At 64.9% G+C, this 53314-nt stretch carries 69 protein-coding genes and 1 pseudogene (2 of these 70 cut by a window edge); 64 read left to right on the top strand and 6 right to left on the bottom strand.

Annotated features, from left to right (window positions below):
• From eno to ispD, 3 genes are all read left to right on the top strand, one after another.
• On the top strand, positions 1 to 654 hold the 3' portion of the coding sequence (eno, locus tag CAG29_RS10725) for a phosphopyruvate hydratase (RefSeq protein ID WP_085581411.1). 636 nt of this gene lie to the left of the window's left edge; 654 of the gene's 1290 nt are visible here — the last part of the coding sequence; its start codon lies beyond the left edge, outside the window; the stop codon is at positions 652 to 654.
• Positions 655 to 823: 169 nt separating this feature from the next.
• On the top strand, positions 824 to 1102 hold the full coding sequence (gene ftsB / locus CAG29_RS10720) for a cell division protein FtsB (protein ID WP_085581413.1): 279 nt from the start codon (positions 824 to 826) through the stop codon (positions 1100 to 1102).
• Complete coding sequence (ispD, locus tag CAG29_RS10715; RefSeq protein WP_085581415.1) at positions 1099 to 1806, top strand: 2-C-methyl-D-erythritol 4-phosphate cytidylyltransferase; 708 nt, start codon at positions 1099 to 1101, stop codon at positions 1804 to 1806. The genes ftsB and ispD overlap by 4 nt, the downstream gene beginning before the upstream one ends.
• Before the next feature lie 142 nt (positions 1807 to 1948).
• On the opposite strand, the gene CAG29_RS10710 is transcribed toward ispD, so the two are convergent.
• On the bottom strand, positions 1949 to 2845 hold the full coding sequence (locus tag CAG29_RS10710; protein WP_085581417.1) for a LysR substrate-binding domain-containing protein: 897 nt from the start codon (positions 2843 to 2845) through the stop codon (positions 1949 to 1951).
• Positions 2846 to 2951: 106 nt separating this feature from the next.
• Between CAG29_RS10710 and CAG29_RS10705 the strand changes: the two genes are divergently transcribed.
• From CAG29_RS10705 to rpoS, 8 genes are all read left to right on the top strand, one after another.
• Entirely contained in the window at positions 2952 to 4064 is a 1113-nt protein-coding gene (locus CAG29_RS10705; RefSeq protein ID WP_085581419.1) for an S-(hydroxymethyl)glutathione dehydrogenase/class III alcohol dehydrogenase, read from the top strand.
• A gap of 65 nt (positions 4065 to 4129) precedes the next feature.
• The gene (fghA, locus tag CAG29_RS10700; RefSeq protein ID WP_085581421.1) at positions 4130 to 4975 is read left to right on the top strand and encodes an S-formylglutathione hydrolase; all 846 of its coding nucleotides are present in this window, start codon (positions 4130 to 4132) and stop codon (positions 4973 to 4975) included.
• Between the two features lie 53 nt (positions 4976 to 5028).
• Complete coding sequence (gene ispF / locus CAG29_RS10695) at positions 5029 to 5502, top strand: 2-C-methyl-D-erythritol 2,4-cyclodiphosphate synthase (RefSeq protein ID WP_085581423.1); 474 nt, start codon at positions 5029 to 5031, stop codon at positions 5500 to 5502.
• Entirely contained in the window at positions 5499 to 6557 is a 1059-nt protein-coding gene (gene truD, locus CAG29_RS10690) for a tRNA pseudouridine(13) synthase TruD (RefSeq protein WP_085581425.1), read from the top strand. The genes ispF and truD overlap by 4 nt, the downstream gene beginning before the upstream one ends.
• Positions 6545 to 7294 carry a 5'/3'-nucleotidase SurE gene (surE, locus tag CAG29_RS10685; protein ID WP_085632069.1) on the top strand — a complete coding sequence of 250 codons (750 nt, stop codon included), beginning with the start codon at positions 6545 to 6547 and terminating at the stop codon, positions 7292 to 7294. Before truD ends, surE begins: the two co-directional genes overlap by 13 nt.
• A gap of 41 nt (positions 7295 to 7335) precedes the next feature.
• Positions 7336 to 7971 (top strand): protein-L-isoaspartate(D-aspartate) O-methyltransferase, encoded by a 636-nt coding sequence (locus CAG29_RS10680; protein WP_170929962.1) that lies wholly within the window; start codon positions 7336 to 7338, stop codon positions 7969 to 7971.
• Positions 7972 to 8182: 211 nt separating this feature from the next.
• Positions 8183 to 9064, top strand: a complete 882-nt coding sequence (locus CAG29_RS10675; RefSeq protein ID WP_085581430.1) for a peptidoglycan DD-metalloendopeptidase family protein — start codon at positions 8183 to 8185, stop codon at positions 9062 to 9064.
• A gap of 105 nt (positions 9065 to 9169) precedes the next feature.
• Positions 9170 to 10177 carry an RNA polymerase sigma factor RpoS gene (gene rpoS, locus CAG29_RS10670; protein WP_085581432.1) on the top strand — a complete coding sequence of 336 codons (1008 nt, stop codon included), beginning with the start codon at positions 9170 to 9172 and terminating at the stop codon, positions 10175 to 10177.
• A gap of 510 nt (positions 10178 to 10687) precedes the next feature.
• Here rpoS and fdxA read toward each other — a convergent pair.
• The gene (fdxA, locus tag CAG29_RS10665) at positions 10688 to 11011 is read right to left on the bottom strand and encodes a ferredoxin FdxA (protein ID WP_007924025.1); all 324 of its coding nucleotides are present in this window, start codon (positions 11009 to 11011) and stop codon (positions 10688 to 10690) included.
• Positions 11012 to 11174: 163 nt separating this feature from the next.
• Positions 11175 to 13754, bottom strand: a complete 2580-nt coding sequence (gene mutS / locus CAG29_RS10660) for a DNA mismatch repair protein MutS (RefSeq protein ID WP_085694397.1) — start codon at positions 13752 to 13754, stop codon at positions 11175 to 11177.
• A gap of 210 nt (positions 13755 to 13964) precedes the next feature.
• On the opposite strand from mutS, the gene CAG29_RS10655 reads away from it, so the two are divergent.
• The 49 genes and pseudogenes from CAG29_RS10655 to recX all read left to right on the top strand — a co-directional run bounded on the left by CAG29_RS10655 (position 13965) and on the right by recX (position 48736).
• On the top strand, positions 13965 to 14699 hold the full coding sequence (locus CAG29_RS10655; RefSeq protein ID WP_085581436.1) for an XRE family transcriptional regulator: 735 nt from the start codon (positions 13965 to 13967) through the stop codon (positions 14697 to 14699).
• Positions 14700 to 15032: 333 nt separating this feature from the next.
• Positions 15033 to 15224 (top strand): hypothetical protein, encoded by a 192-nt coding sequence (locus CAG29_RS28180; protein WP_139831485.1) that lies wholly within the window; start codon positions 15033 to 15035, stop codon positions 15222 to 15224.
• A complete protein-coding gene (locus CAG29_RS10650) occupies positions 15221 to 15646 on the top strand; it encodes a tail fiber assembly protein (RefSeq protein WP_256575481.1) in 426 nt (141 codons plus the stop codon). The genes CAG29_RS28180 and CAG29_RS10650 overlap by 4 nt, the downstream gene beginning before the upstream one ends.
• Before the next feature lie 59 nt (positions 15647 to 15705).
• Positions 15706 to 15906: a Com family DNA-binding transcriptional regulator gene (locus CAG29_RS10645; RefSeq protein WP_085581438.1), complete on the top strand. Its 201-nt coding sequence runs from the start codon at positions 15706 to 15708 to the stop codon at positions 15904 to 15906.
• Entirely contained in the window at positions 15903 to 16484 is a 582-nt protein-coding gene (locus CAG29_RS10640; protein ID WP_085694395.1) for a DUF642 domain-containing protein, read from the top strand. The genes CAG29_RS10645 and CAG29_RS10640 overlap by 4 nt, the downstream gene beginning before the upstream one ends.
• Before the next feature lie 83 nt (positions 16485 to 16567).
• Positions 16568 to 16906: a phage holin family protein gene (locus tag CAG29_RS10635; RefSeq protein ID WP_085581442.1), complete on the top strand. Its 339-nt coding sequence runs from the start codon at positions 16568 to 16570 to the stop codon at positions 16904 to 16906.
• 72 nt (positions 16907 to 16978) lie between these two features.
• A complete protein-coding gene (locus CAG29_RS10630; protein ID WP_085694393.1) occupies positions 16979 to 17500 on the top strand; it encodes a hypothetical protein in 522 nt (173 codons plus the stop codon).
• A gap of 3 nt (positions 17501 to 17503) precedes the next feature.
• Positions 17504 to 18112 carry a phage baseplate assembly protein V gene (locus CAG29_RS10625; RefSeq protein WP_085581446.1) on the top strand — a complete coding sequence of 203 codons (609 nt, stop codon included), beginning with the start codon at positions 17504 to 17506 and terminating at the stop codon, positions 18110 to 18112.
• Positions 18113 to 18126: 14 nt separating this feature from the next.
• Positions 18127 to 18459, top strand: coding sequence for a phage baseplate protein (locus CAG29_RS10620; protein ID WP_085581448.1), 333 nt, complete (start codon positions 18127 to 18129; stop codon positions 18457 to 18459).
• Positions 18456 to 19451, top strand: coding sequence for a baseplate J/gp47 family protein (locus CAG29_RS10615; RefSeq protein ID WP_085694391.1), 996 nt, complete (start codon positions 18456 to 18458; stop codon positions 19449 to 19451). Before CAG29_RS10620 ends, CAG29_RS10615 begins: the two co-directional genes overlap by 4 nt.
• Positions 19448 to 20182 (top strand): phage tail protein I, encoded by a 735-nt coding sequence (locus tag CAG29_RS10610; protein WP_085694389.1) that lies wholly within the window; start codon positions 19448 to 19450, stop codon positions 20180 to 20182. Before CAG29_RS10615 ends, CAG29_RS10610 begins: the two co-directional genes overlap by 4 nt.
• Positions 20179 to 20712, top strand: coding sequence for a phage tail protein (locus CAG29_RS10605; protein ID WP_085694387.1), 534 nt, complete (start codon positions 20179 to 20181; stop codon positions 20710 to 20712). Before CAG29_RS10610 ends, CAG29_RS10605 begins: the two co-directional genes overlap by 4 nt.
• A 49-nt stretch (positions 20713 to 20761) precedes the next feature.
• Positions 20762 to 21382 carry a hypothetical protein gene (locus tag CAG29_RS10600; protein WP_085694385.1) on the top strand — a complete coding sequence of 207 codons (621 nt, stop codon included), beginning with the start codon at positions 20762 to 20764 and terminating at the stop codon, positions 21380 to 21382.
• A gap of 9 nt (positions 21383 to 21391) precedes the next feature.
• The gene (locus CAG29_RS10595; RefSeq protein ID WP_256576786.1) at positions 21392 to 21649 is read left to right on the top strand and encodes a tail fiber assembly protein; all 258 of its coding nucleotides are present in this window, start codon (positions 21392 to 21394) and stop codon (positions 21647 to 21649) included.
• Positions 21650 to 21731: 82 nt separating this feature from the next.
• Entirely contained in the window at positions 21732 to 21917 is a 186-nt protein-coding gene (locus CAG29_RS10590) for a hypothetical protein (protein ID WP_085581459.1), read from the top strand.
• Between the two features lie 2 nt (positions 21918 to 21919).
• Positions 21920 to 23086, top strand: coding sequence for a phage tail protein (locus CAG29_RS10585; RefSeq protein ID WP_085581461.1), 1167 nt, complete (start codon positions 21920 to 21922; stop codon positions 23084 to 23086).
• Positions 23086 to 23592, top strand: a complete 507-nt coding sequence (locus CAG29_RS10580; RefSeq protein ID WP_085581463.1) for a phage major tail tube protein — start codon at positions 23086 to 23088, stop codon at positions 23590 to 23592. The genes CAG29_RS10585 and CAG29_RS10580 overlap by 1 nt, the downstream gene beginning before the upstream one ends.
• 150 nt (positions 23593 to 23742) lie before the next feature.
• Positions 23743 to 24324 carry a phage tail assembly protein gene (locus CAG29_RS10575; RefSeq protein WP_085632088.1) on the top strand — a complete coding sequence of 194 codons (582 nt, stop codon included), beginning with the start codon at positions 23743 to 23745 and terminating at the stop codon, positions 24322 to 24324.
• A 128-nt stretch (positions 24325 to 24452) separates the two neighbouring features.
• Entirely contained in the window at positions 24453 to 26675 is a 2223-nt protein-coding gene (locus CAG29_RS10570) for a phage tail tape measure protein (RefSeq protein WP_085694383.1), read from the top strand.
• Positions 26672 to 27055 (top strand): phage tail protein, encoded by a 384-nt coding sequence (locus tag CAG29_RS10565; protein WP_085694381.1) that lies wholly within the window; start codon positions 26672 to 26674, stop codon positions 27053 to 27055. The genes CAG29_RS10570 and CAG29_RS10565 overlap by 4 nt, the downstream gene beginning before the upstream one ends.
• Positions 27048 to 27260, top strand: a complete 213-nt coding sequence (locus CAG29_RS10560) for a tail protein X (protein ID WP_085581471.1) — start codon at positions 27048 to 27050, stop codon at positions 27258 to 27260. Before CAG29_RS10565 ends, CAG29_RS10560 begins: the two co-directional genes overlap by 8 nt.
• Before the next feature lie 9 nt (positions 27261 to 27269).
• Positions 27270 to 28298, top strand: coding sequence for a phage tail protein (locus tag CAG29_RS10555; RefSeq protein WP_085694379.1), 1029 nt, complete (start codon positions 27270 to 27272; stop codon positions 28296 to 28298).
• Between the two features lie 64 nt (positions 28299 to 28362).
• Complete coding sequence (locus tag CAG29_RS10550) at positions 28363 to 28935, top strand: hypothetical protein (protein ID WP_085632096.1); 573 nt, start codon at positions 28363 to 28365, stop codon at positions 28933 to 28935.
• Positions 28932 to 29114, top strand: a complete 183-nt coding sequence (locus CAG29_RS10545; protein ID WP_085581478.1) for a DUF2635 domain-containing protein — start codon at positions 28932 to 28934, stop codon at positions 29112 to 29114. Before CAG29_RS10550 ends, CAG29_RS10545 begins: the two co-directional genes overlap by 4 nt.
• Positions 29114 to 30613, top strand: a complete 1500-nt coding sequence (locus tag CAG29_RS10540; RefSeq protein WP_085694378.1) for a phage tail sheath subtilisin-like domain-containing protein — start codon at positions 29114 to 29116, stop codon at positions 30611 to 30613. Before CAG29_RS10545 ends, CAG29_RS10540 begins: the two co-directional genes overlap by 1 nt.
• Before the next feature lie 66 nt (positions 30614 to 30679).
• Positions 30680 to 31027: a phage tail tube protein gene (locus CAG29_RS10535; protein ID WP_085581482.1), complete on the top strand. Its 348-nt coding sequence runs from the start codon at positions 30680 to 30682 to the stop codon at positions 31025 to 31027.
• Positions 31024 to 31320 (top strand): phage tail assembly protein, encoded by a 297-nt coding sequence (locus CAG29_RS10530; RefSeq protein ID WP_003222226.1) that lies wholly within the window; start codon positions 31024 to 31026, stop codon positions 31318 to 31320. Before CAG29_RS10535 ends, CAG29_RS10530 begins: the two co-directional genes overlap by 4 nt.
• Before the next feature lie 130 nt (positions 31321 to 31450).
• Complete coding sequence (locus CAG29_RS10525) at positions 31451 to 33223, top strand: phage tail protein (RefSeq protein WP_085694376.1); 1773 nt, start codon at positions 31451 to 31453, stop codon at positions 33221 to 33223.
• Positions 33210 to 34445 carry a DNA circularization protein gene (locus CAG29_RS10520; protein ID WP_085694374.1) on the top strand — a complete coding sequence of 412 codons (1236 nt, stop codon included), beginning with the start codon at positions 33210 to 33212 and terminating at the stop codon, positions 34443 to 34445. Before CAG29_RS10525 ends, CAG29_RS10520 begins: the two co-directional genes overlap by 14 nt.
• Before the next feature lie 3 nt (positions 34446 to 34448).
• Positions 34449 to 35492, top strand: a complete 1044-nt coding sequence (locus CAG29_RS10515; RefSeq protein WP_085581488.1) for a phage baseplate assembly protein — start codon at positions 34449 to 34451, stop codon at positions 35490 to 35492.
• A 209-nt stretch (positions 35493 to 35701) separates the two neighbouring features.
• Positions 35702 to 36211: a phage baseplate assembly protein V gene (locus CAG29_RS10510; RefSeq protein ID WP_085581490.1), complete on the top strand. Its 510-nt coding sequence runs from the start codon at positions 35702 to 35704 to the stop codon at positions 36209 to 36211.
• Positions 36211 to 36609, top strand: a complete 399-nt coding sequence (locus tag CAG29_RS10505; RefSeq protein WP_085637379.1) for a phage GP46 family protein — start codon at positions 36211 to 36213, stop codon at positions 36607 to 36609. The genes CAG29_RS10510 and CAG29_RS10505 overlap by 1 nt, the downstream gene beginning before the upstream one ends.
• Positions 36599 to 37639, top strand: coding sequence for a baseplate J/gp47 family protein (locus tag CAG29_RS10500; RefSeq protein WP_085581494.1), 1041 nt, complete (start codon positions 36599 to 36601; stop codon positions 37637 to 37639). Before CAG29_RS10505 ends, CAG29_RS10500 begins: the two co-directional genes overlap by 11 nt.
• The gene (locus tag CAG29_RS10495) at positions 37630 to 38229 is read left to right on the top strand and encodes a YmfQ family protein (protein WP_085581496.1); all 600 of its coding nucleotides are present in this window, start codon (positions 37630 to 37632) and stop codon (positions 38227 to 38229) included. Before CAG29_RS10500 ends, CAG29_RS10495 begins: the two co-directional genes overlap by 10 nt.
• 14 nt (positions 38230 to 38243) lie before the next feature.
• Positions 38244 to 38442: pseudogene (locus tag CAG29_RS28755) on the top strand (hypothetical protein); the annotation flags it as partial.
• A gap of 534 nt (positions 38443 to 38976) precedes the next feature.
• Positions 38977 to 39402: a phage tail assembly chaperone gene (locus tag CAG29_RS10485; RefSeq protein WP_085694372.1), complete on the top strand. Its 426-nt coding sequence runs from the start codon at positions 38977 to 38979 to the stop codon at positions 39400 to 39402.
• 53 nt (positions 39403 to 39455) lie between these two features.
• A complete protein-coding gene (locus CAG29_RS10480) occupies positions 39456 to 40496 on the top strand; it encodes a phage tail protein (RefSeq protein WP_085581502.1) in 1041 nt (346 codons plus the stop codon).
• 7 nt (positions 40497 to 40503) lie between these two features.
• Positions 40504 to 41085: a tail fiber assembly protein gene (locus CAG29_RS10475; protein ID WP_085632111.1), complete on the top strand. Its 582-nt coding sequence runs from the start codon at positions 40504 to 40506 to the stop codon at positions 41083 to 41085.
• Between the two features lie 82 nt (positions 41086 to 41167).
• Complete coding sequence (locus CAG29_RS10470) at positions 41168 to 42094, top strand: hypothetical protein (RefSeq protein WP_085694369.1); 927 nt, start codon at positions 41168 to 41170, stop codon at positions 42092 to 42094.
• Positions 42094 to 42546, top strand: coding sequence for a hypothetical protein (locus CAG29_RS10465; RefSeq protein ID WP_085581508.1), 453 nt, complete (start codon positions 42094 to 42096; stop codon positions 42544 to 42546). Before CAG29_RS10470 ends, CAG29_RS10465 begins: the two co-directional genes overlap by 1 nt.
• Before the next feature lie 42 nt (positions 42547 to 42588).
• Positions 42589 to 43485, top strand: a complete 897-nt coding sequence (locus tag CAG29_RS10460) for a phage tail protein (protein WP_085632117.1) — start codon at positions 42589 to 42591, stop codon at positions 43483 to 43485.
• Positions 43486 to 43932 (top strand): phage tail assembly chaperone, encoded by a 447-nt coding sequence (locus CAG29_RS10455; RefSeq protein ID WP_085581512.1) that lies wholly within the window; start codon positions 43486 to 43488, stop codon positions 43930 to 43932.
• Between the two features lie 14 nt (positions 43933 to 43946).
• Positions 43947 to 45149 (top strand): carbohydrate-binding protein CenC, encoded by a 1203-nt coding sequence (locus CAG29_RS10450; protein WP_085637357.1) that lies wholly within the window; start codon positions 43947 to 43949, stop codon positions 45147 to 45149.
• An 8-nt stretch (positions 45150 to 45157) separates the two neighbouring features.
• Positions 45158 to 45355: a hypothetical protein gene (locus CAG29_RS10445; protein ID WP_085632121.1), complete on the top strand. Its 198-nt coding sequence runs from the start codon at positions 45158 to 45160 to the stop codon at positions 45353 to 45355.
• Positions 45356 to 45461: 106 nt separating this feature from the next.
• Positions 45462 to 46025: a glycoside hydrolase family 19 protein gene (locus CAG29_RS10440; RefSeq protein WP_085581518.1), complete on the top strand. Its 564-nt coding sequence runs from the start codon at positions 45462 to 45464 to the stop codon at positions 46023 to 46025.
• Complete coding sequence (locus CAG29_RS10435) at positions 46007 to 46543, top strand: lysis system i-spanin subunit Rz (protein WP_085581520.1); 537 nt, start codon at positions 46007 to 46009, stop codon at positions 46541 to 46543. Before CAG29_RS10440 ends, CAG29_RS10435 begins: the two co-directional genes overlap by 19 nt.
• 68 nt (positions 46544 to 46611) lie before the next feature.
• The gene (locus tag CAG29_RS10430; protein ID WP_085581522.1) at positions 46612 to 47112 is read left to right on the top strand and encodes a CinA family protein; all 501 of its coding nucleotides are present in this window, start codon (positions 46612 to 46614) and stop codon (positions 47110 to 47112) included.
• A gap of 83 nt (positions 47113 to 47195) precedes the next feature.
• Entirely contained in the window at positions 47196 to 48257 is a 1062-nt protein-coding gene (gene recA / locus CAG29_RS10425; RefSeq protein WP_085581524.1) for a recombinase RecA, read from the top strand.
• An 8-nt stretch (positions 48258 to 48265) separates the two neighbouring features.
• Positions 48266 to 48736, top strand: coding sequence for a recombination regulator RecX (gene recX / locus CAG29_RS10420; RefSeq protein ID WP_085632123.1), 471 nt, complete (start codon positions 48266 to 48268; stop codon positions 48734 to 48736).
• Between the two features lie 46 nt (positions 48737 to 48782).
• On the opposite strand, the gene CAG29_RS10415 is transcribed toward recX, so the two are convergent.
• Positions 48783 to 49898: a TIGR00730 family Rossman fold protein gene (locus CAG29_RS10415; RefSeq protein ID WP_085581527.1), complete on the bottom strand. Its 1116-nt coding sequence runs from the start codon at positions 49896 to 49898 to the stop codon at positions 48783 to 48785.
• Between the two features lie 350 nt (positions 49899 to 50248).
• On the opposite strand from CAG29_RS10415, the gene CAG29_RS10410 reads away from it, so the two are divergent.
• Entirely contained in the window at positions 50249 to 50443 is a 195-nt protein-coding gene (locus tag CAG29_RS10410) for a hypothetical protein (protein WP_085581529.1), read from the top strand.
• Here the strand turns inward: CAG29_RS10410 and CAG29_RS10405 are convergent, their stop codons facing one another.
• On the bottom strand, positions 50444 to 50869 hold the full coding sequence (locus tag CAG29_RS10405; RefSeq protein ID WP_085581531.1) for a PA3611 family quorum-sensing-regulated virulence factor: 426 nt from the start codon (positions 50867 to 50869) through the stop codon (positions 50444 to 50446).
• Between the two features lie 189 nt (positions 50870 to 51058).
• On the opposite strand from CAG29_RS10405, the gene CAG29_RS10400 reads away from it, so the two are divergent.
• The 3 genes from CAG29_RS10400 to CAG29_RS10390 all read left to right on the top strand — a co-directional run bounded on the left by CAG29_RS10400 (position 51059) and on the right by CAG29_RS10390 (position 53115).
• Entirely contained in the window at positions 51059 to 51802 is a 744-nt protein-coding gene (locus tag CAG29_RS10400; RefSeq protein ID WP_085581533.1) for a tRNA-uridine aminocarboxypropyltransferase, read from the top strand.
• Positions 51803 to 52026: 224 nt separating this feature from the next.
• The gene (erdR, locus tag CAG29_RS10395; RefSeq protein ID WP_085581536.1) at positions 52027 to 52677 is read left to right on the top strand and encodes a response regulator transcription factor ErdR; all 651 of its coding nucleotides are present in this window, start codon (positions 52027 to 52029) and stop codon (positions 52675 to 52677) included.
• Positions 52678 to 52752: 75 nt separating this feature from the next.
• Positions 52753 to 53115, top strand: coding sequence for a diacylglycerol kinase (locus tag CAG29_RS10390; RefSeq protein ID WP_085581538.1), 363 nt, complete (start codon positions 52753 to 52755; stop codon positions 53113 to 53115).
• Here CAG29_RS10390 and CAG29_RS10385 read toward each other — a convergent pair.
• Positions 53112 to 53314 carry the 3' end of a LysR family transcriptional regulator gene (locus tag CAG29_RS10385; RefSeq protein WP_085581540.1) on the bottom strand. Its footprint extends 724 nt past the window's final position, so the window shows 203 of its 927 coding nt (coding positions 725-927); its start codon lies beyond the right edge, outside the window; the stop codon is at positions 53112 to 53114. The two genes, CAG29_RS10390 and CAG29_RS10385, sit on opposite strands and share 4 nt — an antisense overlap.

Genomic DNA, 53314 nt, shown 5'->3' with positions numbered 1-53314 from the left:
GCGCCTAACCTGGCCTCCAACGAAGACGCGCTGTCGGCCATCGCCGAAGCGGTCGCCAACGCCGGCTACAAGCTGGGCACCGATGTGACCCTGGCCCTGGACTGCGCGGCCAGCGAGTTCTTCGAAGACGGCAAGTACAACCTGTCCGGCGAAGGCAAGTCCTTCGACGCCGCCGGTTTCGCCGACTACCTCAAAGGCCTGACCGAGCGCTTCCCGATCATCTCGATCGAAGACGGCCTGGACGAGTCCGACTGGGCTGGCTGGAAGATCCTGACCGACAAGATCGGCGACAAGGTGCAACTGGTCGGCGACGACCTGTTCGTGACCAACACCAAGATCCTGAAGGAAGGCATCGAGAAGAACATCGCCAACTCGATCCTGATCAAGTTCAACCAGATCGGCACCCTGACCGAAACCCTGGAAGCCATCCAGATGGCCAAGGCCGCCGGCTACACCGCCGTGATCTCGCACCGTTCCGGCGAAACCGAAGATTCGACCATCGCCGACCTGGCCGTGGGTACCTCGGCCGGCCAGATCAAGACCGGTTCCCTGTGCCGTTCCGACCGCGTCTCCAAGTACAACCAACTGCTGCGTATCGAAGAGCAGTTGAACGGCAAGGCCAAGTACAACGGTCGCGGCGAGTTCCGCGGCTGAGCCTTGAACGTAAAAGGACACCGGATTGTGTCGGAAAAGTCGTGACAGCGATGGATTTGCCACTAATCTGATGCCTTATCAGCACAAGCCTGGATCTTCCAGGCTTCGTGCTATCAGATGCTTCAACGTTTTGCGTGGCTGTCTTTTTTCACTGGATACCTGATATTCGATGCGCAGTCCCTATTGGTTGTTTCTCGTCCTGCTTCTGCTGCTGGCCGGTCTGCAATACCGCCTGTGGGTGGGTAACGGCAGCCTGGCGCAAGTGGCCGAGCTGACTCAGCAAATCGACGACCAGCGCGCCGAGAACGAAGCCTTGCTGGAGCGCAACCGGGTGATGGACGCCGAGGTCAGCGAGTTGAAGAAAGGCATGGAGACCGTTGAAGAGCGGGCCCGCCATGAGCTGGGCATGGTCAAGGACGGCGAAACCCTTTACCAGTTGGCCCAATGAGCGATTTTCTGCCGGCCTTCTGGGCCGTGATTCCTGCCGCGGGCATCGGTGCCCGTATGGCCGCGGACCGTCCCAAGCAATACCTGCAACTGGGCGGACGCACCATTCTCGAACACAGCCTCGGCTGTTTCCTCGATCACCCGAGCCTCAAGGGCCTGGTGGTCAGTCTTGCTGTCGATGATCCTTACTGGCCGGGCCTGGCCTGTGCCGGCGACGCGCGCATTCAGCGGGTCGACGGCGGCGCCGAGCGTTCAGGTTCGGTGCTCAATGCCTTGCTGCACCTGCATGCCCAGGGCGCCAACGATGAGGATTGGGTGCTGGTGCACGATGCGGCGCGCCCCAACCTGAGCCGCAATGACCTGGACAAGCTGCTCGCCGAGCTGGCGCATGACCCGGTCGGCGGGTTGCTGGCGGTCCCGGCGCGGGACACGCTCAAGCGCGTCGACAAACAGGGGCGCGTGGTCGAAACCGTCGACCGCAGCGTGATCTGGCAAGCCTACACGCCGCAGATGTTTCGCCTGGGTGCGTTGCACCGGGCGTTGGCCGACAGTCTGGTGGCGGATGCGGTGATCACCGACGAAGCCTCGGCGATGGAGTGGGCCGGCCTTGCTCCGCGCCTGATCGAAGGGCGGGCGGACAACCTCAAGGTGACCCGGCCGGAAGACCTGGAGTGGTTGCGTCAGCGTTGGGCGAACCGGCGCTGAGTGCAGGTGGTGTCCGTTAGATAGCCATCGCGGGCAAGCCCGCTCCCACAGGTCTTGGGCACTTCACGGTCACTGTGGGAGCGGGCTTGCCCGCGATGGCGTCGGTGGGGGCACCGCAGAATCTCGGATGATCCACCCGTGTTCAGTTGCGGTACTCCGGCCGTTGCGCCAACCCTTCCTTGAGAAAATCCACCAGCTTGCGCACCTTCGGCGACAGGTGCCGCTGCTGCGGGTACAGCGCCCACACCGCGGTGTTCGGCGGCTGATGGGCCTCCAGCAGCGAAATCAGCGCGCCGCTGTGCAGATGCTCCAGCACGTAGTAGTCCGGCAACTGACACAGCCCCACCCCTTGCAAAGCCGCATCCAGCACCGCTTGCCCGCTGTTGCAGCGCCAGTTGCCCTGCACCCGCTGGGCGAATTCCCGCCCGTTCTGCTCCAGTTGCCAGATGTCCGAACTGCCGATCAGGCAATTGTGCCGGCTCAGCTCCGACAGGCTGTGGGGGCGGCCGTACCGTTCAAGGTAGGAGGGCGATGCGCACAGGTACATGCGCCGCGGCGCCAGCCGGGTGGCGACCAGCCGCGAATCCTGCAGGCGGCCCAGGCGGATCGCCAGGTCCAGGCCTTCGTGAACCAGGTCGAGCTGGCGGTTGGTCAGCTCGATGTCGACCCGCAGTTGCGGGTAGTGACCCATGAACCGGGTCACCAGCGGCACGATGAAGCGTTCGCCGTAGGCCACGGCGCAGGTCATGCGCAGCATGCCTTTGGGCTCGCTGGCCAGGTCGCCGACGGCCCGCAGCGCTTCTTCGCGGCCGTCCTGCAGACGCTGGCAATGCTGCAGGAATGTCTGCCCGGCTTCGGTCAGCGTCACCCGCCGTGTACTGCGGTAGAGCAAGCGGGTCTGCAGGCGTTCTTCCAGCCGCGCGATCTGGCGGCTGATGTGCGAAGAGGAAACGCCCAAGCGTTCGGCGGCGGCGGTGAATTGGCTGCATTCGGCCACGGCGACGAACTCGTCGATGCCTTCCCAGCGGTTTTCGGACATCGGATTATCCCTGTGCGGCAATAATGTTTTGCTTTTGTCCGGATTATTCACTCTCAGGTCGTGGATTACACTCCTTGTCTCGTTTTAATTCACTGGGAGAGTCAGGATGATCAAGTCGCGCGCCGCCGTAGCCTTCGGGGCCAAGAAGCCGCTGGAAATCGTTGAAGTCGATGTCGCCATGCCGAAGGCCGGCGAGGTGCTGCTTCGCGTGGTGGCCACCGGGGTGTGCCACACCGACGCCTACACCCTGTCCGGCGCTGATCCGGAAGGGATCTTCCCGTCGATCCTCGGCCATGAAGGCGGTGCGATCGTCGAGGCCATCGGTGAAGGCGTGACGTCGGTGGCGGTGGGCGACCACGTGATTCCGCTGTACACCCCGGAATGCGGCCAGTGCAAATTCTGCAAGTCGGGCAAGACCAACCTGTGCCAGGCCATTCGCGCCACCCAGGGCAAAGGCCTGATGCCGGACGGCACTTCGCGCTTTTCCTACAAGGGCGAAACGATTTTCCACTACATGGGAACCTCGACGTTCTCCGAGTACACCGTGCTGCCGGAAATCTCCGTGGCCAAGATTTCCAAGGACGCGCCGCTGGAGAAGGTCTGCCTGCTCGGTTGCGGCGTCACCACCGGTATCGGTGCGGTGATCAACACCGCCAAGGTCCAGCCGGGCGATACCGTGGCCATCTTCGGCCTGGGCGGCATCGGCCTGTCGGCGGTGATCGGCGCAGTGAAGGCCAAGGCTTCGCGCATCATCGCCATCGACATCAACCCGGCCAAGTTCGAGATCGCCAAGCAACTGGGCGCCACCGATTGCGTGAACCCGAAAGACTTCGATCGTCCGATCCAGGAAGTGATCGTCGACATGACCGACGGCGGCGTCGACTTCTCCTTCGAGTGCATCGGCAACGTGCAACTGATGCGCGCCGCGCTGGAATGCTGCCACAAGGGCTGGGGCGAGTCGGTGATCATCGGCGTGGCCGGTGCCGGCCAGGAAATCGCCACCCGTCCGTTCCAGCTGGTGACCGGCCGCGTCTGGCGCGGTTCGGCGTTCGGCGGCGTGCGCGGTCGCAGCGAGCTGCCGAGCTACGTCGACATGGCCCAGAGCGGCGAGATCCCGCTCGACACCTTCATCACCCACACCATGGGCCTGGAAGACATCAACAAGGCTTTCGACCTGATGCACGAAGGCAAGAGCATCCGTACCGTCATCCATTTCTGATCAATCGCGGCAAGGCGCGGCTGCGGAGGTGTTCGCCGGCAGCCGCGTCCGCGTAGGAGCCTTACATGAGTCTGGAAAACATCTCCTGTCAGAAAAGTTTCGGCGGCTGGCACAAGCGCTACCGGCACCGCTCCGACGTGCTGGGCTGCGACATGGTGTTCGCCGTGTACCTGCCGCCGCAGGCGGAGCAGGGCGGCAAGCTGCCGGTGCTGTATTGGCTGTCGGGGCTGACCTGCACCGACGAGAACTTCATGCACAAGGCCGGCGCCCTGCGCATGGCCGCCGAGCTCGGCCTGATCATCGTGGCGCCGGACACCAGCCCGCGCGGCGCCGAGGTGCCGGGCGACCCGGACGGGGCATGGGATTTCGGCCTCGGCGCCGGGTTCTATCTCAATGCCACCCAGGAGCCTTGGTCCCGGCACTATCGGATGCATGACTACGTCGTGCAGGAATTGCCTTCGCTGGTCGAGGCGCATTTCCCGGCGTCTGACAAGCGCAGCCTCAGCGGCCACTCCATGGGCGGCCACGGTGCGCTGGTGTGTGCCTTGCGCAATCCGGGGCGTTACCGCTCGGTGTCGGCGTTTTCGCCGATCAGCAATCCGATGGACTGCCCATGGGGCCAGAAGGCGTTCTCCCGCTACCTCGGCGAAGACCGCTCGAAGTGGCGCGAGTGGGATGCCTGTGCGCTGATCGCAGAGGCCGAAGAAAAGCTGCCGTTGCTGGTCGATCAAGGCGACCGCGATGATTTCCTGGCCAACCAGCTCAAGCCGGAGGCCCTGCAGCAAGCGGCAAGACAAGCGGGACATCCGCTGACGTTGCGCCTGCAGCCGGGTTACGACCACAGTTATTTCTTCATCTCAAGCTTCATCGACGACCACTTGCGACATCACGCACGCGCGCTAGGCGCCTAATGCCCGTCAAAGCAGGTAGAATCACGCCCTGACCAAAATCGGGGCGTTTTTTTATGCGTATTGGCCACGGCTACGATGTTCACCGTTTCGCTGAAGGCGATTTCATTACTCTGGGCGGCGTGCGGATCGCACACGGCTTCGGGCTGCTCGCCCACTCCGACGGTGACGTCCTGCTGCACGCCTTGAGCGACGCCCTGCTCGGCGCCGCGGCGCTGGGCGACATCGGCAAGCATTTCCCGGACACCGATCCGCAGTTCAAGGGCGCCGACAGCCGTGCGCTGCTGCGCCACGTGGTCGGCCTGATCCATGCCAAGGGCTGGAAGGTCGGCAACGTCGACAACACCATCGTGGCCCAGGCCCCGAAAATGGCGCCCCACATCGAAACGATGCGCGCCCTGATCGCCGCCGACCTCCAGGTGGAGCTCGACCAGGTCAACGTGAAGGCCACCACCACCGAGAAGCTGGGCTTCGTCGGTCGTGAGGAAGGCATCGCCGTCCATTCCGTCGCGTTGTTGCTGCGCGCATGAACGAACTGCAATTGCTCGGCCCTCGGGCCCACGGCGACGTGCTCGGCACGGCGGTGCTCAAGGCCGTCGCCGAAGACTTCCAGGTCGATGAAGTGCTCGACATCCCGTTCACCGGCGACGGCGAGCACCTGTGGATCTGGGTGGAAAAGCGCGGCCTGAACACCGAAGAGGCGGCGCGCCGGATCGCCAAGGCCGCCGGCGTGCCGTTGCGCACAGTGAGCTATGCCGGGCTCAAGGATCGTCAGGCCCTGACCCGTCAGTGGTTCAGCGTGCAGCTGCCGGGCAAGGCCGATCCGGATCTGTCGGCGGCGGAAAACGATACGCTCAAGATCCTCAAGACCACCCGCCACAAGCGCAAGCTGCAGCGCGGCGCGCACTCGGCCAACGGCTTCACCCTGCGCCTGACGCAGCTCGCCGGCGACAAGGCGGCCCTTGAGGAGCGCCTGCAACGCATCGCCCGGCAGGGCATCCCGAACTACTTCGGCGCCCAGCGCTTCGGCCATGATGGCGGCAATGTGGTCGATGCCCGCTCCTGGGCTGCGCGCAAGGCATTGCCGGAGCAGCGCAACGTGCGCTCGCGGCTGCTGTCGGCGGCGCGCAGCTTCCTGTTCAACCAGGTGCTGGCGGCGCGGGTCGCCGACGGCTCCTGGCAGCGCGCCCAGGTCGGCGACTTGCTGGCGTTCACCGACAGCCGCAGCTTTTTCCCGGCTGGCGAAGCCGAATGCAGCGATCCGCGCCTGGCGATTCTCGACCTGCATCCGACCGGTCCCCAGTGGGGCGAAGGTGACTCGCCGGCGGCCGGCGCAGTCCATGATCTGGAGCAGGGGATCGCCGCGCGCGAAGCGGACCTGCGCGATTGGTTGATTCACGCCGGCATGAGCCACGAACGTCGCATCCTGCGACTGCCCATTGGCGGGTTGACGTGGCATTATCCCGAGCCTGACATTCTGCAACTGGAATTCGTCCTCCCGGCCGGATGCTTCGCCACCGCATTGGTGCGCGAACTCGTTGATCTGGTGCCGGTGGGGCAGACGGACAGCCCATGCGTATTCTGATTTCTAACGACGATGGGGTAACCGCACCCGGACTCGCCGCGCTGTATGGTGCGCTGGCGGATTACACCGAATGCGTGGTTATCGCCCCGGAGCAGGACAAGAGCGGCGCCAGCAGTTCGCTGACGCTCGACCGTCCGCTGCATCCGCAATACCTGGCCAACGGTTTCATCGGCCTCAACGGCACGCCGACCGATTGCGTGCACCTGGGGCTCAACGGTTTGCTGGAGCGCGAGCCGGACATGGTGGTCTCGGGCATCAACCTGGGCGCCAACCTGGGCGATGACGTGCTGTATTCCGGAACGGTGGCGGCGGCCCTCGAGGGGCGTTTCCTCGACCGCCCTTCGTTTGCCTTCTCGCTGGTGTCGCGGCAGGCGGAAAACCTGCCCACGGCCGCCCATTTCGCGCGCAAACTGGTGGAGGCCCATGAAGGGCTCGACCTGCCGCCGCGCACGGTGCTGAACGTGAACATCCCTAACCTTCCGATCGAGCGCATCCGCGGCGTTCAGTTGACCCGCCTGGGCCATCGCGCCCGTGCGGCGGCGCCGATGAAGGTGGTGGATCCGCGCGGCAGGGCCGGCTACTGGATCGCCGCCGCCGGCGACGCCGAGGACGGCGGCCCGGGCACCGACTTCCACGCGGTGATGCAAGGTTATGTGTCCATCACGCCGTTGCAGCTCGATCGCACGTTCAACGATGCATTCAGAAGCCTGGACGGCTGGCTGGAGGGGCTGAACTGATGGCTCGCGAACAAGACGACAGGCTGCGCAGCGGCATCGGCATGACCTCCCAGCGCACCCGTGAGCGCCTGATCCAGCGCCTGTACGAAGAAGGGGTGTCCAACGCCAGCGTGCTGGAGGTGATCCGCCGCACGCCGCGCCACCTGTTCGTCGATGAGGCGCTGGCCCACCGCGCCTACGAAGACACCGCGCTGCCGATCGGCAACAACCAGACCATTTCCCAGCCTTATATGGTGGCGCGCATGAGCGAGCTGCTGCTGGAGGCGGGGCCGCTGGACAAGGTGCTGGAGATCGGCACCGGTTCCGGCTACCAGACGGCGGTGCTGTCGCAGCTGGTGGAGCGGGTGTTCTCGGTCGAGCGGATCAAGGTTCTGCAGGATCGGGCCAAGGAGCGCCTGGTCGAGCTGAACCTGCGCAACGTGGTGTTCCGTTGGGGCGACGGCTGGGAAGGCTGGCCGGCGCTGGCGCCGTACAACGGCATCATCGTCACGGCGGTGGCCACGGATGTGCCCCAGGCCTTGCTCGACCAATTGGCGCCGGGCGGTCGGATGGTGATACCGGTCGGTTCGGGGGAAGTGCAGCAACTGATGCTGATCGTGCGTGAAGAGCACGGCTTTTCCCGGCACGTCCTGGGGGCGGTCCGCTTCGTGCCTTTGCTCAACGGACCGCTGGCCTGAGTCTCTTTTTCGAGGCGCTGAATTCCTGTCGTCCGGCCCGGTCTTACACCGGCGGCGATTGCGTAAACACTGCCGATCGTCATCAGGCAAACGTGTGCGCGACGGCAGTTCGCTTCATTAAAGGTAAAGCGGCTGCGGCCCGTTATACTTGCGACACTTCACGCCGGAGTCCGGCATTTCATTTTTTCAGCCACCAAGAAGGGAGCGGCGGGTGAGTCTCACAGTCATTGCGCAGCGTATGGGTAACACGAGCTTTCAGCGCCTGGTGACTGGCCTTGTCTTGAGCACCTTGCTGGTCGGTTGCTCCAGCACCAAATCGAACAATGTGCGGGTCGTCGACCGCAATGGCGCCGCGCCCCAACGTCCTGTCGTCACGACCGGGCAGTATGTGGTCCGTCCGGGCGATACCCTGTTTTCGATCGCTTTCCGCTACGGCTGGGACTACAAAGCCCTCGCCGCCCGGAACAACATTCCTACGCCTTACACGATCCATCCGGGTCAGACGATTCGCTTTGACGGCCGCACCGGTTCAACGCCGGCCGCCGTCGTCGCCGGCAGCGGTTCAACGCCTTCCTCGTCGAGCAAAACCACGGTAATCCGGCGCCAGGCGAATGGCACGACGACCACCACAACCACGGGCTCCGGGGCCGCTTCCACGGCGGTCGTACCGTCCGTCGCCAGCAAATCCGCACCCGCTCCACTGCCTCCTCCGGGCCCGGCCCCGACCGGCTGGGGATGGCCATCTAATGGCATTCTCATTGGCAAATTCTCTTCAAACGGTAGTTTGAATAAAGGAATTGATATCGCCGGAGATTTGGGACAGCCTGTTTTAGCTGCGTCTGATGGGACGGTGGTTTACGCCGGGAGTGGCTTAAGGGGCTACGGCGAATTGGTCATCATCAAACACAGCGAAACCTACGTCAGCGCCTACGGCCACAACCGCAGGCTTTTGGTACGGGAGGGGCAGCAGGTCAAGGTCGGACAGACAATTGCCGAAATGGGGTCAACGGGTACAGACCGGGTGAAACTGCATTTTGAGATTCGCCGACAAGGTAAACCTGTGGATCCGCTGCAGTTCCTGCCACGACGTTGATTTGAAGCCAGCCTGTTCCGTCGCGTAGAGGGGACAGGCTCCAGCGCTGCCAAGGATAGAGGCGTCGCTTGAGCTTGGGGTCGAACTCACCAAAGGACTATAACAATGGCTCTCAGTAAAGAAGTGCCGGAGTTTGACATCGACGATGAGGTTCTCCTGATGGAGGCCGCCATCGATACGGATTCGATGTCGAATGATGAAGGGGCAGCTCCACCTTCCGTTCGTGCCAAATCCAAACACTCCGCTTCACTTAAGCAACACAAGTACATCGACTACACGCGGGCGCTCGATGCCACGCAGCTGTATCTCAACGAAATCGGCTTTTCCCCCTTGCTCTCCCCGGAAGAAGAAGTTCATTTTGCGCGCCTGTCGCAAAGTGGCGATCCCGCCGGGCGCAAGCGCATGATTGAAAGCAACCTGCGGCTGGTGGTGAAGATCGCCCGGCGTTACGTCAATCGGGGGCTGTCGCTGCTGGATCTGATCGAAGAGGGCAACCTCGGGCTGATCCGGGCGGTGGAAAAGTTCGATCCCGAGCGCGGCTTCCGCTTCTCGACCTACGCGACCTGGTGGATCCGCCAGACCATCGAACGCGCGATCATGAACCAGACCCGGACCATCCGGCTGCCGATTCATGTGGTCAAGGAGCTCAACGTGTACCTGCGGGCCGCACGGGAGCTGACGCAAAAGCTCGACCACGAACCCTCACCCGAAGAAATCGCCAACCTGCTGGAAAAACCGGTGGGCGAGGTCAAGCGCATGCTGGGCCTGAACGAGCGGGTTTCTTCGGTCGACGTCTCGCTGGGGCCGGATTCGGACAAAACCCTGCTGGACACCCTGACGGACGACCGTCCGACCGATCCGTGCGAACTGCTGCAGGACGATGACCTGTCGCAGAGCATTGATCAATGGCTCTCGGAACTGACCGACAAGCAGCGCGAGGTGGTGGTGCGCCGCTTCGGTCTGCGCGGCCACGAGAGCAGCACGCTGGAGGATGTGGGCCTGGAGATCGGCCTGACCCGGGAACGGGTGAGGCAGATCCAAGTGGAAGGCCTCAAGCGCCTTCGGGAGATCCTCGAGAAGAACGGCTTGTCGAGCGAGTCGCTGTTTCAATAAGCGCCTCACCTGACCGCCCGCAAGAAGCCCCGACTGGATCGGGGCTTTTTGTTGTCTGCCGCCGGGCAAGGGAGCCCGCGTGTGGCCAGGGGGCGCCACCAGGCGCTTCGCTCCGAAGTTTGTAGTCTCGCGTTGTAAGCCTTGGCTGACAGTTTCGTAAGTGTTCACTATGTTTACACTTCCGTAGACGTCCATTAGGCGTAATGCAGGTTTATAACTATTTGATTTTGTTGGTTATTTATAAAAATGAAGGCCTTATGACAAGCCGTTCCGCAGCCGAGTGCCGATTGCTCTCGGCGGGGAACTCTTTAGTATCTGGGTTGTGTCGACGGATAGACACGCCCTTCAAGGAAGAGGGGAATGGACATCGCAGGACGCGATTCATCAGGACGATGAAAAGGATCACAGGGAATAGGGAAAAAATGTGGGCGGGTCAAACCGCCCCTTTTTTTCGCCTGCAGAAAAGCAAAAAGGCCCGCAAGGGGCCTTTTCTGTCGAGCGCAGGACGGATCAGCGTTCGAGGTCTTTGATCTTGCCTTTGACGCCATCCCACTCTTCGGCGTCCGGCAGCGAATCCTTCTTCTCGGTGATGTTCGGCCAGATCTCGGCCAGCTCGACGTTCAGCTGAATGAACTCTTGCATCTCTTCCGGCACTTCGTCCTCGGAGAAAATGGCCACGGCCGGGCATTCCGGTTCGCACAGGGCGCAGTCGATGCACTCGTCCGGGTGGATCACCAGGAAGTTCGGGCCTTCGTAGAAGCAGTCCACCGGACAGACTTCTACGCAGTCGGTGTACTTGCACTTGATGCAGTTGTCGGTGACGACGAAGGTCATTTCTAATTTTCTCCTCAGGCGGCGGCAGCGTTGCCCCTTCACGGTTGGGGTCGCCAGGTTCGGGAGCGATGTCTGCCGGCCAGGCTATTAGCCAGCAGCATCCCGAACCGCGCGAGATTCTACCAGCTTGAAGCCGTTTGCGTTATATCCGCTTCTTCAGTGCTTATATCCGGTTCTTTAAGGTATAGAGCATTTCGAGCGCACGGCGCGGGGTCAGGTCGTCCAGGTCAAGTTTGGCCAATTCGTCCAGCACCGGGTGCGGCAGGCTGGCGAACAGGTCGCTCTGCATCGGAGCGGCCGGCTTGCCCTTGACCGGTGCCGGTTGCTCGTGGGGCAGGCTGGTGGTCTCCAGGCGGCCCAGGTGTTCGCGGGCGCGGGCGATCACTTCGCTCGGCACCCCGGCCAGTTGCGCAACGGCCAGGCCGTAGCTCTGGCTCGCCGGCCCCGGCAGCACATGGTGCAGGAACACGATGCGCTCGTTGTGCTCGGTGGCGTTGAGGTGCACGTTGGCCACCAGCGGCTGGGCCTCCGGCAGCACGGTCAGTTCGAAGTAGTGGGTGGCGAACAGCGTGTAGGCGCGCAGTTGCGCCAGGCGCTCGGCTGCCGCCCAGGCCAGGGACAGGCCGTCGAAGGTGCTGGTGCCGCGGCCGACTTCGTCCATCAGCACCAGGCTGCGGTCGGTGGCGTTGTGCAGGATGTTGGCGGTCTCGCTCATTTCCACCATGAAGGTCGAGCGCCCGCCGGCCAGGTCGTCGCTGGAGCCGATCCGGGTGAAGATCCGATCCACCAGCGACAGTTCGCAACTGGCCGCCGGTACGAAGCTGCCGATGTGCGCCAGCAGTACGATCAGCGCCGTTTGCCGCATGTAGGTGGATTTACCGCCCATGTTCGGGCCGGTGATCACCAGCATTCTTGTGTTGTCGTCCAGGCTCAGGTCGTTGGCCACGAACGGCGTGGTCAGCACCTGCTCGACCACCGGGTGACGGCCCTGGACGATTCGCATGCAGGGTTCGCTGACGAACGTCGGGCAGTTGAGGTCGAGGTTCAGCGCGCGTTCGGCGAGGTTGCTCAGCACGTCGAGTTCGGCCAGCGCCGAGGCGGTGTCCTGCAGCGGCGGCAGCCGGCCGATCAGGTCTTCCAGCAGTGCCTCGTAGAGCATTTTTTCCCGGGCCAGCGCCCGGCTTTTGGCCGACAGCGCCTTGTCTTCGAACGCTTTGAGCTCGGGCGTGATGAAACGCTCGGCGCCCTTGAGGGTCTGGCGCCGGATGTAGTCGGCCGGCGCGGATTCGGCCTGCTTGCTCGGCAGCTCGATGAAGTAGCCGTGGATGCGGTTGTAGCCGACCTTCAGGTTGGCAAGGCCGGTGCGGGCCTTTTCCCGGGCTTCCAGGTCGATGAGGAACTGGCCGGCGTTTTCGCTCAGCGATTGCAGTTCGTCCAGTTCGCTGTCGTAGCCGGTCTTGAGCACGCCGCCGTCGCGGATCACCGCCGGCGGGTTGTCGATGATGGCTTTCTCCAGCAGCGCCGCCAGTTCCGGGTAGGTGCCGGCGGTGGCGGCCAGGCGCGCCAGGTGCGGGGCTTCCAGATCCGCCATCGCCGTCTGCAGTTCCGGCAGGGCACCCAAGGCGTCGCGCAGGCGGGCGAGGTCACGGGGCCGCGCGTTGCGCAGGCCGATCCGCGCCAGGATCCGTTCGATGTCGCCGATTTCCTTGAGTTGCGGTTGCAGGCGTTCGAAGCGGTAGCGGTCGAGCAGGCAACTGATGGAGGTCTGGCGCGCCAGCAGGACGGTGAGGTCGCGCAGCGGGCGGTTCAGCCAGCGGGTCAGCAGGCGGCTGCCCATGGCGGTCTGGCAGCGGTCGACCACCGATTGCAAGGTGTTGTCGCGACCGCCGGCCAGGTTGGTGTCCAGCTCCAGGTTGCGCCGGCTCGCGCCGTCCAGCACCACGGTGTCGTCCAGGCGTTCATGACGCAGGCTGCGCAGGTGGGGCAGGGCGGTGCGCTGGGTTTCCTTGGCGTAGGCCAGCAGGCAGCCGGCGGCGCCGATGGCCAGGGTCAGGTTCTCGCAGCCGAAGCCTTTCAGATCCTGGGTGGAGAATTGCTGGCACAGGCTCTTGAGCGCCGAATCACGCTCGAAATCCCACGGGGCGCGACGGCGCACGCCACGGCGCTTTTCCGCCGGCAGGTCTTTCGGCCAGTCGTCCGGGATCAACAGCTCCACGGGGTTGACCCGCTCCAGCTCCGCCAGCAGGTTTTCCCAGCCCTTGATCTCCAGCACGCTGAAGTTGCCGCTGGTGATGTCCAGCACCGCCAGGCCGAACAGACGCTCGTCGCCCAGCACGGCCGCGATCAGGTTGTCGCGGCGCTCGTCCAGCAGCGCTTCGTCGCTGACCGTGCCCGGGGTGATGATCCGCACCACCTGACGCTCCACCGGGCCCTTGCTGGTGGCCGGGTCGCCGATCTGCTCGCAGATCACCACCGATTCGCCCAGTTTCACCAGCTTCGCCAGGTAGCCTTCCGCCGCGTGGAACGGGATCCCGCACATCGGAATCGCCTGTCCCGCCGACTGCCCGCGGGCGGTCAGGGTGATGTCCAGCAGCTTGGCCGCCTTCTTCGCGTCCTCGTAGAAGATCTCGTAGAAGTCGCCCATGCGGTAGAACATCAGCTGATCCGGGTGCTGGTTCTTCAGGCGCCAGTACTGCTGCATCATCGGGGTATGGGAGGACAGGTCGGAGACGGCTTTATTCATCGGATTGTCAGGCAACTCGTTCAAAGGAGTGGGGCAAAAGCGGGGCGTCGGCCAGGCTTTTCCGCGATGGGCGCAAGATTACCATGGGCGGTCTGTCGGGCGCAGGGATGGCGGTCGAGTGACGGGTTCATGCCGTAAAAAACGTGATTATGCAGAAGATATGCAAATCAGCATTTGTCTTCGCCGAATTCTTCAAGCACTATGCGCGTTATGCAAAAACGCAACGTATCTACCGTATTAAGAGCACTGCTCGACCGGCACGGGATCTCGCCCACGGAGCTTCACCGTCGCACCGGCGTGCCTCAATCCACTCTCTCGCGGATCCTCAGCGGGAAGATCGTCGATCCTTCGGACAAGCACATCTCGAAGATCGCCGAGTACTTCGCCGTGAGCACCGATCAGTTGCGCGGGCGCGCCGACATTGCGCCGGCGGCTGCCGGCGCGCGCCATGACGTGCATGCGGAACTCAAGGACATAAGCCTGTGGGACGACGACACCCCTGTCGATGACGACGAGGTGTCGGTGCCCTTTCTTCGTGAGGTTGAATTGGCTGCAGGATCAGGAAGATTCGTCGTGGAAGAGAGCGAGCGCTCAAGCCTGCGCTTCGGCAAGCGCAGCCTGCGTCACAACGGTGTGCAGTTCGACCAGGCCAAATGCGTGACGGTGCGCGGCAACAGCATGTTGCCGGTGCTGCGCGACGGCGCCACGGTCGGCGTCAACGCCGGCAAGAGCGGCATCGGCGACATCGTCGACGGCGATCTCTACGCCATCAACCACAATGGCCAACTGCGGGTGAAGCAGCTCTATCGCCTGCCCACCGGCATCCGCCTGCGCAGCTTCAACCGTGACGAACATCCGGACGAGGACTACAGCTTCCAGGAGATCCAGGAAGAGCAGATCGTCATCATCGGTCACGTCTTCTGGTGGGGCATGTACGCCCGATAGCACCACCCCTGCCTGACAGAACCCGCCCCTCGGCGGGTTTTTTTTCGCCTGTCGAAAACGGCCGAAGCCAAGAGCGGCGGGGCTTTCATGCGTCCGTGCATTTGCCGCGCATAAATAAATGCATTTCTGCATTGACTGCATATGCATGAGTGCATATTCTTGCCACCAAGCCGCTCGACAAAGCGGCTGGCAAGACCGCTCTTTAGTTCCACAAAAACAGGCAGCGATGAACCGGCCTCAACGGTTCAGAGGGTTGGCAACTGACCCGGGTGTGCAGCGTAAAGCACCAAGAGCAGTTATCCGGCGGGCAGGGACCGCGGCCGGAGGAACAATATGAACGGACTCGTACCGCGCCAGCAGCGCCGAAAAGTCAGCTTCCTTTCGGTTTTAGGGAATGAAAGGAAGGCAAAGGAGTGCATTACTGAAAAGCCCGGCCTGGCGCCGGGCTTTTTGGAATGCCTGCCTTGTGCAAACAGAAACACGAACGCCGACATGTCGGCAATCCATCAAGGAAGTGAACAATGAGCCTGAAAAAGTATGCCCGTGTGGTAGACGGCAAGGTCGACAACATTTTTGAAACCGTCAACCCGATCACCGAAGAGTTTCCGGCCAGCCAGCTCTGGGTCGACATCACCGGCACCGTGAACTCGCAGGTCGATTACGGCTACAACGCCGTCAACACCGACGGGGTCTGGACCTTCAATTCGGGGTTCCCGTGGCCGCAATCGGTGCTGGGCGAGCAAATGCGCAACGAGAAAGTCCGCCGGCTCGACAACGTCATGGCCAGCGTCGCCTCGTCGGGCTTGCAGTTCAAGGTCGACCTGGGCGTAGCCACCTCGGCCGAACAGGCCTACCTGACGGCCTTCAAGGAATACTGCGTCGCGTTCGGCCAGGTCAACAAGCAGCCGGGTTTCCCGGTGACCATCGCTTGGCCGCAACTGCCGTAAGGCGTTGCGCCGCACCGGCGAAAAGGAAGGATCCAGCCCATGAAGAAGGCCCGTTGCAGATGTTGAAAGACTGCAGATGCGGACACTGCAACAGGCTGCTTGCCCGCGTGGGCCAGTGTGCCGAGCTCCAGATCAAATGTTCCCGATGCGGGACGCTGAATCATGTGAGGGCCGCGAGCCCCGAGCCATCGCCCGTGAGCGACATGAAGGCTGCCCAGGCAGCTCAACCCCCTCATTCCACTCGACAGGTGAACACATGAACGTTCTGAAAAAATACATCGCACCGCTTCTCGCCACCGCCGCGCTGTTGGGCGCCGCAGGCAATGTGAAGGCGGCCAACCTGCTGGTCAACGGCAGCTTCGAACAGCCGGGCTGCAGCGCCAGCTGCATCCTGGACACCCCGGCCAAGGCCAACTTCATCATCGGCTGGACCACGTTCCTGTCCGGTGCCGAGTACTTCAACATGCCGGCCTCCATCGGCGGTTCCGCTGCGGCGGACGGCGTGGTGATCGTTGACCTCGCCAACTATGTCTACGGCAACGGCGGCGGCATTCAGCAGAACTTCGCCACCACCCCCGGCGCCAAGTACCGCCTGACCTTCAGCGCCGGCAACTCTCGCTTCGCCAGCCGTTCCGGCAGCGGCGTCGTGCAGGTCAAGGTGGCCGGGCAGACCGTCAGCTTCGACACGCCGATCGCCAAAGGCGTCGCGGTCGAATGGAGCACCGTCACCTACGACTTCACCGCCACCACCGCGCAAACGACGCTGGCCTTTTTCAACGAGCAGAATCCGTACGCCAACTATGCCTTCATCGACAACGTCATCGTTGAACGCCTGTAATCCCGGATCGGCGCATCCACCCGAGGCGGTGCCCGGCACCGGCGGTTTCCCCCCCATCCATCAACGCACCCTGGAGGCGTGACATGACGAACGAGCAACAAGCGTTGGCGGACATGCCGATCTGGCTGGTCATCCTCCTGGCCGTCGTCGGCGGGGTGTCCGGCGAGATGTGGCGCGCCGACAAGGAAGGCGCCCGGGGCTGGGCGCTGCTGCGCCGGCTGGCCTTGCGCTCCGGCGCGTGCATGATCTGCGGGGTGTCCGCGATCATGCTGCTGTACGCCGCCGGCCTGTCGATCTGGGCCGCCGGCGCCTTCGGCTGCCTGACGGCCATGGCCGGCGCGGACGTCGCCATCGGCCTCTACGAGCGCTGGGCCGCCAAGCGCATGGGCTTGAGCGAACCGCCGCCGCACGATCCGCAGTAACCCCTTCACATCCAGTCCTCGCTGCCGTCCGGCGGCGGGGTTTCGTGTGGACATTCGAAAAGGAGGTCATGCATGCCTGCACCGATCCATCAGCCTTCGCAGCTGTTCACGGCGATGGCGACAACCTTGCGCAACGCCGCCGGCCTCGATGTGCAGGTCGGCGCCCACCCTGAATTCACCGCCCCGGGCGACAAGGCCTGGGTGCTGATCGACATCGAACGCAACGGCCCGGGCGAGCGGGCGGCCGACGGGCGCATCGCCCATGTGCTGACGCTGTCGCTGCAGGTCGTCCCGGCGCTTGCCGCCAGTGCGTTTGCCGCTTGCGACTTGATCGCCGCACTGAAGAACCTGGCCACCGACAACCGCTGGGGCTTGCCCGGCGACCAATGCGACCGGCCGTTGAACCTCGACGGCGTGCCGTCGCTGCTGGTGCGGGACGGGCAGTCCCACAAGGCCTGGACGCTATCGTTCATCCAGACCCTCTACCTCGGCCCGACCTTGCTCGACGACCCGCTCGGCACCCCGAAATTCGCCCGCACCTGGGAAGTCAGCGACATCGACGACCCCGACCAATACACCTCGCTGGAGGCCTGAGCCGTGTTCGATGCGCTGATACGCATGCAACTGGGGCCGATCATCGAGCGGCTGGCCGAGATGGAAGCGGAAGTCGAAGACCTGCACCGCCGCGCCGAGAGTTTCTGCCGCATCGGCGTGTGCCAGGACGTGGATGCCGCCGGCAATACCTGCCGGGTCAGTCACGGCGGATTGCTGACGCCGTCCATCAAGTTCTTCAACCCCAGCGCCGGGGCGCAGAGCGAATCGCGGATCCCCACGCCGGGCGAGCAGTGCCTGCTGCTGAACTACGGCAGCGGCGAAAGCGGCGCGCAGAGCGTGGCGCTGTTCGGCTTGAACAGCGACCGGTTTCCGCCGGCCTCCACGGTGCCGACGCTGACCCGTCGGGTACACGGGGACGGCAGCGAAAGCGGCTATGACGACGCCACCCACACCCTGCATTGGCAGAACGGCCCGGCCGCGTTCAAAGGCTCCCGCGAATCGCTGGAGCTGAGCATCGGCCCGGCGCGCCTGGCGATGACCGCGCAGGCGATCAACCTGCAACTGGGCGGCGCCGGCCTGACGATCGATGCGGCGGGCGTGCACTTCAGCGGCCCGCTGGTGGATCACCAGGGCCGCGTCATCAGCCCCTGACCCGAGAGCCTTCCATGATCGGAATCGATAGAGACACCGGGGCCACGGTCGACGACTGGCTGCAGTTCGTGCAGCGCGCGACCCGGGCCCTGACCACGCCGCTGGGCACCCGGCAGAAACGGCCCTTGTACGGCTCCCTGATCCCCACCTTGCTGGGCCGCAACCTGGGCGACGACGTCCTGCTCCTGGCCCAGAGCCATGCGGCCCAGGCGTTCTACAACCCGCAGAACGGCATCGGCGACTTCCAGCCGCAGGTGATCGTCGCCACACGGCAGGGCGCCGGGCTGCTGCTGCGTTTCGCCGGCACCTGGAAAAACCGCCAACAGACTTTCGAGGTCGTGACATGAGCATGCTGATCCCCGGCCAGAACCAGTTGGCTGAACCTGCGCTGATCGCCATCGACGCGTTCGAGGACTTGCTCGCCGAGTTCAAGGCCTTCGTCGTCGACTACGTCGGCACCCGCGCCCCGCAGAGCGCCGAGAAGCTCAAGGCCAGCCTGGAGAACGAAAGCGAACTTTTGACCCTGGCCCTCGAAGCGTTCTGCGTACGCTTGCAGACCCATGAGCGCAAGTACAACGCCCGCATCAAGCAGATGCTGGCGTGGTGGGCCACCGGCAGCAACCTGGACGCGCGGCTGGCCGACATGGGCCTGGAGCGGCAGTTGCTCGATCCGGGCGATCCGGCCGCTTTCCCGCCGGTGCCGCCGGTGTACGAAAGCGACGACGACGCCCGCCTGCGCTACTACCTGGCGCCCCATGCGCCGGCGGCGGGGTCGCGGATGCAGTACCGCCGCGAGGTCTTCACCCTCGGCGAACGGCCGACGGTGAAGGTGGCATCCACCGACGCCGGCGTGGTGAACGTCACCTACACCTTCGACCCGGACGGCCTCGCCGCCCAGGTCAAGGACGGCAACGGCCGGCGCACCGCGCCCGGCGAAGTGCAGGTCACCGTGCTGGCGCGGGAGGGCGACGGCACGCCGTCCGCCGCGTTGCTCGACGGGGTGCGCAAGCACTTCGCCCGGCCTGATGTCTGCCCGGAGACCGACAAGGTCACCGTGCGCGGCGCCGACATCCAGCGCTACAAGATCCGCGTGGTGGCCAAGATCAACTCAGGCCCCGATTCGGGCCTGACCCAGGTCGCCGCCGAGCAGCACCTGCAAGCCTACGCCGACAGTTGCCACCGCCTGGAAGGGCGGGTCGACCCGAGCTGGATCGACTACACGCTGCACAGCGCCGGCGCCGTGCAGCTGCAGATCCTCGAACCGCTGGCGCCCATCGTCGCCACCGCGTTCCAGGCACCGTACTGCACGGCGGTCGAGGTCGAGGTGCAGACGCTATGAGCGATCAAACGCAACGGCCGACGCTGCTGCCGGCCAACAGCTCGCCGCTTGAGCGCGCGCTGGACCTGGGCTTCGGCGCCTTGCTCGACCGCATCGCGCCGCCGTTCCCCGAGCTGATGGACCCCAAGCAGACGCCATTGGCGTTTCTGCCGTACCTGGCGGCGGACCGCGGGGTCAGCGAGTGGAGCGTCCAGGCCAGCGAAGCCGAGAAGCGCCTGACGATCTCTTTGTCCTGGCAGATACAGCGTCAGGCAGGAACCGGTCAGGCCCTGAACCATGCCGTGGAGTCATTGGGTTTCACGCCCAATGTGACGGCCTGGCATCAGCAGCGGCCGGTGGGTGTGCCTTACACCTTCGACGTGCAGGCCATCGTCGGCAGGGATTGGTCGAGCGGTGACCACAATCGCCTGATCCAGCGGATCAACGCGGCCAAAAGCGAGCGTGACGGGGCAACCATCACCGTTGTCCATGCCACCGCAGGAGGTCTGCGGACAGCGGCGGGGGCCGATCCCGGCCTTAGCGTCAGCGAAGACAGTCGGCCCGCCATGTTGCCGCAGGTGCCGCTGGCCACCTTCCTGGTCTCCAGCGGGGCGGCGTGGGCGCCTTTGTCCGACGCGGAACTGCGTCTTTGCGCGACGTTGCCGACACTGGCGCTGGGCGCCAGCTTAGCCGGCGCCGGGGCGACCCGGCGCTACACCATCAATGATTACGACCTCAAGGCGCAGCCATGACAGACAACCTAACGCGCCTGGTTCACTTCACATCGGCTGGACTGAATGAAGTGTTGCAGGCGAAGAACCAAGGCCTGAAGGGCCAAATCACCCACATCGGCGCCGGTACCGGCCGTTATGACCCGACAGGCTCGGAAACGGCGCTTCGTGACGAGCGCCAACGGGTGGAAATTGTCGATTACGAGGATCTGGGGACCGGGCAGCTCAGAATGGGGGCACTGTTCAGCGGCCCGGAGGAGTACGAGATCGGAGAGTTCGGTTTCTATCTCGCCAGCGGCACGCTCCTGGCGGTCTATTCCGTCGCGGGCAAGCTGCTGACCTACAAGGCGGGAGCCGCCCGCGTACTGCAGAAATTCACGCTCGACATTTCTCCGTTGCCGGCCAACAGCGTGACCGTAGTGGTCGGAGCCGAGAACCTCAACATCCTGCTCAGCGAGGAGTTCACGGCTCTGGCGTGCGCTGACATCGACAACATGGCGCGCCATGTCAACTTGATGTTCCGCGTGATGGCGCTTGAGTCCGGCAAGTGATTGTGCGGATGCGCAGTCAGTACATTTTGAAAACACAGGGATTTGAATCGTGAGTCTAGAAACCACTGTTGCAGCGTTGGTCACAGCGGCCAACAACTTGACCACTGTGGTCAACGGGAAGATCGGCAGCATCAACAGCACCATGGCCGACGCATTGAACCAGTTCAATGAGTGGCGCAACCAGAAGGATGTGGAAGGGGATCCGGCGGCATTGGGCACCATCCGCCGGAATGTCCTGCAAGGGTTCGTCTCCGGCACCGGCGGACTGCAGGGCGTCGGCGCCGTAGGCAGTTTCGTCTCGACGGATCTGGGCACCACCGCCAACGTCTACATGCATTTCAAGACGCCGTTGAACATCAACGTCAACTCGGAAATGTTCTGGTTCAACATCAAGGGCTACAGCTACGGAACCGCCAAGATCATCGAGGAGACGCTGGTCGGCTACTGCTACCAACCGACCCGCACCCTCCAGAACGTTTCGACGTTCGGCAACATGACGCCTTCGGTCTATGTCGACACGAACGGCAACATCGTCATGCGGATCCTGCTTCCCAGCATCTACTACACCACGGTCCGCATCGACACCATGCGGGTAGGTAACGGACGGCTGTTCAATCTGGGCGACCTGAAGCCCAAGCTGTCTTTGGCCGAAACCGTAGTCTTCAGTTAAGGAACCGACATGTCTGACGCATCTGTAAGCAACAATTCCGAGGTGGGCCTGGCGGCCCCCATGCCCGAAATCGAGTGGGCGGCCATTCGCACCCGACGGGATCAACTTCTGCAGGCAACCGATTTCACCCAGTTGCCGGACTATCCGATCAGTGCCGACCAATTGGCGCAAGTGACGGCTTACCGCAAGGCCCTGCGGGACATTCCGCAAGCCATAGAGCAACCTTCGCAGGTGCTCTGGCCCGAAAAGCCGTCCTTCATCAGTTGAGTCCCGACCGCGAAAGCGGTTTTTTTTCGCCTGCCTCAAGCCCCTCCCCGCAGGGGCTTTCCCGTTTATGGAGAAACGAAAAATGGCAACCCGCCAAACCTACACCGTGCTCGTCCCGTTCCCCACCGGGGGCGGTCACTGGTCGAGCGTCGGCCAAGAGCTCGACCTGCTCGACGTCGAGGCCAGCGCGCTGCACACCGCCGGCCGGCTTGAGCTGAAAACCCCAACCACCCAGGCCAAAAAGGCCGCTGCCAAGAAGGCTGACTGAACATGGCTGAAGTCCTGAACTTCGAGCACAACGGCATCACCGTCAATGCCACCGAATCCCCCGAGGCCATGGGCGGCCTGGGCGACAACGTCATCGGCCTGGTCGGCACCGCGCCGAAGGCCGATCCGCTGATTCCGCGCAACGCGCCGTTTCGCATCAACAGCTTCACCACCCACGCGCTGCTGGACCCGACCGGCGCCGAAGAGGGCACCCTGTACCACGCGGTCTACCAGATCCTCAAAGTGGTCAAGGTGCCGGTGTACGTGGTGATCGTCGAGGCGGGCGCGACCCCGGCCGACACCGTCAACAACGTCATCGGCGGCATCGAGCCGGCCACCGGCCGCAAGCTGGGCCTGGCGGCGCTGGGCAGCGTGCCGGAAGACCTGACCATCATCGGCGCGCCGGGCTTCACCGGCACCAAGGCGGTGGCCGGCGAGTTCGCTTCGTTCGGCAAGCGCATCAAGGCCCGTGTGGTGCTGGACGGCAAGGACGCCTCGGTGGCGGACCAAGTGCTGTACAGCCAGGAGCTGGGCGGCGCGGACCTGGGTTTCGACCGTTGTCTGGTGGTGCACAACATGCCGGCGGTGTACTCGAAAGCGGCGAAGAAGAACGTCTTCCTGGCGCCGTCCAGCCTGGCGATCGCCGCGCTGGCCAAGGTCAAGCAGTGGGAAAGCCCGGGCAACCAGGTGACCTACGCCGAGGACGTGTCCCGCGTCGTGGAATACAACATCCTCGACACCTCCACCGAAGGCGACCTGCTCAACCGCTACGGCGTGAGCTACTACGCCCGCACCATCCTCGGCGGCTTCTCGCTTTTGGGTAACCGCTCGATCACCGGCAAGTTCATCAGCTACGTGGGCCTGGAAGACGCCATCAGCCGCAAGCTGGTGAAGGCCGGCCAGAAGGCCATGGCCAAGAACCTGACCAAGTCCTTCATGGACCAGGAGGTCAAGCGCATCAACGACTGGCTGCAGACCCTGGTCGCCGACGAAACCATCCCCGGCGGCAGCGTGTACCTGCACCCGGAACTCAACAGCGTCGAGAAGTACAAGAACGGCACCTGGTACGTGGTCATCGACTACGGCCGCTACGCGCCGAACGAACACATGGTTTACCAACTCAACGCCCGCGATGAAATCATCGAGCAGTTCCTGGAGGACGTTCTCTAATGTTTACCAACCGCAACCGCCAGGCCATCGCGGCCACCCTGCAAGGCCTGCCGCTGTCGGCGACCGTGGAAGAGTTCACGGCGCCGAAGATCGAGTTCGACATGGAAAACATGACGGGCGGCCGCTTCATCGTCGAGGAAATGGCCAAGAGCGCCAAGGCCCTGGGCGCCAAGCTGATCCTCCAGGGCGCAGGCCCCGAAGTCATGCTGGCCCTGGGCGTGAAGCTGGGCGACGACATCCTGCTGAACGTGCGCGAGGCCGGCCAGGACCAGGACGGCAACACCTGGTTCACCTACCACACCGTCGGCGGCAAGCTGAAATCCCTTGAGGAAGGCACCGTGAAAATGGGCGAGAAGCCCAAGACCACCCTGGAGCTGTCCTGCCGCACCTACAACCGCCTGGAAAACGGCGTGCCGGTGATCGACATCGACGTGCGCACCCAGAAGTTCGTGCTCAACGGCGTGGACATCCTCGGCGACGCCCGCCGCGCGGTGCTGATGCCGTAAGCCGATCCCCGCAGCCAACCGATCCCCTGTGGGAGCCAGCCTGCTGGCGATGAGGCCTGACGCCATCGCAGGCAGGCCCGCTCCCGCAGCGGGGCCGGGTTGGCGGGCATCAAGCAACACCCCTCTCAAGAATCACCAAGGAATTCATTCATGTCGTGGATGCCACCCCAGCATGACCTGCTGTCGCCGATCACCGGCGACGACGGGGCCGAGATCGCGCAGATCCAGCTCAAGCCGTTGTTCTACGCCGCGCAGAAAGAAGCGCTGGAGCGCGCCGGCGACGACGAGGACGATCAGTTCTTCGAGCTGGCGCTGCTGGCCACCGGGCTGTCGGTCAAGGAACTCGACCAGCTCAAGCGCCCGGACTACGTGAGCATCGCCCAGTACGTGCACGAGATGTCCACCCAACCGGCGTCGCACTTTCTCGCCCAGGCCGAAGACGCCAGGCGTTCGGACGACCCGGACGAAGTGCAGCTGCTGCAGCCGCTCGCCGTGACCGGCCGCACCGTGACCTCGCTGAGCCTGGAAATGCCCGCGCTGCGCGCCACCAAAGTGATGAAGAAACTGAAGACGGCCAAGGAACGCGCCGAATTCATCACCGCCCATTGCACCGGCCTGATGATCCCCGATCTGGCCCACCTGAGCGTCCCGGACTGGACGCAGCTGCAGGTGCGCATCGACGATTTTTTAAACCAGCCGGCGGCCTACTTTCGGAGCGCGACATCGAAGTGATCCTCGATGTCGTGCCGCTCATTTACCCGGTAAGTGAGGCGGAGATTCTGGAATGGGACGCCGAAAAGGCGTTGCGCCGCTACGACATAGCGATCACTCGCCTTGGCGTGAAACAGGAGTAGGGCGGCATGGCAGAAAACAGATATGCGCTCACCTACGCCGGTGAGGGCGGCAACAGCGCAGGCGCACTGGTGATGCCCGAGGGTTTGGGCAAGCCGCTGCAGGACTTGAACCTGACGCTGGCCCTGGCGAGCGTGGACATCCGCTTGCTGACCCAGGAGCAGATCAAGCTGCGCGAGCAGCTGGTCAGCCAGCAATCACTGTTCAAGGCGGGGGCCGCAGCCCCGGCGGCGGCTCCTGAGCCGAAGTCGAAGCTCAAGGCCGAGATCGAACAGCGTCCGCCGCCCAAAGGCCTTCAGTCGGCCATGGCCAACGAGACGGCGCTGGTCGAGCTGAACCAGGTGCTGCACCTGAGCAAGGAATCGCTTCAGGCCCTCTCGGAAAAGAACCTGGAAACCGCCAGCGACAAACGGATCGCCCCCAGCGGCGCCACGGGGGCGGACTTGCTGCAGGTGCAGCTGGCCGCCCTCAGAACCGGCATCAGCGACGGCTTGAAGGGCGAGCAGAAGCGGGACGCGTTGCAGACGTTCTCCGGCGATGCCGCCCTCAATGCGTCGGCGTTCAAGATCGACGTCAAGGCGGCCGGCGAGATGCTGGCCGGCTGGCGCACGACGCTGAAGCTCGACCGGTTGCAGAGCCAGGACCTGGCCGACGCGACCAGCCATCTGGGCAACAGCGGCCTGAACGTCAAGGCCGCCGACATCGGCGCTGTCGTTCAGAGTGCCGGCGAGAGCGCGAAAGCGACGGGCATGACGCCCGAGCAAGTGGCCGCATTGGCGGCCGCGTTCCTCAACAGCGGCGCCGGCAAGGCCGACGCCGGGGCGGCGCTGAAGAGCTTCACGGCGACCTTGGGCAAGGGCGAAACCGCGTCCTCGGCGCAACGCGAAGCCTGGGCGCAGATGGGCCTGAACCCTGAGTCGCTGGCCCGCGGCATGAGCGGCGATGCGCCGCAGACGATCAAGCTGGTGCTTGAAGAACTCAGGAAACAGCCTGAAGAGAAACAGGCTGCGCTGACCAAGACGCTGTTCGGCAACAACGATGCGGTGCTCGAACTGCTGAAGAAGCCGGAGGATGTCAGCACTGCCTTCAGGCTGGTGGCCGACAAATCTCAGTACGCGACCTCCAAACGCGGCGAGGGCGCAGGATCGGCGGCCGCGACCGCCGAGGCCTACGGCAATACCTCCCAGGGGCGCTGGAATGCACTGGACGCGAGCCTCAACAGGCTGTCCACGTCCGTCGGCACGGCGCTGGCGCCGGTGACCGATGGCATTGCCGTAGGGCTCACGGCGCTGGTCAACGGGCTGAGCGCAGCAGCCGAGACGTTCCCGTTCGTCACGGCAGCGCTGACGTTGCTGGGGGTGGCCGCCACGCCGTTCGTGGCCGGCGCGCTGAAGACCGGCGTGTCCTCGGTGCTCGATGCGGTCTCCGCGAGGCTGCTGCGCCTGGCGGCGGCGCGTTTGCCGTCCGACATCGGCGACATGATCACCGGTGACGATGAGGGTGACGGCGGGCGCAAAAAGAAACGGTCCGGCCGCAAACCGGGCCAAGGCAAGGGGGCCAAGGCTCCCGCCAAGCCCGCCAAGCCCGCCCAGCCCCGGGCAGGCGCCGTGCGCCAAAGCCCGCTGGCCCGTCTGCGCAGCGCGGCGCTCAAGGTCATGCCGTCGATCAGGGGCGCCGCCGCCCGCGTCATGCCCGCGTTGCGCAGTGCCGGGGCCAAGGTCATGCCGCTGATGGCCAGGGCGGTGCCCTTCGTCAGCAAGGCCGCGACGCCGCTGATGCTTGCCGGCGCCGCCTACAAAGGCCTGAAAGGCTGGCGCGAAGGCGATGACCAAGCGGTGGGCGGAGCCGCCGGCCAATTGGCCGGGACGGCCATCGGCGCCACCATCGGCTCGTTCTTGCTGCCGGGCATCGGCACGGCCATCGGTGGCGTCATCGGCGGAACGGCAGGTGCCTGGCTGGGAGAGAAACTGGCCGCCCCGGCGGTCGACAAACTCGCGCCGCCGGCAGACGTCGCCAAGAACCTCGTCAACGCCCCGAGCCAGACCCAGCAGGTCACCTTTTCGCCGTCGATCCAGGTCACGTGCCCGGCACCGGACACGGCCGAGCAGATCCGCACGATCATCGGGCAGCAACTGAGCGGGCAGTTCCATGGCCAGTTCCTGCCGATGCTCACCCACAACCCGCTCGCCACCCGCCGTGATGCGGCCCTGACCGATGGAGTCGCCGGATGAAACAGCAAATGGCACTGGGCAGTTTCATCTTCGGCCTGTCCCGCGGCTTCGCCTACAGCACGCTGGCGCGCAAGTCCGACGGCGGCTGGAGCGAACTGCCGATCCTCACCAGCAAACCCAAGGCCCATCAGACCGGGCAGAAACCGCAAACCCTGACCGTCACCGGCAAATCGATGTATGCCGTGGCCATGGAGCGGCTCGATGAGCTGCGGGCGTTGCAGGCCCTGCGCATGCCGCTGCCGTTGATCGACGGCATCGGTCGCAACTGGGGCTTGTGGCGGATCAACAACATCCAGGAGAACCAGAGCCAGGTCATCGACGACGGCACGGCGATGGTCGTCGACTGGACCCTCGAACTGGCGGAGTTCAACAATGCGTAAGGTACGGAGCGTGGCCGGCGACTCGGTCAACCTGCTGCTCTACCGCGAGTCGGGCCGCAGCGACGATCAGGCCGAAGAGGCCCTGTGGGCGCTCAATCCGGCGCTGGCCGAGCAGGGCCCGGTCCTGCCGGCGGACGTCTGGGTGACGCTGCCCGAACTCGACACGAAACCCACCGCGATCAAACCGGTCACGGCCTGGGACTAAGGAGGCGGCATGGCACTGGGATTCACGCCGTCGGTCGAGATCTACGGGGCCAACGCGGCCCTGCTCAACCAACGCCTGATCAGTTGGGAACACATCGATGCCGCCGGGCTTGAGTCCGACCAGCTGACGCTGGTGCTCGACCTGGAAGGCCTCGCCGGATTGCCGTCCCTGGGCGGGAACATCGGCCTGCGGGTGGGCTACCTGGAATCCGGCCTGGTCGACAAGGGCCAGTTCAAGGTCACCCGCCTCATGCCGACCCTGTTTCCGCTGCGACTCACGCTGGTGGCCACGGCGGCGCCGTTCAGCGCCAAGGACGAGACCGGCTTCAAGCAGCGCCGCACGGCCAGCCACGGCCCCACCACCCTCGGCGCGCTGTTTCGCGAGCTGGTGTCGCGGCACGGCTTTTCGCCGCGGGTCGATCCCGCGTTGGCGATGATTCGGATCGCCCACGTCGACCAGTCGAACGAGACCGACATGGGCTTCATCACACGGCTGGCCGGCAAGTACAAGGTGATCGCCAAACCGGTGAACGAACTGTATGTGCTGGCGCGGCCGGGGCAGGTCAAGTCCTTGTCCGGCAAGGTGTTGCCGGACGTCCGGCTGTCGGTGACGAGCGACAACCGCCCCGGCGACCACGCGTTCATCAGCGCCGTTCTGGAAGAGACCGCCCGCACGCAGAACCAAGGCTGCAAGACCACGTTCTGGGATGCCGCCGCCTGCGTGATGCGGGAGGTCAAGACCGGCCTTGCACCGTACAAGACCCTTCGCCAGACCCTGCCCAGCGAGGAAGAGGCCAAAGCCGTGGGCGAGGGCGAAGTGCGCAAGATGCTGCGGGAGAAATACAAGGTGAAGGTCAGTTGCCCCGGCGACCCGAGGCTGTCCGCCGAGGGCCTGCTGGTGCTTGACGATACCTGGCCGGATTTCATGCGCGGGCGCTGGTCGATCGACAAGGTCACCGCCAGCGGCAAGCGCGAGGAAAGCTACCGCTGCCTCATCGAGGCAAGCGGCCTGGATCCCAAGGCCGACGCCAAAGCCTGACTTCGCATGCCCCCTGTGGGCGCGAGCCTGCAGATCCTCATCCCCCCGACTTTGGAACGCACCCATGAAGATCACCCCGATCCTCACGCAGCTGCGTGAGCAATGCCCCGGCTTGGCCAACCATGTGGCGGCCGGGGGCGACCTGAACGATCCGAACCTGCCGCTGCCGTCGGCCTGGGTCACGCCGCAAGCCGACCTGGCCGGCGCCAGCACCGCGCAGAACGCCGCACGGCAACCGGTGCGCGACCGCTTCGACGTCGTCCTCGTGCTGGACGCCACGGACGCCGCAAAAGCGCTGGACCGGCTGCACGAACTGCGCGCCGAACTGTGGCGCGCGCTGGTGGGCTTCAAGCCCGGCGGCGACTACAGCGCCATCGCCTACGACGGCGGCGAACTGGTTTCGATCAACGGCAGCCGCGTCCTGTACCGGCTGCGCTTTTTTGCCGAGTTCCAGCTCGGCCGCAATCTGGCGAGTCAGCCTGCGGAGAGTTGGCACGAACGCGAACTGGACGGCTTGTCGTCCTTCACCGGGGTCACTGTGCGGGTCGATGCGATCGACCCGGCCGACCCCAACCTCAAACGCCCGGGGCCCGACGGGCGCCTGGAAATGACTTTCTCTGGAGACGTAACCCCATGAGCAATCGCATCACCGTGCTGCCGGCCGCCGGCCGTGCCGTGCCTGACCCGGAAGCGGGCGACCTGCTGCCCCAGGAGGGCCGCGAAGTGACGGACAGCGCCTGGTGGCGCCGGCGCCTGGCCGACGGCGACATCACCATCAAAACCGCGAAAGCGGCTAAACCACAGGGAGCCAAATAATGGCGATCGGATTCAGCAACATCCCCGCGGACATTCGTGTACCGCTGTTCTATGCCGAAATGGACAATTCGGCGGCCAATAGCGCGACGTCGGCCATGCGCCGCCTGATCGTGGCCCAGGTCAACGACAGCATCGCCCCGGCCGACGTCGGCAAGCTGGTGCTGGTGTCCAGCGTGGCGCTGGCCAAGAGCATCGGCGGCCAAGGCTCGATGCTGGCCTCGATGTACGAGACTTTCCGCAAGACCGACCCGGTCGGCGAGATCTGGTGCCTGCCGCTGCACAGCACCGACGGCAGCATCGCCAAGGGCGTGCTGACCCTGACCGGCACCGCCACCCAGGCCGGCCAGCTCAACCTGTACGTCGGCGGCGTGCGTGTGCAGGCCACCGTGGTCAACGGCGCCACCGCCGCCCAGGCCGCCACGGCCCTGGTGCAGAAGATCAACGCCACGGCCGACCTGCCGGTGAGCGCGGCCGCCGCCGACAGCGTGATCACCCTGAGCGCCAAGTGGACCGGCGCCAGCGGCAACGACATCAGCCTGCAGTTCAACCGCCTGGGCAAGAGCAACGGCGAAGAGACCCCGGCCGGTCTGACCGTCGCGGTCACCACCGTCATGGGCGGCGGCACCGGCGTGCCGGACCAGGTCGCGGCGGTCGCCGCGCTGGGCGACGAGCCGTTCGAGTTCATCTGCCTGCCGTGGTCGGACCTGGCCACCCTCAACACCTGGCAAGCGGTGATGGACGACAGCACCGGCCGCTGGTCCTGGGCCAAGCAGTTGTTCGGCCACGTGTACAGCGCCAAGCGCGGCACCGTCGGCACCCTGGTGGCGGCCGGTCAGGCCCGCAACGACCAGCACATGACCATCCAGGCCCTGGAGCCGGGCGTTCCGCAGCCGGTCTGGGTGCAGGCCGCCGCGCTCGCCGCGCGCACTTCGGTGTTCATCTCCGCCGACGCCAGCCGTCCGACCCAGAGCGGCAGCCTGCCGGGCGTGGATCCGGCGCCGGCCAGCGAACGCTTCACCCTGACCGAGCGTCAGTCGCTGCTCAACTACGGCATCGCCACCGCCTACTACGAAGGCGGCTACGTGCGCATCCAGCGCTCGATCACCACCTACCAGAAGAACGCGTTCGGCCAGGCCGACAACTCCTATCTGGACAGCGAGACCATGCACCAGTCGGCGTACATCGTGCGTCGCCTGCAAAGCGTGATCACCAGCAAGTACGGCCGCCACAAGCTGGCCTCCGACGGCACCCGCTTCGGCGCCGGCCAGCCGATCGTCACCCCGGCGACCATTCGCGGCGAGCTGATCGCCCAGTACGCCAAGCTGGAACTGGAAGGCCATGTGGAGAACGCCGAGCTGTTCGCCGAGCACCTGATCGTCGAGCGCGACGTGCAGGACCCGAGCCGCGTGAACGTGCTGTTCCCGCCGGACTACATCAACGGCCTGCGCGTGTTCGCGCTGCTCAACCAATTCCGCCTGCAGTACGACGACGTCGCCTGAGCGGCCCGTTCGGTTCTGTGAATCCAGCCCACCCCGCGTGGGCTTTTTTTTGAAGGGAGTAACACCATGGGTCAACTGATTGCAGGCACCTGCTACGTGAAAGTGGACGGCGCGCAACTGACCATCAACGGCGGCTGCGAAGCCCCGCTGATGGCCGTCAAGCGCGAGACCGTCGTGCCGGGCTTCTACAAGGAAACCGACATCGCGCCATCGTTCAAGGTGACCGCGCTGCACACCGCCGACTTCCCGCTGAAGAAGCTGGTCGAAGGCACCGACATCACCGTCACCTGCGAATTCAGCAACGGCAAGGTCTACGTGCTGGCCGGCGCCTACCTGGTCGAAGAGCCGGTCTCCAAGGGCGATGACGCCACCATCGAACTGAAGTTCGAAGGCATCAAGGGGACCTGGCAATGAGCGGCGCCGTGAAGCTTCAAGTTGCGATCGAAGCTCACGGCGAGCCCCTGACCGAACTCGTCCTGCGCCGTCCGACGGTGCAGGAAGTGCGGGCGATCAAGGCGCTGCCGTACAAGATCGACAAGAGCGAAGAAGTCAGCCTCGACATGGACGTCGCGGCCAAGTACATCGCCGTGTGCGCCGGCATTCCGCCGTCGTCGGTCAACCAGTTGGACCTGGCTGACCTCAACGCGCTGAGCTGGGCCGTCGCGAGTTTTTTCATGAGTGCGGCGTCGGAGCCATCACCGACCTGATTTCGGTCGCCTATGACCTGGCCTGGTTCTGGAAGGTTGACCCCGAACAGATGATGGCCAGGCCACTGGATGTGCTTCGCGAATCGCTGGAGCACGCGCAACGGATCAATGCGATGCAGCAGGTGCAGTGATGGCAGAGACAGAAACCAAGGAAAAGGCGTCGGTGCTGCTCACGGGCATCGACGAGCTGTCGCCCAAGCTCGGTGCCTTGCGGGCGAAGGTCGACAGCTTCAAGAAAAACCTCGAGCAGACCGGCCTCGGCAAGCTGGACATCAGCGGCCTGTTCAAGGGCGGCAGCGTGATCACGCCGTTCGTGGATGGCATCAAGTCGGCGGCGGCGTTCCAGGGCAAGCTGACCGAGGTGGGCGATGCGGCGAAAACCGTCGACATGCCCGCCGCGCCGAAGGCCGCCGCGCAGAACCTCAACGTATTCAGCGCATCGATGGAGAAGGTGTCGGCCGCCGTGGATGCCACGCTGCTGCCGGCGGTGGGCACGCTGGTGGTGGCGCTGGAGCCGATGCTGACCCAGGTCGGCAGCCTGCTCAACGACAACCCGAAGCTGGTCGAAGGCCTGGCGGCGGGGGCCATCGCGTTTTCGGCGATGCAGACCGCCGTGACCGGCGCGACCCAGGTCTTCGACCTGATGAGCATGGTGCTCAAGACCAACCCGATCATGCTGATCGCCATGGGCATTGCCGTGGCGGCCGGCCTGATCGTGGCCAACTGGACACCGATCTCCGCCTTCTTCGGCGGGTTGTGGGACGGGGTGAAAAACGCCGCGGCCAACGCCATGGCGTTGCTGCGGTCGGTGCTCGACTGGCGGCCGCTCCAGGCGCTGGCGGCGTTGTGGGAACCGGTCAGCGGGTTCTTCGCGGGCGTCTGGGACAAGGTCAAGGCGGTCACCGCGCCGGTGTTCGAGTTCTTCAGGACGCTGTTCTCCTGGTCGCCGGCGGGCATGATCATCGAAAACTGGGGACCGCTGACCGGGCTGTTCTCGGCGATCTGGGAACTGCTCAAGGCCTTGAGCGTGCCGGTGACGGCGTTCCTCAAAGGGCTGTTCGACTGGACGCCGCTGGGGATGGTCATCAACCACTGGGGCGCGATCACCGGGTACTTCGCGTCGCTCTGGGCCTCGCTGCTGCCGGCGGCGCAGGCGGTGAAGGGCTTCTTCGTCACGTTGTTCGACTATTCCCCGTTGGGGCTGATCATCAACAACTGGGGCAGCATCGTCACCTTCTTCGAGCCGGTCTGGGCAGCGCTGCTGGCGTCGGCGCAACAGGTCAAGAGTTTCTTCGCGGCCCTGTTCGAATGGTCGCCGCTGGAGCAGATCGCCCAGTACTGGCAACCGGTCAGCCAAGTGTTCGCCGCGCTGTGGGATGTGGTGAAAGCGTTGGCCGCACCGGTGATGGAGTTCCTGCACACGATGTTCGAGTGGTCGCCCCTGGGGCAGATCATCAAGAACTGGGGCCCGATCACCGAGTGGTTCGGCGAGCTGTGGCAGAAGCTGCAGACCGTGATCGCTCCGATCAAGGAACTGTTCGACGGCGGTTTCGCCGGCCTGATCGCCAAGGTCACCGGCAAGGTCGAAGGGCTGACCGAAGCGCAGCGCCGCACCAACGCCGAAGGCAAGGGTGAATTGGCGCCGGCGTTCTTCGGCGGTTCGAATCCTGAAGGCGCCGCCGCGTTGCAGGGCGGTTCGCTGCCGCAGAGTTCCGGTGCCCTGATCCAGCAAAGCGCCGCCAACAACCGCACGCAACTGGAAGGCGGCCTGACGGTCCGCTTCGAAAATGCGCCGGCGGGGCTGCGCACCGATCAACCGCAAACCAATCAGCCGGGGTTGGCGCTCAGTTCGCGCATCGGCTATCGCTCGCTGTCCATGGGAGGTTCCAATGAGCTGGCGTGACCGTTTGTTGCCGGCGTCCTTTCGCGGCGTCGGCTTCTGGATCGACCAGGCGAAGACCCCGGTCGGCCGCAAGGGGCAGCTGCACGAATACCCGCAGCGCGACCTGCCGTTCTTCGAGGACCTGGGCCAGCAGGCCAAGATCCATGACGTGACGGCGCTCATCGTCGGCCCCGATTGCCTGGAGCATCGCGACAAGCTGCTCAAGGCGCTGGAGCAGGGCAGCGGTGAGCTGGTGCACCCGTGGCTGGGGCGCCTGCAGGTCAAGGTCGGCGAGTGCGACATGACCCACACCCGCCAGGACGGCGGGCTGGTGACCTTCACCCTGAAGTTCTACCCCGATGTGCCGCTGCCGTTCCCGACCGTGACCGTCAGCACCCAAAAGGTGCTGCTGGCCAAGGCCGACACGCTGCTGGGCTCGGCGGTGGCGCGCTTCGAGCAGGCCATGACCCTGATCAAGGCCGCGCGGATCGGCATCGCCAACCTGCGCAACAGCCTCACCGGGGTGTATGACGTGATCAAGGAACAGCTCAAGCCGCTGATCGATCAGTACCGGCAGATCACGGAGCTGGTGAAGGCGGTGAAGGAGTTGCCCAAGGAAGTGGCGGCGGAGTTCAAGGGGCTGCTCGGCGACATCAAGGAGCTCAAGGCTTTCGCGAAGGAGGGCTACCGTGGCGTGATCGCCGACGTGTCCCAACAGCTCGAAGCCATCCGCAAGGCCGACGCGCCGAAGCTCACCACCGGCAAGGACACCACCGCCGCGGCGCAGGCCTTGACCGACCTGGTGCAGGACACCGTACTGGTCAAGGTGGCGCAGTGGGTGGCGTCGATGCCGGTGGCGACCGCCCCGGTGAAGCTGCCGTCTACGCCGTCGCTGGAGCACCAGGCCAAACTGCCGGTCACCCGTCAGGAAGTGCCGGTGACCGACGACCTGCAAGCCTTGCGCAACGCGCTGGTCGAGGCGATCAACCCGATGCTCGACAAGGCCAGCCCCGCGCACTACCAAGCCATCAGCGACGTAAAGGATGCGCTCAAGGCGCACCTTCAGGCCGTGGCCACCTCCGGCGTGCGCCAGGTCAGCAAGTCGTTCCAGGAAAGCTTTCCGGCCGTGGTCGTGGCGTACAAGCAGTTCGCCGACGCCACCCGGGTCACCGAAGTGATCCAGCGCAACGGCATCACGCATCCCGGCTTCTCGCCCAACGATGTGAAAGTCACCGGGGAGTGAGCCATGAGCGAGATAGACAACCGCGTCACGCTGACCGTCAATGATGTGGAGTACGGCGGCTGGAAGAGCGTGGAGATCACCGCCGACCTTGAGCGGCAGTTCCGCACCTTCAAGCTCGACATCACCTGGCAGTGGCCGGGGCAGACCACCGACAGCCGGATCAAGCCCGGCGACCCGTGCGAGGTGAGGATCGGCAAGGACCTGGTGCTGACCGGGTACGTGTTCAAGGCCCCCATCCGCTACGACGGGCGGCAGATCAGCCTGTCGGTCGAAGGCAGTTCCAAGACCCAGGACCTGGTCGATTGCGCCGCGACCAACCGGCCGAGCCAATGGCAGGAACAACCGCTGCTGAGCATCGTCCAGGCCCTGGCGATGGAGTATTCGCAGACGGTGGTCAACGAGATTCCCGAGACCTCGCGGCTGGCCAAGCACACCATCGTGCCGGGCGAGACCGTGTTCCAGTCCATCGACCGTCTGCTCTCGCTGTTCCGGGTGTACTCCACCGATGACGAGCAGGGCCGGCTGGTGCTGGCCAAGCCCGGCAGCAGCGGGCGCGCCAGCGATGCGCTGGAGCTGGGCAAGAACATCCTCTCGGCCAGTGCGCCGATGGACTACAGCCAGGTGTTCTCCGAATACCGGGTGATCGGCCAGCAGAAGGGCACCGACGCCAAGAGCGGGGCGGCGGCCAGCGAAGTGGAATCGGTGGCCGCCGACCTGACCTTCAAGCGCCGGCGCACGACGGTGATCAACGAAGGCACGCAACTGACCTTCGAGCTCGCCCAGCAGCGCGCCCAGTGGGAAAGCGCCACCCGCATGGGCCGGGCGCAGTCCACCACCTATCAGGTGCAAGGCTGGCGCCAGTCCAACGGCGACCTGTGGCGGCACAACACGCTGGTGCGGGTCAAGGATCCGGTGCTCGGCTTCGACGGCGACATGCTGATCTCCAAGGTGACGTATTCGCTGTCGGCACAGGGCTCGGTCACCACCTTGCAGGTGGCGCCGCCGCACACCTTCGACGCCAACCCCACACCGCCCAAGAAAGCCTGAGCCAGCTTCGCGCCGCCCCTGCGGTGTCTGCACCGACGCCATCGCCAGCAGGCTGGCTCCCACTGTCTGGCGGCGCCGCAGACCCCCTGTGGGAGCGAGCCTGCTCGCGAAGGCGGACGGCCAGGCCAATCGATTTCGACTGACGCAACGCCTTCGCACCGCCGCTCCCACGGTGGATCGCGTCGTGGCCCAACTCTGAAGGAAACCCCATGAGCCTACTGACACGCCTGCTGGCGCGCGGCACTGTCGTGCTCGCCAGTTCGGCCTCCAAGCTGCAATCGCTGCAGATGCGCCTCACCGCAGGCGAGGTGAACGATGACCTGGAGCATTTCGAACCCTACGGTTTCACCAGCCATCCGCTGGCCGGCGCCGAGGGCGTCGTCACCTTTCTGGGCGGCGACCGTTCCCACGCCATCGCCCTGGTGGTCGCCGACCGCCGCTACCGCCTGCAATCGCTGGCGGCGGGCGAGGTGGCGATCTACACCGACGAAGGCGACAAGATTCATTTCAAGCGCGGGCGGATCATCGACATCGAGACCGCCACGCTCAACATCCGCGCCAGCAGCGCGGTGAACTTCGACACGCCGGTGATCAACCAGACCGGCAAGATCGTGTCCAAGGGCGACCAGGTCGCCGGCGCCATCAGCCAGATCAAGCACGTGCACGGCGGCGTGCAGGGCGGCAACGGCCAGACCGCCGCCCCCGCGGGAGGTGCCTGATGCTCATCGGCCAGAACCTCCACGCCGCGCTGACCCGCGCGGTGCTCATCAGCCTGTTCACCTGGCGGCGCGCCGCCGATGACGACGCCCTCGACGACGAGGAACGCTTCGGCTGGTGGGGCGACAGCTTTCCCACCGTGGCCGACGACCGCATCGGTTCGCGGCTGTGGCTGCTGCGGCGGGTCAAGCTGACCCGCCAGACCCAGATGGACGCCGAGTTCTATGCCCGCGAAGCCCTGCAATGGCTGATCGACGACGGCCACTGCAGCGCCATCGACCTCATCAGCGAACGCCTCGACGCCCAGCGCCTGAACCTGCGCACGGTCCTGACCCTGGCCGACGGCGAGCGCCTGGACATCAACCCCGATAACAGTTGGCAGGTGATCTATGCCGTTTGAAACCCCTTCGCTGCCGGTGCTGATCAAGCGCACCCAAAGCGACCTGGCCGGCGATTCGCTGCGCCAGTCCGATGCGCAAGTCCTGGCCCGCACCCTCGGCGGCGCGGCGTTCGGCCTGTACGGCTACCTTGACTGGATCGCCGAGCAGATTCTGCCCGACACCGCCGACGAATCGACCCTTGAGCGGATCGCCGCGCTGCGCCTGAACCAGCCGCGCAAGGCCGCCCAGGCCGCCACCGGCAGCGTGAGCTTCAGCGCTGCGGCCGGCGCGGTGCTGGACGTGGATACGCTGCTGCAGGCCAGCGACGGTCGCACCTACAAGGTCACCGCCGCGCGCACCACGGTCAGCGGCACCAACACCACCACCGTCGCCGCGCTCGACGCCGGCAGCCTGGGCAACGCCGATGCGGGCCTGGCGCTGACCCCGGTGCAGCCGGTCGCCGGCGTTGTCGGCAACAGTTTCGTGGTCGCGGCGCCGGGCCTGAGCGGCGGTGTGGCGCGGGAGAGCCTGGAGTCCCTGCGTTCGCGGGTGATCCGCTCCTACCGCGTGATCCCCCACGGCGGCTCGGCCCAGGACTACGAGACCTGGGCGCTGGAATGCCCCGGCGTGACGCGCGCCTGGTGCCGCGGCGGCCTGCTCGGCCCGGGCACCGTGACGGTGTTCATCATGCGTGACGACGACCCGCAACCGGTGCCCAACGACGAGCAACTGGCCGAGGTCCAGGCCCACATCGAACCGCTGCGTCCGGTCACCGCCGAGGTGCATGTGCAGCGGCCGGTGCAGGTGCCGGTCACCTACCGCCTGAGCGTCAATCCGGACACCACGGCGGTGCGGGCGGCGGTCGAGGCGCAGTTGCGCGACCTGCACAACCGCGAGGCCGACCTCGGCCAGTCGCTGCTGATCAGCCACATCCGCGAAGCCATCAGCAGCGCCGGCGGCGAGTACGACCACACGCTCACCGCGCCGGTCGCCAACGTACCGGCCGGGCAAAGCGAACTGCTCACCTTCGGAGGTTGCGTATGGGGGTGATCAGAACCGCCGCGCAATACCAGGCGCAATTGCGCGCGCTGCTGCCCGCGGGGCCCGCCTGGGATCCGGAACGGGTGCCGGAGCTGGAAGAGGTGCTGCATGGCGTCGCCGTCGAACTGGCGCGCCTCGATGCCCGCGCCGCCGACCTGCTCAACGAGATGGATCCGGCCGGCGTCAGCGAACTGGTGCCGGATTGGGAAAAGGTGATGAACCTGCCCGACCCGTGCCTGGGCGCCACGCCGCTGTTCGACGACCGCCGCCTGGCCGTGCGCCGCCGCCTGCTGGCGGTCGGCAGCCAGGCCGTCGGTTACTACCTTGAGATCGCCAAGAGCCAGGGCTACCCCAACGCCACCATCACCGAGCTCGAAGCCCCGCGCATGGGCCGCTCGCGGTTCGGCGCGGCGCACTTCGGCACCTGGGAGGCGCAGTTCATGTGGACGCTCAACACCGGCGGCCGCCTGCTGCTGGGCCGGCGCTACGGCGCGAGCTACTGGGGCGAACGCTTCGGCGTCAACCCGGGCTCGGCGCTCGAATGCCTGATCCACCGCGCGGCGCCGGCGCACACCAAGGTGCACATCAATTATGACTAGGGAGGTTTGACGGAATGGATTATCCGAAGAGTGTCCCCAGCTCCGGGCTGGTGAACGGCAAGTTTGTCGATGAGAACCCGCTGACCGGCACGCCGGGGTCGCTGATCCCGGCTCGCTGGGGCAACAGCGTCACGGACGAAATCGTCAACGCGATCGCCGCCGCCGGGCTGGTGCCGGACGAAGGCGACAGCACGCAGCTCAAGGCGGCGATCTCAGCGATCGTCGAGAAGAGCAAGAACGACGCGTTGGCGAGCAAGGACGAAGCGGAGTCAGGCACCAGCAGCGTTCGCCTGATGACGCCGCTGCGAGTGTTTCAGGCCATCGAAAAGAAACTGGCGCAGGCGACCGAGTCGGTGCTGGGCTGGGCGCGGATCGCCACCCAGGCGCAGGTCAATGCCGGCGCCGATGACGCCACCGTCGTGACGCCGAAGAAACTGCGGCTGGGGGTCACCTACAGCTTCGGGGAAAACGGCTACGTCGTGTTCCCCGCCTGGATGGGCGGTTTCACCATCCAATGGGTCTTGGTCACGATCAGCGTGGACAAAGGCTACGTGTCCAAGTCTTGGCCGCTGGCCTTCAAGAACCAGTGCAGCGGTGCCTGGGCGAGTTATTCGCACGCCGGGAACGCCCCCTATCTGGACATCACCACGCCGCCGTTGGTGACCTATTTCGACGTGAATCAGGTGCAGGTGATGAGCAACTCCGGCGGCACGGGCTTCATCAGCGTCGTGAGCGTGGGGAACTGAAATGAAACGATTCTATAGCCGTACGACAGGCAACACCTATCTGGCCGGTCATCACACTTTGCTGCCGGACGATGCCGTCGAAATCGACGATGAGCGCTACGAGACGGTGATCGCCAATCCGGCGGCGGGAACCGAGCGGTCTCACGATGACCAGGGTCTGCCGGTGTTGATCGAGGCCGCGCCGGTCTCGGACGAGCAAACGGCGCGGCAGGCCAAGGCCTGGCGCGACAAGGAGTTCGATCGGGTGGTCTGGCTGCGTGACCGCCATCGGGATGAAGTCGAGTTGATGAAGTCCACCACGCTGTCGGACGCCGAATACCAGTCGCTGTTGGCTTATCTGCAAGCGCTGCGCAAGTGGCCGCAGACGAAGAAATTTCCTTCCGCACGCTCCCGGCCGAAGAAACCCGCCTGGCTGAAAGCCGAGTGAGCCGCGGCCGCCTCGCCGGCCCCGCAACCATGATTCAGATAAAGGATTGAAGTATGGATTATCCAAAAAGCGTCCCCAGCGTCGGCCTGGTCGACGGCCGGTTCGTCGATGAAAACCCGGTGGCAGGCACGCCGGGTTCGTTGATTCCGGCGGTGTGGGGCAACGGTGTGACCGAAGAGCTGCTGACCGTCATCAAGGCGGCCGGCATCGCGCCGGCCGAAGGGGTGAACGATCAGTTGCTGACGGCCGTCAAGAAGCTGCTGAGCCTGGCCAGCCCCATGTCATCAAAAGTCGTCGAGGTGTCCGGATCGAGGGTATTGGGCGCCGATGAGCTGGGGCTGGTCCTGATCAGCGCCGGCACGGCGGACACGACCGTCACCCTGCCGGCGGTGAACGCGCTGTCAGGCGTGCGGGACGTGATTGTCCGCCGCACCGACAACAGCGCCAACCGGCTGGTCGTGCAGGCCGGCGGCAACGACCGGATCAGGTTTCACACTCACCTGTCCGCCAGCGGTTATCCGTTTTTCGTGTTGATGGGGGCGGGCGACTGGTGGCATCTGCGCAGCGACGGCTCGGGCAACTGGTGGCCGGTCGGGCGGTTTGACGGGACGGCGCTGGGGCGGATCGTGTACGAGAGTTCGACCGCCCTCAGTCCCGGCGGTTACGGCGCACTGAACGGCAGAGAGTTCCAGCGCGCCGAATGGCCATGGCTGTGGGATCACGCCGTTCAGTCCGGGATGCTGCGCGCCGAGGCCGACCGCGCGGGCGGCTGGAGCAGCGGCGACGGCGTCAAGACCTTCCGGGGCCCGGAAGTGCGCGGCGAATTCATCCGGACGCTGGATGAGCAGCGCAACATCGACGCCTCACGGGTGGCCGGTTCCTGGCAGACCGGCACCAATATCGCCGGCGACAACGGTTCCGCCCCGGCGGTCCACGGGATCGGCAACCTGGCGACGATCGGGGCGGATCCGACTGCCTATACCGGGCTGACCTACTACGTCGCCGCGACGGCCGCCGAAAACTTCGGCTCCCCGTACTGGGGCTTGGCCCGGCCTCGGAACATCGCCTATCCGGGCCGTCTTAAACTCATTTGAGGTGCTTATGGCTTTCTACTACGTCAACGAACTGACCCAGGAAATGACCGGGCCCGTCGAACTCCCGGAATATCCGGGGTTGGGCGTTGTGGTGCCGGGCAACGCCATCGGCTTGCCTGAAGCATTGCCTGCCGCCGAGCCGGGCCATGTCTGGGTATGGCGCGATCAGCAAGCGGTGCAACTGATCGATCTGCGCAACCGAACGGTTTATTTCAAGGAAAACGGCAATGCCCTGTATTGGATCCAATTGGGGCCGTTGCCCGATCACTTGACCGTCAAACCCCGGCCTAACGCCTACTGCTTCTGGAAGGAAGGTGACTGGGTGCTGGATGAAGAGGCCGAGCGAGCAGGTCTGGCGGCGCAGGCCGACATCGATCGGGATAACCGTCTGCGTGAAGCGGTCATCCGTGTGGCGCCGCTGCAGTACGCCTATGAACTGGGCGAAGCGGGCAGCGATCAGGTCGCGATGATGCAGGCCTGGAAACGCTACGCCATCCACCTGTCGCAGATCGAGCAGCAGGCGGACTATCCGCGCAACATCGTCTGGCCGGTCGCGCCGGGCCGCACCGCGGTGCCGCCCTCCGCCTGACTGACACTCCCTCACCCCTCTACAGGCGGTTCAGTGCTGCCGGCATTCGGCTGCCCGTAGAAACCCATTCGAAGGTTGTGCAATGGACTACCCCAAAAGCATCCCCGGCGTCGGCCTGGTCAACGGCGGCTTCATCGATGAGAACCCCGTGGCCGGCACGCCGGGCTCGCTGATCCCCGCTGCCTGGGGCAACAGCGTGACGCAAGAAATCCTCAACGCCATCAAGGCGGCCGGGCTGACTCCCGACGAAACCCGCAACGATCAGCTCGCCTCGGCCATCGGTGCCCTGGTCGATTTCAACAAGCTCAGGAACACCCCGACCACGCTGAGCGGCTACGGCATCACCGATGCGACCGGACGGCTATTGGCGGTCAAGCAGTTCGACACGGTCGGGATCACGGTGTACCAGCCTGATCCCAGGGCCAAGCGGATCCGCGTGAGATTGATCGGGGCTGGCGGCTCCGGGGGCGGATGCGGGCCGGTGCCGGCCAACTCCCTGGCGATCGGCGGAGGCGGCGGATCGGGCGCCTACGGCGAGAGCTTCTATGACGTCACTGCGCAAATGCTCGCCGGCGTGCCGGTTTCGCTGGGCGCGGGAGGTGCCGCGCGCAACGCGGCCGGGCAGGCGGGCGGTGGCGCTTCCTTCGGCGCTTACATGAGTGCGGCAGGCGGCGGGGGCGGGCAGGTGCTGACCGTTGCAGTGACGGCGACAGCTTCCGGTTTCGTGCAGGGCGGCGTGGGCGGCCAGACCGTCACCGGCGGCAACCTGGCCAATGCCCGCGGCAACACCGGAAGCTTTGCGATGTTCAACAACAATTGGGGAATGCTCTCCGGCGGCGGTGGCGCAAGCCCGTTCGACGGCGGCGGCACGTTCACCGGCGTCAACGGAAACGGTTGGCCCGGCGTCCGTGGATCGGGCGGCAGCGGTGCCTGCTCGAACAGTGCCTCCACCTCTTTCGTGAGCGGTGCGGGCGGTAACGCTTTCTGTGAAATCTGGGAGTACGCCTAATGGCCCTGTATGCACGGGTGGAAAACGGCATTGCCGTCGAACTGATCGACACCGGGGACTACGCGATCACCCAGCTGTACGCCCCGTCCTTCGTCGAGTCGATGGTGCAGGTGCCTGAGGGCGCCGAGGTCGAGATCGGTGCGCCGCTGGGCGATATCCGGCGGGCCGCCGAACCGGCGCCCGCGTCGGTCGCGTCGGTGCCAGTAGCACCGGCCATTACGGAAGAACCGTCGCGGGCGCAGGAAAAGGCCTGGCGCGAGTCCGTGCTGGCGGACACCCAATGGCTGATGGCGCGCCACCGCGACGAGCAGGAGCTCGGCCGCGCGCCGACCCTGGCCGCGCCGCAGTACCTGGCGCTGCTCCAGTACCGCCAGGCCCTGCGCGATTGGCCAGGTGCCGGCGCAACCCAGCGGCCGGCGGCTCCGCCATGGCTGGGTGCCGACGGCGGTTGACGCCATCGCGGCGCCTGTCATTTCAATATCAGGAGAAGAACAGTGGATTATCCGAACAATGTACCCAGCGCCGGCCTGGTGGACGGCCAATTCGTCGATGAGGATCCGGTCTCGGGCAAGCCGGGGTCGCTGATTCCGGCCAGTTGGGGCAACGGCGTCACCCAGGAACTGCTGAATGTCATCCGCACGGCCGGCATCACGCCGACCGAGGCGGCCAATGACCAGCTGCTCAAGGCTTTACGCAGCAGCAAGCTGTTTGTCACCCCGCCGCAGTTCGACAACGGCCAGTCGGTCGCGACCACCGGGTTCGTGACCCGCAGCGGCCTGCAGTTTTCCGGTTTTTCGTCCTATGCGGTGAGCACCGCCCTCAGCGCATCGAGCGTGGGCGGCGTGGCCAGTTTCGCCAGCGGGACGCCGATCACGGCGACCTTGCCGTCCATCGCCGGGCTTGCCCATGGCAGCACCGTGCATGTCATCAACGCCGGCAACGGCGTCCTGACCATCAATCCCGCCGCCAGCGAAACCATCGAAACCTGCAACGGCACCTTCGGCGCGCTGAAGCTCGGCATCGGCGACAGCGCCCAATTCATCAAGCTCAGCGGCCAGTGGCGCCTGTACGGCGGTTCGGTCAGCGACCGGTACGCCACGGCCCATTTCGGCGTCTACGGCAATGTCGGGTATCAGCGCTATCCCAGCGGCAACATCGAGCAATGGGGAGTCGGCACCTCAAATGCCGACGGCAACGTTTTCGTCACCTTTCCCATTTCGTTCCCGACGGCGTTTTCGTCCCTCGTGGCCACTCACTCGGGCGGCGATGCGGCGATGGTCGCCCTGGTCGGCGGCAGCGTCACCCAGCAGGGCTGCACGCTGAGAATCCGCAACAGCGCAGGGCAAGTGCAGCAGGGCTGGAGCGTGAATTACTTTGCGAAGGGGTATTGAATGAACGCGTTCAAAGTGTTGTTCAGCGCCAGCACCCGGGGCGTCTATGTACCGGGCATCAACTCGTCGGACATTCCCGGCGATGTCATCGAGATTCCCCAGGACTACTGGATTTCCCTGCTGCAGCAGCAGGCGGTCGTGGCGAAGGTCATCGGCGTCAATCCCAACAACGGCTTTCCGGTGCTGACCGATCCGCCGCCGCTGACGCCCGACGAGGCCGCCGACGCCGAACGCCGCTGGCGCGACGCGCAGTTGGCCGCCACCGACGGCCTGGTGGCCCGTGACCGCGACGAGCTGGAGGACGGCGGCGGCACCACCCTGACCACCGAGCAATACACCGAACTGCAAACCTACCGGCGTGCGCTGCGGGACTGGCCGCAGGGCTCGTTCTTTCCGTTCAGCGAGCATCGTCCGGCAGCGCCGCGCTGGTTGGCTTCGGCGATCTGACCCAGGAAATTCACATGGACTATCCCAAGCGCATTCCCGGCTCAGGGCTGGTGAACGGCCGATTCGTCGACGAAGACGCGATCGCCGGAACGCCGGGTTCCCTGATTCCGGCCAGTTGGGGCAACAGCGTCACTGAAGAGATCCTCAATGCGATCACCGCTGCCGGACTGACGCCGGACGAGGAGCAGACCGATCAGTTGGCCAGGGCCATCCGCCAGCTGGCCAAGCCGGATCCGCTGCAGCAGTTTCCGGTGCAGGTGTACCGCAAGAACGTGCTGATCAACGGCGGTTTCGATATCTGGCAACGCGGGACCGCCAACCCGGCACCGAACATCGGCGGCTTCGTGGCCGACCGTTTCCGTTGCGACTGGAACGGCAATGCCGGTGTCGCGATCAGCCGGCAAAGCTTCGTTCCCGGTCAAGGCGAAGTCGCGGGCGAGCCTCAGGCATTTTTGCGTTGGCAGCAAACGGCGGCCGGCACCGGCTCGACCGTGCATCGCATTTCCCAGAACGTCGAATCGGTCAGGACGTTGGCGGGCAGGACGGCGACCGTTTCGTTCTGGGCCCGTTCCGACGCGGCCCGGCAACTGCGGGTCATGATCTTCCAGAACTTCGGCGCGGCCGGTTCGGAAACGGTCGAGCGAGCGGTCGGCGACGTTCAGGTCGGCACTGCCTGGGCCCAGTACAGCGTTTCATTTCAGGTGCCGGGCCTCGCCGGAAAGATGCTGGGGGCGAACCATCACCTGAGGCTGGCCTTCGACCTGCCGCTCAATGTGCTGCAGACCGTGGACCTGGCCCGGATCCAGCTGGAGGAGGGGCCGGTGCCGACGCCTTTCGAACGCCGCACCGAAGCGCAGGAACTGAGCGACTGCCAACGCTATTTCGAGCGCTCGTTCACGGGGGGACTGCCGATCCGGGCGAACAACGGCTCCGGCACCTGCATCTCGACATTCACTCAAGTCCCGGCCGCCAACACCGGCCAGTACGGCATGACGATCGGCATGCTGGTGCAGAAGCGCGTCCTGCCGACGGTCGTGGCCTACTGTCCAGGTGAAAACAGCGCTCAGGTCTGGAACCAGTCGATCGGCAAATCCTGCACCGGAACGTTCCTGCAGGGCCTGACGGACCGTGCGATCTCGTTCGCCACCGTCACGCCCGTCGGCAGCGCCCCCGGACAGACCCTGCAGATCGAATGGACGGCCGATGCCGAAATCTAGGAGGAACGATGGACTATCGACTGACCGCACAAGGCGTGATGCGCCTGAGCGACGCGGCCTACATTCCGCAGGATCCGGGCAACCGCGACTGGCTCGAGTATCAGGCGTGGCTGGCGGCGGGAGGGCAGGTGCTGCCCCGGCTTGACGATCCCGACGCAGAGGAACCGCAGCGCGGCGTCCTGGGCTTTTTCAAGCGCATCATTTAAACCCTTCATTAAAGGATCAAGCGTGAAAACTCTGGAAAACAACTGGTTGGCGAGTTTCTCCCGCCAACCGTGATTCAATCGCAGTATCCAGGGAGGATCGAACATCATGCCAATCACCGAAAACCAGCTTGTCAGCATCATGCCGAACGCCCGCTCCCAAGCGGGCGTTTTCGTTCCGGCGCTCAACGCCGCCATGGCCCGTCAGCGCATCGACACGCCCAAGCGCATTGCCGCATTCCTGGCCCAGGTCGGCCATGAGTCGGGCCAGTTGCGCTACGTGCGGGAACTGGGCAGTCAGCAGTACCTGAGCAAATACGACACCGGCGCCCTCGCGGCCCGGTTGGGCAACACCCCCGAAGCCGACGGCGACGGGCAGAAATACTGCGGCCGAGGGCTGATCCAGATCACCGGCCGCGCCAACTATCGGCAATGCAGCCTCGGGCTGTTCGGCGACGAACGCCTGCTGGCCCTGCCGGAACTGCTGGAGCAGCCGCAATGGGCGGCCGAGTCCGCCGCGTGGTTCTGGGCGCAGAACGGCTTGAACGAACTGGCCGACCGCGACCAGTTCAACACCATCACCCGGCGCATCAACGGCGGGCTCAACGGCCTGCAGGACCGTCTGGAGCTCTGGGGGCGGGCGAGGGCGGTGCTATGCCCGGTCTCGGCCTGAACCTCTGGCGGCTGGCCGGCATCGCGCTGCTGGCCGTCGCGGCGGCGGCGCTGGCCTGGCGGTTCCAGGACTGGCGCTACGGCCGGCGACTGGCCGAACAGGCCCTTGAACATGCCCAAGTCCTCAATCGACTCACCCTGACGGCCGCCGCCGCGCAACAGGCCGAACAGGACAAGCGCCTGGCCCTGGAGCAACGGCTCCAGGCCAGCGAACAGACCCACTACCGAGCGCTCAATGATGCCCAACGTGATCAGGCTCGCCTGCGCGACCGCCTTGCCACTGCTGATCTGCGCCTGTCAGTCCTCGTCGATGCCGGCGACGTTGCCCATGGCTGCGACCTGCCCGCCGCCCCCGGCGCCGGCGGCGTGGATCATGCAGCCCTACGCGCCCGACTTGACCCGGCGCATGCTCAACGAATTGTCGCCATCACCGACGAAGGCGACCGCGGACTGATCGCCCTGCAGGCCTGCCAGGCCTATGTCAGGACCCTGGCGCCCGCACCTTCACATCTTGAATGAGCCTGCGCCTTGCATGCGCCATGGGCTCGTGTACGGTGGTGCACATCCCATCCGATCCGGAGTGCGCCGTGAAAGAAATCACCCAACTGGCCGCCGAACTTGGCCGGCGCCTGCAGTTGCTCAACGCCCACGTCACCACCGCCGAGTCCTGCACCGGCGGCGGGATCGCCGAGGCGATCACCCGCATTCCCGGCAGCTCGGCATGGTTCGAGGCCGGCTACGTGACGTATTCCAACCGGCAGAAGACCTTGCAGCTGAATGTGCCGGCGGAGCTGTTCCCGACCGTGGGCGCGGTCAGCCGCGAAGTGGTCGAGGCCATGGTGCGCGGTGCCCAGGCCAACAGCCGGGCGCGCTTCGCCGTGGCGGTCAGCGGCGTGGCCGGGCCGGACGGCGGTTCGCCGAACAAACCGGTGGGCACGGTGTGGCTGGCCTGGGGCGCGGGCGATACGGTGTGCAGCGAGGTGCAGCACTTCCCCGGCACCCGTGACGACGTCCGCCGACAAACGGTGAAGGCCGCGCTAGAGGGGTTGCTGCGACTGACGGCACGAGAAATCGAAAATCAGGGGTAGGCGATCCTCGAACGCTGTGGAATAATACTGGCTACTTATACAGGTGTTGGCCGTCAGGCCTTATTGATTACGTGAGGACTTTAATGGACGACAACAAGAAGAAAGCCTTGGCTGCGGCCCTGGGTCAGATCGAACGTCAATTCGGCAAGGGTGCCGTAATGCGTATGGGCGATCAGGACCGTCAGGCGATCCCGGCCATTTCCACCGGCTCTCTGGGTCTGGACATCGCACTGGGCATCGGCGGCCTGCCAAAAGGCCGGATCATCGAGATCTACGGCCCTGAATCGTCCGGTAAGACCACCTTGACGCTGTCCGTGATCGCCCAGGCCCAGAAGGCCGGCGCGACCTGCGCCTTCGTCGACGCCGAACACGCCCTGGATCCCGAGTACGCCGGCAAGTTGGGCGTCAACGTCGACGACCTGCTGGTCTCCCAGCCGGACACCGGCGAGCAGGCCCTGGAAATCACCGACATGCTGGTGCGCTCCAACGCCGTTGACGTGATCATCGTCGACTCCGTGGCCGCGCTGGTGCCGAAGGCTGAGATCGAAGGCGAAATGGGTGACATGCACGTGGGCCTGCAAGCCCGTCTGATGTCCCAGGCGCTGCGCAAGATCACCGGCAACATCAAGAACGCCAACTGCCTGGTGATCTTCATCAACCAGATCCGCATGAAGATCGGCGTGATGTTCGGCAGCCCGGAAACCACCACCGGCGGTAACGCGCTCAAGTTCTACGCTTCGGTTCGTCTCGACATCCGCCGTACCGGCGCGGTGAAGGAAGGCGACGAAGTGGTCGGCAGCGAAACCCGCGTCAAGGTCGTGAAGAACAAGGTCGCTTCGCCGTTCCGTCAGGCTGAGTTCCAGATCCTGTACGGCAAGGGCATCTACCTCAACGGCGAGATGATCGACCTGGGCGTGTTGCACGGCTTCGTCGAGAAGTCCGGCGCCTGGTATGCCTACAACGGCACCAAGATCGGTCAGGGCAAGGCCAACTCGGCCAAGTACCTGGCGGACAACCCAGACGTCGCCGCCGCGCTCGAGAAGCAACTGCGCGACAAGCTGCTGTCTTCGTCGGCCGTTGCAGATGCCAAGGCTGGCGCTTCGGTCACCGAGACCGAAGACGACATGGCTGACGCCGACATCTGATTGCAGCGATGACAACCGCCGTACTCGATACCCTCGTCGCGGTGCGGCGAACCGCCATGGACCTGCTCGCACGACGCGAGCACGGTCGGGTCGAACTGACGCGCAAGCTGCGTCAGCGCGGCGCCCCGGATGAAATGATCGAATCCGCCCTCGACCGTTTGACGGAAGAGGGTCTGCTCAGCGAAGCACGCTACCTCGAAAGCTTTGTCTCCTACCGCGCCCGCGCCGGCTACGGCCCGATGCGGATTCGTGAAGAGTTGAGCCAACGTGGTTTGCAGCGTGCCGACATCGACCTCGCCTTGCGCGAGAGCGGTATCCCTTGGCAGGCGCAACTGGAGGATACGTGGCGACGCAAGTTCTCCGGGCAACTGCCTGCAGACGCCAAGGAACGGGCCAAGCAAGGCCGTTTCCTGGCCTACAGGGGATTCTCGATGGAGATGATCAACCGCTTGTTCAGCGGTCGAGGGATGGACGATTAAATGAAAACGGCCCGCTATTTCGATAGCGGGCCGTTTTTTTTTGCCCTCACGTTGCCTTCGAGGGCTCCCGGCTGCGTTGTGGGGTTTGCGGTCTGGACCGGGCCCAGTTTTCCGGCAGGTTGATGTAGTCCACCAACTCACGCAGCCGTCCGTGGTTCCGGGCGTTGAACGCGAACGTCAGCCGCGCGAGATGGCTGAACTGGGCCTCGTCTTCTTCGCTGTTGAAGGTGTGCTGGTGGAACCGGTCGCTCAGGCACAGGTCGGCGAAGGCGTCCTGCATGTGGGCCAGGGCCTGGTCGCTGAGCCTGTGGTTCATGCGGATCAGGAACTGGCGCTTGAGCCAGCGGCTGGAGTGGAAGTTGCCGTAGAACTGCTGGATCTGCTCCACCGCCTCCTCGGCGCTGAAGACCAGGCGCATCAGTTTCAGGTCGGTCGGCAGGATATAGCGGTTGTCCTCCAGTTGTTGGCGGATGAAGTCCAGTGCGCTCTGCCAGAACGTGCCGCCCGGTGCGTCCAGCAGCACCACCGGCACCAGCGGGCTTTTGCCGGTCTGGATCAGGGTCAGCACTTCGAGCGCTTCGTCCAGGGTGCCGAAGCCCCCCGGGCACAGCACCAGCGCATCGGCTTCCTTGACGAAGAACAGCTTGCGGGTGAAGAAAAAGTGAAACGGCAGCAGGTTGCCGGTGCCGCCCACGGTCGGATTGGCATGCTGCTCGAAGGGCAGGGTGATGTTGAACCCCAGGCTGTGGTCGCGGCCGGCGCCTTCATGGGCGGCGGCCATGATCCCGCCGCCGGCGCCGGTGATGACCATCATGCCCGAGCGGGCAAGCCCGGCGCCCAGTTCACGGGCCAGGGCATACAGCGGGTGCTCCACCGGCGTGCGCGCCGAGCCGAACACCGTGACCTTGCGCCGTCCCTTGAACTGTTCGAGGGTGCGGAACGACTGCTCCAGTTCGCGCAGGGCCTGCAGGGTGATCTTGGCGTTCCAGCGGTTGTGGTCGTCCTGGGCCATGCGCAGCACGGTCAGGATCATGTCGCGGTAGATGGGGAGGTTGGGGCTGTCAGGTGAAACCAGGTTGAGTTGTTCTTCGACCTTGCCGACGAGGTCGTGGCCGCTTTCCTGAAAATGCCGGCTGAGCAGGTCATTCGGTTGGTAAGGCATTCAACGTCTCCTTCTGCACAGAGCCCTTGTGCCCTGACGAGCGGCGTCAGTGCCGCGCTGCAAAACAATGTGGCGGGCAGCTCCTTCCTGCCGCGGAAAAGTGAACGGGAAACACATTCAATCTAGACCGTCGCAAGACAGTTCGTCGACTTCATCATTGCGCCGCAAAGTCTTTGCCGGCAACCGCTTATTGTCGCTTTGCAAGGTGCTTTCACCGCTCGTCCGAAGCCGTGCCGGACGGCCGATGCTCTGATTTACTAAGTTACAGGCGCGGTGCGACAGGTTTGCGTCAGCGGCCGTACACGGGGCGCATGCGATTCAAGGATTTGCGGGTGGCAAGGAGGCGGAACATGGCCAGAGTCATTCTGGAGATCGATACGCAGCTGTATCGGTTGCTCAAAGCGTCGGCCGAGACCAATCATGTGAGTCTCGAGGAGGAGTGCTGCCGACGCCTGGCGGGAGGGGAGCGCCGCTCGCGCTACCTGCAGGCCTTGCTGGCCGAACTGCGCGCCGAGGATGAGCAGCGGCGCGCCAATTCCAGGTGATTACTTCTTCTTGGCCGGGCCGGGTTTCGGGCAATCCGACTCTTGATAGCTGGCGGAACCGACCGGACGGTTGGTCTTCACTTCGGTGAAGTCGTAGCGCATGACCGCGCCCTTGGCCATCAGCTTGCGGTAGGACGGGTTGTTGCACACCGAGGCGCCCAGCTGGAAATACACGGCCTTGGGGTCGGCGCGCATCTGGTCGGCGTGGCTCTTCTGCACGCTCAGGTGGTTGATCAGCGTGGTGCCCTCGACGGTGTAGCCCTGATCGAGAATGTCTTCGTTGATCGCCCGAGGCGTGCCGACGCTGCTCTGCGTGGCGACGTTGCGCAGCTCTCTGTTCAGGTTCTGCTCACTCAGGGAGGCGGCCTGGGCGCTGAGGGAAGACGCCAGCGCAATGGCAGCGACGGGAACGGTAAGGCGCAGCATGAAACTCTCCTGGTTCAGTGACTGGTGGTTCGACCCGCCACGGGGCTGTGCGTTCAGTGGCGGCGAATTATAGGGGAGCCGGTCGGGAGGGTACAGGCTTGCGCCCGCCGCTCTGGTAGACTGCCGGCCTTTATCGCCTTGCCGAGTGCTGTTCGTGTCGAGTTCCCCTGTCTGCCGGCGTCGCCCGCAATGACCCATGCCCCCAACGCCGTGGCCCGCCTGCGCGACCAGCGCGAAGACGAAGGCATCAAGCCGATCCAGGCCCGTGGCTGGCGCGCGCCCCGTTGCCGCGATTGCCGGGTGATCCAGAGCCATTGCCTGTGCGCGTGGCGCCCGAAGGTCGAATCCCGTTCCGGGGTCTGCCTGATCATGACCGGCAAGGAAGTGTTCAAACCCAGCAACACCGGCTGGCTGATCGCCGACGTGGTGCGCGACAACCATGCCTTCATCTGGTCGCGCACCGACACCGACGAACAGCTGCTTGCGCTGCTCAACGATCCGCAGCGGCAACCGTACCTGGTGTTCCCCGGCGAGTACGTCGAGCCGTCCCGGGTGACGCACACCGTGACGCCCGACGGCGGCAAGCGCCCGCTGTTCATCTTGCTGGACGCGACCTGGACCGAGGCCCGCAAGATCTTCCGCAAGAGCCCGTACTTCGACCGGTTGCCGATCCTCAGCCTGCTGCCCGACCGGCTGTCGCGCTACCGCCTGCGCCGCTCCACCCGCAGCGAGCACCTGTGCACCGCCGAAGTCGCGGCGCTGTGCCTGGAGCTGGCGGGCGATTCGGACGCCGCTTCGGCGCTGGACGCCTATTTCGACGTGTTCAGCCAGCATTACCTGGGCGCCAAGCAGCAGCGGGAGGTGAATGTGTCCACCCCGGCCCACGCCGAACTGCTGCCGTTCATTGACGCCGCGCCAGCGGTGCCGGCCTGATACTGGCCCATACTGCTAAAGCAGGGGGCGTTGCGCTTGACCACCCCGTCTTCGCTGGGCATGCTTGGCGCCGGTTCGGGGGCGGCCAAGGTCTGAAACGCCGTTTTTTCCGTGATTGGCGTTGAACGTGCCCCTGTGGATACCGCTGCCTGGCGTTATCTTGAGTTGCCTTGGCATGGCCCGAATGCATCGGGCCAGCCATCAAGAACAGGATCATTTGAAAAATGGCCACATACGACATCCTGATTGCCGATGACCACCCGTTGTTTCGCAGCGCGCTGCATCAGGCGCTGACCCTGGGCCTCGGCCCGGATGTGCGGCTGGTGGAGGTGGCGAGCATCGCCGAACTGGAGGCCCGCCTGACCGAAAAGGCCGATTGGGACCTGGTGCTGCTGGACCTGAACATGCCGGGCGCCTACGGATTCTCCGGGCTGGTGCTGCTGCGCGGCCAGTACCCGCAGATTCCGGTGGTCATGGTGTCCGCCCAGGAGGAGGCCTCGGTGATGGTCAAGTCCCGGGAGTTCGGCGCCAGCGGCTTCATTCCCAAGTCCAGCGACCTGAACGTGATCCAGGAAGCGGTGCGCAAGGTGCTGGACGGCGATGTGTTCTGGCCGCCCCAGGCGTTCGAGGCCGTCAGCGTCTCCAAGGAGGCCAAGGCCGCCAGCGATGGCCTGGCCAGTCTCACGCCGCAGCAGTTCCGGGTGCTGACGATGGTCTGCGAAGGGCTGCTGAACAAGCAGATCGCCTATGAGCTGAACGTGTCGGAGGCGACCATCAAGGCTCACGTCACGGCGATCTTCCGCAAGCTGGACGTGCGCACCCGCACCCAGGCGGCGTTGCTGCTGCAACAACTTGAGTCAATTCCCAGCCAGTGAGGGCTGGCGCCTTCACGCTTTTTTGACTTTCGTTGATCTAGCTTTCCCACTTCTTTTTGGTCGGTTATCTACTTTATGTCACCTTTCAAGGGCCAGACGGGCCTCAAACGCATCCTCAACGCCTCCGGCTACTCGCTGGACGGCTTGCGCGCAGCCTTCAACGGCGAAGCGGCGTTCCGTCAACTGGTGCTGCTCAACGTAGTGCTGATTCCGCTGTCGTTCTTCCTCGACGTCAGCCGGGTCGAACAGGCGCTGCTGATCGCCGTGTGCCTGCTGGCGCTGATCGTCGAGCTGCTGAACTCGGCGGTGGAGGCGGCCATCGACCGCATTTCCCTGGAACTGCACCCGCTGTCCAAGAACGCCAAGGACATGGGCAGCGCCGCGCAGTTCGTGGCCCTGAGCATGATCGCCCTGGTCTGGGCGGTGATCCTGCTTTAAGCGATGCTGGGCAGCACGATCTCGTCGCTGCGCTGCACACCTGCGGTGAAGGCGCGGCACAGTTCGAGGAATTCGCGCATGGCGGAGGTCTGGTACTTCTGCTTGTGCCAGATGAAGTAGAACTGCCGGGCCAGATCCAGGTCCGGTGTCTCCACCGGCACCAGGCTGCCGCGCCGGAAGGCATCGCGCAGCGCCAGGC

This window comes from Pseudomonas sp. B7(2017), assembly GCF_002112745.1.
Classification (GTDB): domain Bacteria; phylum Pseudomonadota; class Gammaproteobacteria; order Pseudomonadales; family Pseudomonadaceae; genus Aquipseudomonas; species Aquipseudomonas ekonensis.
Note: the sequence above shows the minus strand (reverse complement) of the source record. Positions and strands in the feature narration are given on the sequence as shown.

Excerpts from the sequence above, each read along its gene's own strand:
- CAG29_RS10415 (WP_085581527.1), bottom strand. The coding sequence starts at position 49,898 with ATGCCTTACCAACCGAATGACCTGCTCAGCCGGCATTTTCAGGAAAGC.
- CAG29_RS10445 (WP_085632121.1), top strand. The coding sequence starts at position 45,158 with ATGGACTATCGACTGACCGCACAAGGCGTGATGCGCCTGAGCGACGCG.
- CAG29_RS10560 (WP_085581471.1), top strand. The coding sequence starts at position 27,048 with ATGCGTAAGGTACGGAGCGTGGCCGGCGACTCGGTCAACCTGCTGCTC.
- CAG29_RS10515 (WP_085581488.1), top strand. The coding sequence starts at position 34,449 with ATGAGCGAGATAGACAACCGCGTCACGCTGACCGTCAATGATGTGGAG.
- CAG29_RS10455 (WP_085581512.1), top strand. The coding sequence starts at position 43,486 with ATGAACGCGTTCAAAGTGTTGTTCAGCGCCAGCACCCGGGGCGTCTAT.
- CAG29_RS10630 (WP_085694393.1), top strand. The coding sequence starts at position 16,979 with ATGCCTGCACCGATCCATCAGCCTTCGCAGCTGTTCACGGCGATGGCG.
- truD (WP_085581425.1), top strand. The coding sequence starts at position 5,499 with ATGAACGAACTGCAATTGCTCGGCCCTCGGGCCCACGGCGACGTGCTC.
- mutS (WP_085694397.1), bottom strand. The coding sequence starts at position 13,754 with ATGAATAAAGCCGTCTCCGACCTGTCCTCCCATACCCCGATGATGCAG.
- CAG29_RS10390 (WP_085581538.1), top strand. The coding sequence starts at position 52,753 with ATGTCACCTTTCAAGGGCCAGACGGGCCTCAAACGCATCCTCAACGCC.
- CAG29_RS10580 (WP_085581463.1), top strand. The coding sequence starts at position 23,086 with ATGTTTACCAACCGCAACCGCCAGGCCATCGCGGCCACCCTGCAAGGC.
- CAG29_RS10590 (WP_085581459.1), top strand. The coding sequence starts at position 21,732 with ATGGCAACCCGCCAAACCTACACCGTGCTCGTCCCGTTCCCCACCGGG.
- CAG29_RS10405 (WP_085581531.1), bottom strand. The coding sequence starts at position 50,869 with ATGCTGCGCCTTACCGTTCCCGTCGCTGCCATTGCGCTGGCGTCTTCC.
- CAG29_RS10710 (WP_085581417.1), bottom strand. The coding sequence starts at position 2,845 with ATGTCCGAAAACCGCTGGGAAGGCATCGACGAGTTCGTCGCCGTGGCC.
- CAG29_RS10525 (WP_085694376.1), top strand. The coding sequence starts at position 31,451 with ATGGCAGAGACAGAAACCAAGGAAAAGGCGTCGGTGCTGCTCACGGGC.
- CAG29_RS10470 (WP_085694369.1), top strand. The coding sequence starts at position 41,168 with ATGGACTACCCCAAAAGCATCCCCGGCGTCGGCCTGGTCAACGGCGGC.
- CAG29_RS10615 (WP_085694391.1), top strand. The coding sequence starts at position 18,456 with ATGAGCATGCTGATCCCCGGCCAGAACCAGTTGGCTGAACCTGCGCTG.
- CAG29_RS10540 (WP_085694378.1), top strand. The coding sequence starts at position 29,114 with ATGGCGATCGGATTCAGCAACATCCCCGCGGACATTCGTGTACCGCTG.
- CAG29_RS10655 (WP_085581436.1), top strand. The coding sequence starts at position 13,965 with ATGCAAAAACGCAACGTATCTACCGTATTAAGAGCACTGCTCGACCGG.
- CAG29_RS10545 (WP_085581478.1), top strand. The coding sequence starts at position 28,932 with ATGAGCAATCGCATCACCGTGCTGCCGGCCGCCGGCCGTGCCGTGCCT.
- CAG29_RS10495 (WP_085581496.1), top strand. The coding sequence starts at position 37,630 with ATGGGGGTGATCAGAACCGCCGCGCAATACCAGGCGCAATTGCGCGCG.
- fdxA (WP_007924025.1), bottom strand. The coding sequence starts at position 11,011 with ATGACCTTCGTCGTCACCGACAACTGCATCAAGTGCAAGTACACCGAC.
- CAG29_RS10550 (WP_085632096.1), top strand. The coding sequence starts at position 28,363 with ATGAAGATCACCCCGATCCTCACGCAGCTGCGTGAGCAATGCCCCGGC.
- CAG29_RS10485 (WP_085694372.1), top strand. The coding sequence starts at position 38,977 with ATGAAACGATTCTATAGCCGTACGACAGGCAACACCTATCTGGCCGGT.
- CAG29_RS10475 (WP_085632111.1), top strand. The coding sequence starts at position 40,504 with ATGGCTTTCTACTACGTCAACGAACTGACCCAGGAAATGACCGGGCCC.
- CAG29_RS10610 (WP_085694389.1), top strand. The coding sequence starts at position 19,448 with ATGAGCGATCAAACGCAACGGCCGACGCTGCTGCCGGCCAACAGCTCG.
- CAG29_RS10505 (WP_085637379.1), top strand. The coding sequence starts at position 36,211 with ATGCTCATCGGCCAGAACCTCCACGCCGCGCTGACCCGCGCGGTGCTC.
- ispD (WP_085581415.1), top strand. The coding sequence starts at position 1,099 with ATGAGCGATTTTCTGCCGGCCTTCTGGGCCGTGATTCCTGCCGCGGGC.
- recA (WP_085581524.1), top strand. The coding sequence starts at position 47,196 with ATGGACGACAACAAGAAGAAAGCCTTGGCTGCGGCCCTGGGTCAGATC.
- CAG29_RS10565 (WP_085694381.1), top strand. The coding sequence starts at position 26,672 with ATGAAACAGCAAATGGCACTGGGCAGTTTCATCTTCGGCCTGTCCCGC.
- CAG29_RS10410 (WP_085581529.1), top strand. The coding sequence starts at position 50,249 with ATGGCCAGAGTCATTCTGGAGATCGATACGCAGCTGTATCGGTTGCTC.
- fghA (WP_085581421.1), top strand. The coding sequence starts at position 4,130 with ATGAGTCTGGAAAACATCTCCTGTCAGAAAAGTTTCGGCGGCTGGCAC.
- CAG29_RS10555 (WP_085694379.1), top strand. The coding sequence starts at position 27,270 with ATGGCACTGGGATTCACGCCGTCGGTCGAGATCTACGGGGCCAACGCG.
- CAG29_RS10440 (WP_085581518.1), top strand. The coding sequence starts at position 45,462 with ATGCCAATCACCGAAAACCAGCTTGTCAGCATCATGCCGAACGCCCGC.
- surE (WP_085632069.1), top strand. The coding sequence starts at position 6,545 with ATGCGTATTCTGATTTCTAACGACGATGGGGTAACCGCACCCGGACTC.
- CAG29_RS10530 (WP_003222226.1), top strand. The coding sequence starts at position 31,024 with ATGAGCGGCGCCGTGAAGCTTCAAGTTGCGATCGAAGCTCACGGCGAG.
- CAG29_RS10620 (WP_085581448.1), top strand. The coding sequence starts at position 18,127 with ATGATCGGAATCGATAGAGACACCGGGGCCACGGTCGACGACTGGCTG.
- rpoS (WP_085581432.1), top strand. The coding sequence starts at position 9,170 with ATGGCTCTCAGTAAAGAAGTGCCGGAGTTTGACATCGACGATGAGGTT.
- CAG29_RS10705 (WP_085581419.1), top strand. The coding sequence starts at position 2,952 with ATGATCAAGTCGCGCGCCGCCGTAGCCTTCGGGGCCAAGAAGCCGCTG.
- CAG29_RS10595 (WP_256576786.1), top strand. The coding sequence starts at position 21,392 with ATGTCTGACGCATCTGTAAGCAACAATTCCGAGGTGGGCCTGGCGGCC.
- CAG29_RS10500 (WP_085581494.1), top strand. The coding sequence starts at position 36,599 with ATGCCGTTTGAAACCCCTTCGCTGCCGGTGCTGATCAAGCGCACCCAA.
- CAG29_RS10570 (WP_085694383.1), top strand. The coding sequence starts at position 24,453 with ATGGCAGAAAACAGATATGCGCTCACCTACGCCGGTGAGGGCGGCAAC.
- CAG29_RS10450 (WP_085637357.1), top strand. The coding sequence starts at position 43,947 with ATGGACTATCCCAAGCGCATTCCCGGCTCAGGGCTGGTGAACGGCCGA.
- CAG29_RS10635 (WP_085581442.1), top strand. The coding sequence starts at position 16,568 with ATGACGAACGAGCAACAAGCGTTGGCGGACATGCCGATCTGGCTGGTC.
- CAG29_RS10640 (WP_085694395.1), top strand. The coding sequence starts at position 15,903 with ATGAACGTTCTGAAAAAATACATCGCACCGCTTCTCGCCACCGCCGCG.
- CAG29_RS10585 (WP_085581461.1), top strand. The coding sequence starts at position 21,920 with ATGGCTGAAGTCCTGAACTTCGAGCACAACGGCATCACCGTCAATGCC.
- recX (WP_085632123.1), top strand. The coding sequence starts at position 48,266 with ATGACAACCGCCGTACTCGATACCCTCGTCGCGGTGCGGCGAACCGCC.
- ftsB (WP_085581413.1), top strand. The coding sequence starts at position 824 with ATGCGCAGTCCCTATTGGTTGTTTCTCGTCCTGCTTCTGCTGCTGGCC.
- CAG29_RS10535 (WP_085581482.1), top strand. The coding sequence starts at position 30,680 with ATGGGTCAACTGATTGCAGGCACCTGCTACGTGAAAGTGGACGGCGCG.
- CAG29_RS10680 (WP_170929962.1), top strand. The coding sequence starts at position 7,336 with ATGACCTCCCAGCGCACCCGTGAGCGCCTGATCCAGCGCCTGTACGAA.
- CAG29_RS10650 (WP_256575481.1), top strand. The coding sequence starts at position 15,221 with ATGAGCCTGAAAAAGTATGCCCGTGTGGTAGACGGCAAGGTCGACAAC.
- CAG29_RS10575 (WP_085632088.1), top strand. The coding sequence starts at position 23,743 with ATGTCGTGGATGCCACCCCAGCATGACCTGCTGTCGCCGATCACCGGC.
- CAG29_RS10480 (WP_085581502.1), top strand. The coding sequence starts at position 39,456 with ATGGATTATCCAAAAAGCGTCCCCAGCGTCGGCCTGGTCGACGGCCGG.
- CAG29_RS10645 (WP_085581438.1), top strand. The coding sequence starts at position 15,706 with ATGTTGAAAGACTGCAGATGCGGACACTGCAACAGGCTGCTTGCCCGC.
- CAG29_RS28180 (WP_139831485.1), top strand. The coding sequence starts at position 15,033 with ATGAACGGACTCGTACCGCGCCAGCAGCGCCGAAAAGTCAGCTTCCTT.
- CAG29_RS10510 (WP_085581490.1), top strand. The coding sequence starts at position 35,702 with ATGAGCCTACTGACACGCCTGCTGGCGCGCGGCACTGTCGTGCTCGCC.
- CAG29_RS10400 (WP_085581533.1), top strand. The coding sequence starts at position 51,059 with ATGACCCATGCCCCCAACGCCGTGGCCCGCCTGCGCGACCAGCGCGAA.
- CAG29_RS10605 (WP_085694387.1), top strand. The coding sequence starts at position 20,179 with ATGACAGACAACCTAACGCGCCTGGTTCACTTCACATCGGCTGGACTG.
- CAG29_RS10465 (WP_085581508.1), top strand. The coding sequence starts at position 42,094 with ATGGCCCTGTATGCACGGGTGGAAAACGGCATTGCCGTCGAACTGATC.
- CAG29_RS10435 (WP_085581520.1), top strand. The coding sequence starts at position 46,007 with ATGCCCGGTCTCGGCCTGAACCTCTGGCGGCTGGCCGGCATCGCGCTG.
- ispF (WP_085581423.1), top strand. The coding sequence starts at position 5,029 with ATGCGTATTGGCCACGGCTACGATGTTCACCGTTTCGCTGAAGGCGAT.
- erdR (WP_085581536.1), top strand. The coding sequence starts at position 52,027 with ATGGCCACATACGACATCCTGATTGCCGATGACCACCCGTTGTTTCGC.
- CAG29_RS10520 (WP_085694374.1), top strand. The coding sequence starts at position 33,210 with ATGAGCTGGCGTGACCGTTTGTTGCCGGCGTCCTTTCGCGGCGTCGGC.